The 49,353-nt window shown below is 66.2% G+C and carries 53 protein-coding genes; 27 read left to right on the top strand and 26 right to left on the bottom strand.

The features are described from left to right. The first annotated feature begins 241 nt into the window (after nucleotides 1-241). Together ITJ69_RS17750 and ITJ69_RS17745 are read left to right on the top strand one after the other, a co-directional pair. The gene (locus ITJ69_RS17750) at nucleotides 242-745 is read left to right on the top strand and encodes a hypothetical protein (protein WP_194673519.1); all 504 of its coding nucleotides are present in this window, start codon (nucleotides 242-244) and stop codon (nucleotides 743-745) included. Further along, the gene (locus ITJ69_RS17745; RefSeq protein WP_194673518.1) at nucleotides 745-1,779 is read left to right on the top strand and encodes a zeta toxin family protein; all 1,035 of its coding nucleotides are present in this window, start codon (nucleotides 745-747) and stop codon (nucleotides 1,777-1,779) included. Before ITJ69_RS17750 ends, ITJ69_RS17745 begins: the two co-directional genes overlap by 1 nt. A gap of 104 nt (nucleotides 1,780-1,883) precedes the next feature. On the opposite strand, the gene ITJ69_RS17740 is transcribed toward ITJ69_RS17745, so the two are convergent. Beyond that, on the bottom strand, nucleotides 1,884-2,117 hold the full coding sequence (locus ITJ69_RS17740) for a hypothetical protein (protein WP_194673517.1): 234 nt from the start codon (nucleotides 2,115-2,117) through the stop codon (nucleotides 1,884-1,886). 441 nt (nucleotides 2,118-2,558) lie between these two features. After that, the gene (locus ITJ69_RS17735) at nucleotides 2,559-2,822 is read right to left on the bottom strand and encodes a hypothetical protein (RefSeq protein WP_228506050.1); all 264 of its coding nucleotides are present in this window, start codon (nucleotides 2,820-2,822) and stop codon (nucleotides 2,559-2,561) included. A 336-nt stretch (nucleotides 2,823-3,158) separates the two neighbouring features. Between ITJ69_RS17735 and ITJ69_RS17730 the strand changes: the two genes are divergently transcribed. Continuing rightward, nucleotides 3,159-5,222, top strand: a complete 2,064-nt coding sequence (locus ITJ69_RS17730) for a P-loop NTPase fold protein (RefSeq protein WP_194673515.1) — start codon at nucleotides 3,159-3,161, stop codon at nucleotides 5,220-5,222. Between the two features lie 123 nt (nucleotides 5,223-5,345). Here ITJ69_RS17730 and ITJ69_RS17725 read toward each other — a convergent pair whose 3' ends face one another. After that, nucleotides 5,346-6,191 carry an ion channel gene (locus tag ITJ69_RS17725; protein ID WP_323743147.1) on the bottom strand — a complete coding sequence of 282 codons (846 nt, stop codon included), beginning with the start codon at nucleotides 6,189-6,191 and terminating at the stop codon, nucleotides 5,346-5,348. Then, nucleotides 6,158-7,036: a hypothetical protein gene (locus ITJ69_RS17720; protein ID WP_194673514.1), complete on the bottom strand. Its 879-nt coding sequence runs from the start codon at nucleotides 7,034-7,036 to the stop codon at nucleotides 6,158-6,160. Before ITJ69_RS17720 ends, ITJ69_RS17725 begins: the two co-directional genes overlap by 34 nt. Before the next feature lie 165 nt (nucleotides 7,037-7,201). On the opposite strand from ITJ69_RS17720, the gene ITJ69_RS17715 reads away from it, so the two are divergent. After that, the gene (locus tag ITJ69_RS17715; protein WP_194673513.1) at nucleotides 7,202-7,540 is read left to right on the top strand and encodes a histone-like nucleoid-structuring protein Lsr2; all 339 of its coding nucleotides are present in this window, start codon (nucleotides 7,202-7,204) and stop codon (nucleotides 7,538-7,540) included. Nucleotides 7,541-7,644: 104 nt separating this feature from the next. Here the strand turns inward: ITJ69_RS17715 and ITJ69_RS17710 are convergent, their stop codons facing one another. The 7 genes from ITJ69_RS17710 to ITJ69_RS17680 all read right to left on the bottom strand — a co-directional run bounded on the left by ITJ69_RS17710 (nucleotide 7,645) and on the right by ITJ69_RS17680 (nucleotide 15,454). Next, a complete protein-coding gene (locus ITJ69_RS17710; RefSeq protein WP_194673512.1) occupies nucleotides 7,645-8,631 on the bottom strand; it encodes a hypothetical protein in 987 nt (328 codons plus the stop codon). A 330-nt stretch (nucleotides 8,632-8,961) separates the two neighbouring features. Then, on the bottom strand, nucleotides 8,962-9,819 hold the full coding sequence (locus ITJ69_RS17705; RefSeq protein WP_194673521.1) for a 3-hydroxyacyl-CoA dehydrogenase: 858 nt from the start codon (nucleotides 9,817-9,819) through the stop codon (nucleotides 8,962-8,964). Between the two features lie 769 nt (nucleotides 9,820-10,588). Next, nucleotides 10,589-11,161 carry a recombinase family protein gene (locus ITJ69_RS17700; protein WP_194673511.1) on the bottom strand — a complete coding sequence of 191 codons (573 nt, stop codon included), beginning with the start codon at nucleotides 11,159-11,161 and terminating at the stop codon, nucleotides 10,589-10,591. A gap of 181 nt (nucleotides 11,162-11,342) precedes the next feature. Then, nucleotides 11,343-11,966, bottom strand: coding sequence for a hypothetical protein (locus ITJ69_RS17695; RefSeq protein WP_194673510.1), 624 nt, complete (start codon nucleotides 11,964-11,966; stop codon nucleotides 11,343-11,345). Between the two features lie 28 nt (nucleotides 11,967-11,994). Beyond that, entirely contained in the window at nucleotides 11,995-12,564 is a 570-nt protein-coding gene (locus tag ITJ69_RS17690) for a recombinase family protein (RefSeq protein ID WP_194673520.1), read from the bottom strand. Between the two features lie 185 nt (nucleotides 12,565-12,749). Next, nucleotides 12,750-13,118, bottom strand: coding sequence for a DUF6578 domain-containing protein (locus ITJ69_RS17685; RefSeq protein WP_194673509.1), 369 nt, complete (start codon nucleotides 13,116-13,118; stop codon nucleotides 12,750-12,752). Beyond that, nucleotides 13,118-15,454 (bottom strand): hypothetical protein, encoded by a 2,337-nt coding sequence (locus tag ITJ69_RS17680; protein WP_194673508.1) that lies wholly within the window; start codon nucleotides 15,452-15,454, stop codon nucleotides 13,118-13,120. Before ITJ69_RS17680 ends, ITJ69_RS17685 begins: the two co-directional genes overlap by 1 nt. Before the next feature lie 628 nt (nucleotides 15,455-16,082). On the opposite strand from ITJ69_RS17680, the gene ITJ69_RS17675 reads away from it, so the two are divergent. Beyond that, the gene (locus ITJ69_RS17675; protein WP_267239479.1) at nucleotides 16,083-16,271 is read left to right on the top strand and encodes a DUF4190 domain-containing protein; all 189 of its coding nucleotides are present in this window, start codon (nucleotides 16,083-16,085) and stop codon (nucleotides 16,269-16,271) included. 84 nt (nucleotides 16,272-16,355) lie between these two features. Here ITJ69_RS17675 and ITJ69_RS17670 read toward each other — a convergent pair whose 3' ends face one another. Next, a complete protein-coding gene (locus ITJ69_RS17670; protein ID WP_194673506.1) occupies nucleotides 16,356-16,616 on the bottom strand; it encodes a hypothetical protein in 261 nt (86 codons plus the stop codon). Nucleotides 16,617-16,834: 218 nt separating this feature from the next. On the opposite strand from ITJ69_RS17670, the gene ITJ69_RS17665 reads away from it, so the two are divergent. Beyond that, nucleotides 16,835-17,854 (top strand): nuclease-related domain-containing protein, encoded by a 1,020-nt coding sequence (locus ITJ69_RS17665; RefSeq protein ID WP_194673505.1) that lies wholly within the window; start codon nucleotides 16,835-16,837, stop codon nucleotides 17,852-17,854. Between the two features lie 25 nt (nucleotides 17,855-17,879). Continuing rightward, a complete protein-coding gene (locus tag ITJ69_RS17660) occupies nucleotides 17,880-18,473 on the top strand; it encodes a hypothetical protein (protein WP_194673504.1) in 594 nt (197 codons plus the stop codon). A 226-nt stretch (nucleotides 18,474-18,699) separates the two neighbouring features. On the opposite strand, the gene ITJ69_RS20585 is transcribed toward ITJ69_RS17660, so the two are convergent. The 4 genes from ITJ69_RS20585 to ITJ69_RS17645 form a co-directional block, all read right to left on the bottom strand. Further along, on the bottom strand, nucleotides 18,700-19,023 hold the full coding sequence (locus tag ITJ69_RS20585; RefSeq protein ID WP_228506046.1) for a hypothetical protein: 324 nt from the start codon (nucleotides 19,021-19,023) through the stop codon (nucleotides 18,700-18,702). Then, nucleotides 19,020-19,793, bottom strand: a complete 774-nt coding sequence (locus tag ITJ69_RS17655) for a ParA family protein (protein ID WP_194673503.1) — start codon at nucleotides 19,791-19,793, stop codon at nucleotides 19,020-19,022. Before ITJ69_RS17655 ends, ITJ69_RS20585 begins: the two co-directional genes overlap by 4 nt. A gap of 128 nt (nucleotides 19,794-19,921) precedes the next feature. Beyond that, nucleotides 19,922-21,757: a hypothetical protein gene (locus ITJ69_RS17650; RefSeq protein ID WP_194673502.1), complete on the bottom strand. Its 1,836-nt coding sequence runs from the start codon at nucleotides 21,755-21,757 to the stop codon at nucleotides 19,922-19,924. A gap of 278 nt (nucleotides 21,758-22,035) precedes the next feature. After that, entirely contained in the window at nucleotides 22,036-22,275 is a 240-nt protein-coding gene (locus ITJ69_RS17645) for a hypothetical protein (RefSeq protein ID WP_111055431.1), read from the bottom strand. A gap of 392 nt (nucleotides 22,276-22,667) precedes the next feature. Here ITJ69_RS17645 and ITJ69_RS17640 point away from each other — a divergent pair, with 392 nt between their 5' ends. From ITJ69_RS17640 to ITJ69_RS17550, 19 genes are all read left to right on the top strand, one after another. After that, complete coding sequence (locus ITJ69_RS17640; RefSeq protein ID WP_194673501.1) at nucleotides 22,668-23,333, top strand: helix-turn-helix domain-containing protein; 666 nt, start codon at nucleotides 22,668-22,670, stop codon at nucleotides 23,331-23,333. 8 nt (nucleotides 23,334-23,341) lie between these two features. After that, nucleotides 23,342-23,887, top strand: coding sequence for a hypothetical protein (locus ITJ69_RS17635; protein ID WP_194673500.1), 546 nt, complete (start codon nucleotides 23,342-23,344; stop codon nucleotides 23,885-23,887). A gap of 95 nt (nucleotides 23,888-23,982) precedes the next feature. After that, entirely contained in the window at nucleotides 23,983-24,798 is an 816-nt protein-coding gene (locus ITJ69_RS17630) for a hypothetical protein (protein ID WP_323743145.1), read from the top strand. 59 nt (nucleotides 24,799-24,857) lie between these two features. Next, the gene (locus tag ITJ69_RS17625; protein ID WP_194673498.1) at nucleotides 24,858-25,937 is read left to right on the top strand and encodes an alpha/beta hydrolase family protein; all 1,080 of its coding nucleotides are present in this window, start codon (nucleotides 24,858-24,860) and stop codon (nucleotides 25,935-25,937) included. 344 nt (nucleotides 25,938-26,281) lie between these two features. Beyond that, nucleotides 26,282-26,803 carry a hypothetical protein gene (locus ITJ69_RS17620; RefSeq protein WP_228506044.1) on the top strand — a complete coding sequence of 174 codons (522 nt, stop codon included), beginning with the start codon at nucleotides 26,282-26,284 and terminating at the stop codon, nucleotides 26,801-26,803. Further along, nucleotides 26,800-27,153: a hypothetical protein gene (locus tag ITJ69_RS17615; RefSeq protein ID WP_194624315.1), complete on the top strand. Its 354-nt coding sequence runs from the start codon at nucleotides 26,800-26,802 to the stop codon at nucleotides 27,151-27,153. The genes ITJ69_RS17620 and ITJ69_RS17615 overlap by 4 nt, the downstream gene beginning before the upstream one ends. A 25-nt stretch (nucleotides 27,154-27,178) precedes the next feature. Next, entirely contained in the window at nucleotides 27,179-27,961 is a 783-nt protein-coding gene (locus tag ITJ69_RS17610) for a hypothetical protein (RefSeq protein WP_194673496.1), read from the top strand. Further along, the gene (locus ITJ69_RS17605; RefSeq protein WP_228506042.1) at nucleotides 27,954-29,315 is read left to right on the top strand and encodes a hypothetical protein; all 1,362 of its coding nucleotides are present in this window, start codon (nucleotides 27,954-27,956) and stop codon (nucleotides 29,313-29,315) included. The genes ITJ69_RS17610 and ITJ69_RS17605 overlap by 8 nt, the downstream gene beginning before the upstream one ends. Further along, nucleotides 29,308-30,834 carry an SCO6880 family protein gene (locus ITJ69_RS17600; protein WP_194673494.1) on the top strand — a complete coding sequence of 509 codons (1,527 nt, stop codon included), beginning with the start codon at nucleotides 29,308-29,310 and terminating at the stop codon, nucleotides 30,832-30,834. Before ITJ69_RS17605 ends, ITJ69_RS17600 begins: the two co-directional genes overlap by 8 nt. A gap of 41 nt (nucleotides 30,835-30,875) precedes the next feature. Then, entirely contained in the window at nucleotides 30,876-31,181 is a 306-nt protein-coding gene (locus ITJ69_RS17595) for a hypothetical protein (protein ID WP_194673493.1), read from the top strand. Then, on the top strand, nucleotides 31,181-32,698 hold the full coding sequence (locus tag ITJ69_RS17590; RefSeq protein ID WP_194673492.1) for an ATP-binding protein: 1,518 nt from the start codon (nucleotides 31,181-31,183) through the stop codon (nucleotides 32,696-32,698). Before ITJ69_RS17595 ends, ITJ69_RS17590 begins: the two co-directional genes overlap by 1 nt. A gap of 46 nt (nucleotides 32,699-32,744) precedes the next feature. Next, nucleotides 32,745-34,079 (top strand): ParA family protein, encoded by a 1,335-nt coding sequence (locus tag ITJ69_RS17585; protein WP_194673491.1) that lies wholly within the window; start codon nucleotides 32,745-32,747, stop codon nucleotides 34,077-34,079. Nucleotides 34,080-34,224: 145 nt separating this feature from the next. Then, the gene (locus ITJ69_RS17580) at nucleotides 34,225-34,692 is read left to right on the top strand and encodes a hypothetical protein (RefSeq protein ID WP_194673490.1); all 468 of its coding nucleotides are present in this window, start codon (nucleotides 34,225-34,227) and stop codon (nucleotides 34,690-34,692) included. A 3-nt stretch (nucleotides 34,693-34,695) separates the two neighbouring features. Continuing rightward, complete coding sequence (locus tag ITJ69_RS17575; RefSeq protein WP_194673489.1) at nucleotides 34,696-35,784, top strand: C40 family peptidase; 1,089 nt, start codon at nucleotides 34,696-34,698, stop codon at nucleotides 35,782-35,784. Nucleotides 35,785-35,825: 41 nt separating this feature from the next. Beyond that, on the top strand, nucleotides 35,826-36,128 hold the full coding sequence (locus ITJ69_RS17570; protein ID WP_194673488.1) for a hypothetical protein: 303 nt from the start codon (nucleotides 35,826-35,828) through the stop codon (nucleotides 36,126-36,128). Beyond that, nucleotides 36,125-36,862 carry a hypothetical protein gene (locus tag ITJ69_RS17565; protein WP_194673487.1) on the top strand — a complete coding sequence of 246 codons (738 nt, stop codon included), beginning with the start codon at nucleotides 36,125-36,127 and terminating at the stop codon, nucleotides 36,860-36,862. Before ITJ69_RS17570 ends, ITJ69_RS17565 begins: the two co-directional genes overlap by 4 nt. Before the next feature lie 214 nt (nucleotides 36,863-37,076). Then, the gene (locus tag ITJ69_RS17560) at nucleotides 37,077-37,823 is read left to right on the top strand and encodes an HNH endonuclease family protein (protein ID WP_194673486.1); all 747 of its coding nucleotides are present in this window, start codon (nucleotides 37,077-37,079) and stop codon (nucleotides 37,821-37,823) included. Beyond that, nucleotides 37,823-39,409 carry a type IV secretory system conjugative DNA transfer family protein gene (locus ITJ69_RS17555; RefSeq protein ID WP_194673485.1) on the top strand — a complete coding sequence of 529 codons (1,587 nt, stop codon included), beginning with the start codon at nucleotides 37,823-37,825 and terminating at the stop codon, nucleotides 39,407-39,409. The genes ITJ69_RS17560 and ITJ69_RS17555 overlap by 1 nt, the downstream gene beginning before the upstream one ends. Before the next feature lie 85 nt (nucleotides 39,410-39,494). After that, nucleotides 39,495-39,869 (top strand): DUF4913 domain-containing protein, encoded by a 375-nt coding sequence (locus ITJ69_RS17550; RefSeq protein ID WP_194673484.1) that lies wholly within the window; start codon nucleotides 39,495-39,497, stop codon nucleotides 39,867-39,869. A gap of 65 nt (nucleotides 39,870-39,934) precedes the next feature. Here ITJ69_RS17550 and ITJ69_RS17545 read toward each other — a convergent pair whose 3' ends face one another. From ITJ69_RS17545 to mobF, 3 genes are read right to left on the bottom strand one after another with little or no spacing between them, the layout of a single operon-like run. Next, nucleotides 39,935-40,819 carry a CPBP family intramembrane glutamic endopeptidase gene (locus tag ITJ69_RS17545; RefSeq protein ID WP_194673483.1) on the bottom strand — a complete coding sequence of 295 codons (885 nt, stop codon included), beginning with the start codon at nucleotides 40,817-40,819 and terminating at the stop codon, nucleotides 39,935-39,937. Nucleotides 40,820-40,821: 2 nt separating this feature from the next. Next, nucleotides 40,822-41,274 carry a GNAT family N-acetyltransferase gene (locus tag ITJ69_RS17540; protein WP_194673482.1) on the bottom strand — a complete coding sequence of 151 codons (453 nt, stop codon included), beginning with the start codon at nucleotides 41,272-41,274 and terminating at the stop codon, nucleotides 40,822-40,824. Between the two features lie 7 nt (nucleotides 41,275-41,281). After that, on the bottom strand, nucleotides 41,282-45,559 hold the full coding sequence (mobF, locus tag ITJ69_RS17535) for a MobF family relaxase (RefSeq protein WP_228506038.1): 4,278 nt from the start codon (nucleotides 45,557-45,559) through the stop codon (nucleotides 41,282-41,284). Between the two features lie 390 nt (nucleotides 45,560-45,949). Here mobF and ITJ69_RS17530 point away from each other — a divergent pair, with 390 nt between their 5' ends. Next, on the top strand, nucleotides 45,950-46,402 hold the full coding sequence (locus ITJ69_RS17530) for a hypothetical protein (RefSeq protein ID WP_228506036.1): 453 nt from the start codon (nucleotides 45,950-45,952) through the stop codon (nucleotides 46,400-46,402). 76 nt (nucleotides 46,403-46,478) lie between these two features. On the opposite strand, the gene ITJ69_RS17525 is transcribed toward ITJ69_RS17530, so the two are convergent. From ITJ69_RS17525 to ITJ69_RS17495, 7 genes are all read right to left on the bottom strand, one after another. Next, nucleotides 46,479-46,769 (bottom strand): hypothetical protein, encoded by a 291-nt coding sequence (locus tag ITJ69_RS17525; RefSeq protein WP_194673479.1) that lies wholly within the window; start codon nucleotides 46,767-46,769, stop codon nucleotides 46,479-46,481. Between the two features lie 57 nt (nucleotides 46,770-46,826). Further along, complete coding sequence (locus ITJ69_RS17520; RefSeq protein WP_194673478.1) at nucleotides 46,827-47,327, bottom strand: hypothetical protein; 501 nt, start codon at nucleotides 47,325-47,327, stop codon at nucleotides 46,827-46,829. After that, complete coding sequence (locus ITJ69_RS17515) at nucleotides 47,324-48,013, bottom strand: Fic/DOC family protein (RefSeq protein WP_323743144.1); 690 nt, start codon at nucleotides 48,011-48,013, stop codon at nucleotides 47,324-47,326. The genes ITJ69_RS17520 and ITJ69_RS17515 overlap by 4 nt, the downstream gene beginning before the upstream one ends. A gap of 22 nt (nucleotides 48,014-48,035) precedes the next feature. Beyond that, nucleotides 48,036-48,242, bottom strand: a complete 207-nt coding sequence (locus ITJ69_RS17510; RefSeq protein WP_194673476.1) for a hypothetical protein — start codon at nucleotides 48,240-48,242, stop codon at nucleotides 48,036-48,038. A gap of 70 nt (nucleotides 48,243-48,312) precedes the next feature. Continuing rightward, nucleotides 48,313-48,543, bottom strand: coding sequence for a hypothetical protein (locus tag ITJ69_RS17505; protein WP_194673475.1), 231 nt, complete (start codon nucleotides 48,541-48,543; stop codon nucleotides 48,313-48,315). Between the two features lie 36 nt (nucleotides 48,544-48,579). Further along, on the bottom strand, nucleotides 48,580-48,864 hold the full coding sequence (locus ITJ69_RS17500; RefSeq protein ID WP_194673474.1) for a hypothetical protein: 285 nt from the start codon (nucleotides 48,862-48,864) through the stop codon (nucleotides 48,580-48,582). Next, nucleotides 48,865-49,197: a hypothetical protein gene (locus ITJ69_RS17495; protein WP_228506034.1), complete on the bottom strand. Its 333-nt coding sequence runs from the start codon at nucleotides 49,195-49,197 to the stop codon at nucleotides 48,865-48,867. Nucleotides 49,198-49,353 lie beyond the last annotated feature (156 nt).

Raw genomic sequence — 49,353 nt, 5'->3', positions numbered from 1 at the left:
TGATCACCCTCCTAGCGTCAACCAGGGGGTCCATCCCAGTTCGGCGTCAGGGGGTCCGTTCTACTTCGGCATCAACAACTCTCGACAGGTCACTCTCTCCGACCTGCTCGAGCCCGTCGGGACCGACTCTCTCCCGGTGCCGACACCGAAGCCCCCGCCCACTCTCTCCGGCCGGGGGCTTCATGATTCCCAGCACACAAACACACAACGGGTATAACTTGACTTATAGAAGGGAGTGGCTATGACTCATATGCTGCAGCAGCAGGGCATCCTTGCTGCCCTCCGCTCCGCTGGCGACGTCGCTGCCAGCGACGTCTCGCACGCGCTGCAGGTTGTATGCGCGCGTGGCGCGCTCGTCGACCTCGACCGTGACCGGATCATCCGGCTAGGCCTACGGGCTGGCGGCCTGTCGCAGACAGCCATCGCGCTGGAGCTCGGCATCAGTCAGGCGCGCGTGAGCCAGATTGCAACCAAGGGCGCCGCGGATCTTCCTGATGGATTCAGTGGTGCAAGCCCCACGGAGATCGCGCAGCGCTACGCCGTTGGGGAGATCACCCGTGACCAGGCTGTCGACGAGCTCGGGCGGTGGCCCTACGCCGAGAGCCACCGGCCCAGTGAATACGATGATGCGTGGGAGCCGGGACCCGGCACCTGGGCGGACGTTGAGGATGCCCACCGCCACGGATTGATCAGCGACGAGATGTACGACGAAGCGCTCGACCGGTACGCCGCCAACATGAACTGATGCCCGCGCCCGACCCCGAACCCATCGAGGCCCACAGGGAAACGCTCAGCCGCATGAGCGCGGCCGGCGGCCCGCTACGAGCCGACGCCGCTACCGCGACCATCAACAACCCCCAGTGGTTCACCATGGTGGGCGGTGCTCCCCGGCCGCGAGCCGGCCGCAACCAGCTCCACAGGACGATCCTCGAGGAACACAGAGCGACGAAACCCAACGTCGCCGTCGACAAGAAGGCGATCATCCTCGCCGGACCACCGGGAGCCGGCAAGAGCACCGTCCTGCCAGCCGTAGTCCACAGGAGCGGGATTCCGTTCGACCAGTGGCGCATCATCGATGCCGACTACTTCAAGGACCGCCTGCTCGAGCAAGCGATTCGCGACAAGTCCCTCTGGTCCGCGATCGCGCCGGCCGATGTCCGGTCGCGAATGGCCGCCGACGAACGGTTCTACCCACTCGAGCTGGCATCCCTCGTCCACGAGGAATCGTCCCTGTTGGCGCGAGCCGCCCGCAGCGACGCGATCACGGCAGGCGAGAACATCGTCATCGACACAGTCTTGTCAGACCCCAGCACCGCGCTCAGCATCGGCGCGCAACTCCGCGCAGCGGGCTACCAGCTCACCGTCGTCGAAGTGGAAGTAGAACGAGACGAGTCGATCGCGCGCACGCAGACGCGATGGCGCGACGGTTATGTCGCGGCCGAGGCTGGAACGGGTGCGCCGCTCGGTGGCCGCTGGGTGCCCGAAGAGCTGCCCGCGTCGCTCTACGAGGAGGGCCAGACCGATTCACGATGCCGGGCCGCCGCCTCCGGGCTCGCGCGCGACCAAGGTGCCGTCGTCCGCTACGAGGAACACCGTGTCGACTCGACGGGGGCACCGGCCCTCGAGGCTCAATACCGGCGACCGGGAGTCGATCAGAAGCTCGAGCGAGTCTCCGCCGCGGCAGTGTCGTACCCGACGTCGCCGGCCGCTGCCCTCAACGCGCGGCGCGGTCGCCCGGATCCCGGGCGGCGCGGAGCCGGCAACGATCTCTCGCGATAGGCGCGAGGTCGATGGAGTTGGGCGGACGTTCAACACCCTGATCGTTCTGTTATCAGTTGAACGTCTCGTCTAGTCGCTCGACGGCCGCAAGCCGCCCGTGGTCCTCAGTGCGACCCGTCGTCCTTCCGCCTCCACAGCACAGCGACCCGAGGGGTGCGTAGGCACTCACGCGCGAGCTCATGAGCATGCTCGTCCTTCTTGCCGCTCAGCTCGAGGGCTCGGTCGCCGAAGTGCTTTGCGAGGCGAAGCCGGAGCAACGCCACGAAGACGTAGCTGCCCGCGATGATGCCGGCACCACCGAGGTACGGACTGAGAGCAGGGAAGAACGAGAGATCCACGAACGCCTCCAACCAGGCGTCGGCCCCCGCGAGCCAACGCCAAGCAGGTGAGCGTGTAGAGCTGTCGACCTGGTGGCAAGGCAAGGAGGGCTCGGACTCATCACTGCCCGGTTGCGGTCGCGGGACCCCAGCCGGCCAGCGACAGAGCGCTCCTGGCCGTCCGCTTCAACCCTCCCGGGGTTCTTGCGGTACCGATCCGATGCCACCCGGGCTTCTTCTCGGCGTAATGCTCGAGGCTGGTCGGCGTCGCGCCTTGAGCCTCGTTCGCAGGCATCGCGCCTGCAAGGGTCTTCCCGCCGGAGTAATCCGACGTGGTCTTGCTCCGTCCCGTCACGGGACGTGTGGTCTTGCTCCGTCCCGTCACGGGACGTAGTCCTAGTCACCGGTTCCCGTCACGGGTTCCGATGGCCTGTGCTTGCATGTTACATCCGCCCATCGACATCAGCCAGCGTGTCGCTTCTTCTTCTTCTTCTTCGAGCGCGCACTCCCACGGTCCCGTCGACGGGCGTAGTCACGAGCGAGCGACCGTGCGATGCGCGCCCGCTCCTTCTTCCCTGACGACTTCAGGGCGACGTCGCCGAAGCGTCTCGCTTCGCGGTACGGCCGCAGCTTCACGACGGTGACGCACACCGTGGTGGTGATGCTGACCGCTGCGAAGGACAAAGCGGGGAGGTACGGCAGGACGTCGTGCATGGTGTGCTCCAAGGTGGTTGAGGCTCTGCGGCTGTCCGGGGTGGACTGCCCTTGCCTCTATGCGGCGGAGCTGCGACCGGCTCCTTTACGTTCTACGTCCGAGTCGGGCCGATCCTCAGTCCAGTTGACCTACAGCGCACGGGTGCCTGTTCGGTCACGAACGAGTGCGGTGCGTTGTTGGAACCATCGACCAACGCCGTGATGTGTGAGCAGCATCGCTCTGTGTCGTCCTTTTAGCTTCGCTTCGTGTCGCGTCGATCCTTGCGGCTACGCCGAGTGGGTGGTTGTCAGACGCAAGCCCCAGCACGTCGGTCGCAGTTGCCGACTGATGGGAGCAGGCTTCCACCGATGCGCTTGAATGTGGCGGTGATGACTGATGCAATTTGGAACGACGATGCACTCGAAGCCTCAGACATCCCCGGCCGAGCAGACTTCGCCGCTGCCATGGCACGGCGGATCGATCATGTCCAGCCGGGGCGAAATTCAGCGGTCTTCGGCCTAGTCGGGTCCTGGGGAACAGGGAAGAGCACACTTCTATCGGAAATGCGTACTCATCTGAGCAACGGGGGATGGACGGTGGTCGACTTCAGTCCCTGGTCGGCGGCAGACGTCAACTCTATTACCGCGGAGTTCATTTCTGCGCTTGCGGGTGCCTTCCCTGACAAGAAGGGGAAAGCTCTGCGCCGGTCACTTGCTAAATATGCCCGCTTCGGCGTGCCTGCCCTAAGCGCCATTCCAATCGCCGGACGCTCGGCGGAAAAGATTGCGGACGCTGCACTCACGTACGCAGCCAGCCAGCCGGCTTGGCATGTGACTTTCAACCAAATAAGCAAAGAAGTCGCGCGCCAGGAGAAGAGGGTCCTCGTTATCGTCGATGACGTCGACCGACTCGATTACGAAGAGCTCAGGACTGTACTGAGAGTCGTTCGCCTTCTCGGGCGTTTCCAAAATGTGCACTACCTGCTCGCTTACGATCAAGTCACCATTGACCGGAACCTGCATGCCGGGAATTCTGAGGGCAGCAGCTCGGAGTTCATGGAGAAGATTGTTCAGCACCCGTTTGAAGTCCCCCCTGTGCCGATGGTAACGAGGCGGACCTGGTGCCGAGCGATCGTCGATGTTCACTCCGGAGTTGCCGACAGTGACACTCTCGACAACTACTATTTAGAGCAAAAGGAAGACTTGATTCGGCTCCTCGCAGACGGAATAGAGACCCCACGATCCGCTCGGCGGCTTAAGGAACAACTCGACAGCTTGGCCCCACTTGTTGCCGAAGCGGAGATTGACGCACTCGACTTCATCGCATTGACGTGGCTGCGGCTCATGCAGCATGCGGTATGGGAAGACATCCGTACCCACTCCGACAGGTATCTGGGTTGGACCGAGAATGATCCAAGCGAACTCCCCGACCCGCGAATGGAGCATCTTCCGCGCATCGTCAAGCGTGGACAGAGCGGGGTCGTGGCCCGTGTACTCCAGTTCCTCTTCGTCCGAACAACCGCCGGCGGCCTCGCCGGTAGGAAGTGGCGGCTGCATCACGAGCGCTACTTCCACCGCTACTTCGTCGTGGCGCTGACCGACGCCGATGTCAGCGAGCGGCTCGTAGAAGTGGCCCTTACCGACGCACTTGCCGGCGCAACTGCCACGCCGGAGCTGGACACACTTCGAGCCATCATGATCGGCGCTGACGGAGAGCGCGGTGCACTTGCGATAGAACTTCTCTCTACTGCTCGGAAAGACGCAGACACAGTTACGCGGCCGCTTATTGCTTTTATTGCGAGACTGCGCCTAGACGTCTTAAAAATTGGCCGAGATGCGTTTTCCAGGCTATCCACCATCGATCGCTGGCTCGCCTTGGAGGCCGAACGTGCGATTCGACTAAGAGCGATCAGTGCATCAGAGTTTAGAGATGAATTTGGATACCGACAATTGGTGCGTGCTGGTTACGCCACGCGCCGTCTCCATAAAGATGATTTTGAATCCGTTCGCACTCCGTACGACCAAGCAATTGCATCGTGGGTCGAGCGAGTGCAACAGGACGGCTTAGGTGGCATTGGGGAGGCAGACGATATCGCTGTGATGACCGCCTTCGCGCGTACGTTTGACGACGCTGCGCATCGTGGCTACCTTGCCGACCTGATTCAAGATGTGCATCACTTGGTATACGTTGCGGAACTCTTCGTCGACCTTGATCGATGGTATGGTTCTGATGTTCATTACGAGATAACATTCCACACCAATGAGTTTAGGTTTGCTGTTGGTGATGCGATCAACGGTTTCACCACGGAGTCACTGCCGCCGGTAACGGAGTCACCTAGCTACGCAGTAGACGACCGGACGACACCTGACCTGACCTCTGTCGAACGCCGGGACTACGCAATACGACGCCTGATGGGAATATTGGCCGATTAGTTGGTGGTCGCAATCGGCTGCCCGATAACGACCGTTTCCGGGCGTCCGAAACCACCGGCGGGACACGCCGCCTGTGAGCAGCATCGCTCGGTGTCGTCGAGATCGCTTCGCTTCGTGTCGTGATTACGTTGCGCCCGACGGGCCTCTACCGATCCCGGGCGACCCCTTGTCTGGTGCTGCTGTCCCGTGTTCTGAGTGAGGAGGGCGTGTTGTGTCGTGTTGGCGCAGCTCTTCACGGAGCTGGCGGATCTCGTCCGTGAGGCTGCGTACCTGTTCCTGGGTTCGCTTGTCGGTGGTCTCGTCTTGTTGCGTGACTCGCTCCACGATGTACGAGGCCAGGGTTGCGGTGACGACACCGATGAGTGCGATGCCGCCGAGCATGATGCCGGCTGCGATGAACCGTCCCGTTCCGGTCACGGGGTAAAGGTCTCCGTACCCCACGGTGGTGATCGTGACGAACGCCCACCACAGTGCCTGCGGGAACGTCGTGATCAGCGCTCCGGGTGCGTCTCGCTCAGCATCGAGCATCGCCAAGGAAGCAACGAAGAGCAGCAGTGCGGTACTCGACGCTGCGAAGAGGATGACTCGGCCGCGGAACGCAGCTCCTGCACGGCGCTGCAGGATCGACACCAGGGTCACCAAGCGGAGGAGCCTGAGCGGTCGGAGGATGGGAAGCGCGACGACGATGAAGTCGAACAGGTGCGTGGTGAACCAGCGGCCGCGTCGTTCGGCGAGGAGCAGGTTGATGAGGTAGTCCAGGACGAACAGCACCCACGTGGTGTTGATCACTACTTCGGCTATCGCTGCGGTTGCTCCGGTGAGGTGTCCCAGCACTTCCCAGGCGTACGCGGCCAGGAAGAGCACCGCGGCCACCGTCAACGGCCACTCAGTGATCTCCTGCCAGCGTTTCTGCTTCACCCGATGACCGTACCCACCTACCGCGCCTGTGGCCGGCGGGCGTGAGCCCACAGGGCTGCTCGTTCGCGTGCTGCTATCGCTTCGGCGACCGCGATCCTGAGTAGGTCCCGCTGCGCGCCGGCGGTGCCGCCGGTGAGGGCACCGAGTTGCAGGGTCCCGATCGGGGTGGTGCTATCGAGGATGGCGACGAGCTGCTCGAGGGGGAGCCTGCTGTGGGTGCGTTGGCGGTGGAAGCGGCGGGCGATCGCGTGGCGGAGTCCGTCCTGCAAGGCGACGGTGAACGCGGGCTCGGGGATGCGAGCGAAGGCCGCAGCATGGCGCATGCTGCGCACGTCGCCGATGATGCGACCGCCGAACAGCAGCACAGCGACGCCACACAGGATCCAGGTGATGACGGTGCCCACCAGGGCGAGCGCTGTCACGGCGATCGCGCTGACGATGGTGATCAGGACCAGTGCTGGGATGCGGCTGCGGACGTCGGCGCGTGCTTCCCGCCGGCCAGCTTCGGACAGCACTGCCACTTCCTCCGGCGCCGGTTGTGGCACGGGAACCCGCGAGACGGTCTCGTAGGTGACCGCGGAGCGGTTCCGTGGTGTCGTGGTGCGGATTCGGAAGAGGTCCTCGTCGATGACGTGCTCGGAAACGGGGTCAGCGCCGAAGTCGGTCAGGTAGGGGCGGGGCACACCGTAGAGGTCGGCAATCGCGGCGAGGGTCTGCGGGTCGACGTCCTCCACTGCGGTTTCATACGGCCGCAGGTCCGGGTTCAGCGGTTGACCGCCGTGCTCGACGAGCGACCACACCAGCCGGGATCGCGGCGGCCGCTGGTCACCGTCGAGCGTGACGGCGAGCATCGCGAGACGATGCCGCAACTGCTTGCGTGCGGTGGCATCAGTCACCACATCACCGTAACTGCCACAACCAAACACAGCGCCCTCGAAGCAGCGCTTTGGTCCCTAGCGAGTGGATACGACCAAACCCACCGCAACTCGACGCTGGCGAAAAACCTCTCACGGCCACGTCTCACTGCGGGGATTCGGGCGTTTTCCTGCTACACAAGAGCTATGGCACAGAAAGTCACCACCCAGCTCATTGACGACCTCACCGGCGAAACCATCGAAAACGGCGGCAAGAACGTCGAGTTCTCCTTCGACGGCAACCACTACGAGATCGACCTCTCCGACGACAACGCCGAGAAGCTGCGCGAAGCGTTCTCCGACTACATCGCCGCAGCTCGCAAGGTGAGCCGCCGGAACAGCCGCAGCACGTCGGGCAGCAAGCAGCGCAGCAACCCCGACGAGCTGGCCAAGATCCGCGAGTGGGCAGCAGCGAATGGGCACGAGGTATCCTCCCGTGGCCGGATCAGCCAGGCCGTCCGCGACGCCTACGACGCCGCACACTGACACCACTCCTCCACGCAGAACAGCCGGCCACCCCTCGGGGCGGCCGGCTGTTCTCGTCCGCGGCCGATACAGCGCTCTTATGTCAACGCTCGAGGCTCTCGCTTTCAGCAATCAACGCGATTTTTTTCGGACTGCCATACTCGGAAGACTGATTTGCTGAAACTGGCAGGGCTGCAAATTTTCTCGGACTCGATCTTTGCCGGATCGAGATACTCGCCGTACCGAACTTCCCTGTCGATAAATAGAGGCCGCTCGGTCGAGCCAACCAGGTAACCAACTTTCGAAGCACCCGAATACTCCATCAGGACCAACGGGGCGAACGCAAGCGGCGTAGTGAAGAGCTGCGCAGCATAGATTCCTAGGCTGACAGCGAATACCGAGGCGATCCGTCCGAAGCTAGTGCGGGGCTGGGCGCTCTTTATGACCGATTGACGCCTGAGAACGTCCCGCTCTACATCTGATTCAGAACGGTGCAGAAAAGGTCGTGGTAGCGCACGCGGGATGACCCCAACATTCAATATCCCTTTCCGCTTGAGGATCCATCGCCCTTCCAGCCAGAGGGCCCTGAGCACAGTGTCAGTCGGGGCAACGTCACCGCACAGCCACTGACGAGTAGGTATCGAAACTGCCGGCTGCTCTGCTCGCTCAGAACGCCAGTAGATGTACACGGATACCAGGAGGATTGCGAAGAAGCTCCAAGAGAGAGCGAACGCGCTTGAGCTAACAACGATCCAAAGGCCGACCCCAACCCAGTGGCGAACTTGGGGCGACAAGCCCTTTTGTCCATACATTGTCGCTAGTGCATTACCCGTGCCAATCAAAAAAAGGTTGATCAGACTTACTAGCATGATAATAGCCAGTGATGAAAGGGGCAAGGATAGGAGAATGGCCAATGAAAGATTGACGTCACCTTTAACCCTGTAGAGAACATTTATAACTAGAACTAGAGTTCCGGCGGCCGGGACGATTCCAATCCCCCCAGCGTAGATGTGCCGCGCAATTGCCGCCTTCGCCTTACTTTCTTCGAATAAATCCCTTGCCGTCTGGTCGTTGAGCTTTGGGGGGAATAGGTTTCGGTAAACCTTTTTCACGCGAGCAGCATGTCCACGTCGGAACCACCCAGCCAAGTCAATCCCCTATCTAGACACGTCCTGCTAATCAGAGGCGTTCCCGTATTGTCGCACCGAAGGTACCCCCGAGTGGCAGTCAGAGTCGACGGCATGGTTCAGGTGAGCTACATGCCGCTTTCGCGCTGAGGTATGCCCTAACGCCGCGCGGGGTCGTTGAGCTTTCCGCGTGGTTCTGGGATGGGCGCAGGCCCTTGAGCAACAGGTCTGTGCAGGGGTCTAGAGGTTCCGCATCAGTGCCCGCGCCATTCAGCAGGTGGTGGGTGAGCCCAGATTCGGGAAGTGGCGCTTCGTTCAGCGGTATCGGTAGAACCCCTCACCGGATTCGACTCCGTACTTGCCCTTGTCGAGGTACTCCGACTGCAGGTACGCAGCCCACGCCTGAGCGCCCTCGTCCGGTGAGGCGCTAGCGATGGCGTGGGCTGTCCGCAGGCCGACGATGTCAAAGATCTGGAAGGGTCCGACCGGTGCGCCGGTGCCGATCCGCCAGGTCGTGTCCACGGTCTCCGGGTCGGCGACGCCGCGTGCAACAAGCTGGGATGCTGCGTCGAGGAGCGGGACGAGGAGGGAGTTGAGGACGTAGCCGGGCTGCTCTTTCCGGACTCGGATCGGCACCATGCCGATCTCTTCAGCGAAGGCCGCGACTCGCTCGTACACGGCAGGGTCGGTCTGCTCAGTTCCCATCACTTCGGCGGTGTTCTGCCGCCAGACGTGGTTGGCGAAGTGCAAGGCGAGGAACCGGTCCGGGCGCCCTGTAGCGTCGGCGATCGCGCTCGGCAGCAGTGTCGACGAGTTCGTCGCGAACACGGTCTCCTCGGGCGCGACCGCCGCGAGCTGCTGATACACCTCCCGTTTGAGGGCAACGCGCTCCGGGACCGCTTCGATCACCAGGCCCGCATGGGCGACCGCCGCCGCGAGATCCGTCGCGAACGCAATCCCTGCCGCAGCGTCCGTCGCGGCCGCGCGCTGGTCCTCACCGACATCAGCGACGTACTGCTCAACGATCGCATTGAGGCGCTGTCGTCCCGCCGCGACGGCATCATCGTTGATGTCGTAGAGGGTGACCGGAAAACCGTGTGTCGCGGTTTGGAACGCGATCTGGGATCCGAGGACACCGGCGCCGAGGACGGTCACCGCACTAAAAGTCGTCATGTCAGCCAGTGTCGCACCGCAATCGGAGAAGACCACCGGACCCGGGCAGCAAGATCACGGCACACAGAAGCCGATTAGCGATCGCGAAGCACCGAACCCTCACTACCTCCCTAGAGCGTCTGACCGGCTCCGAAAGACCGGCCGATACCGGGCTCTTTTGTCAGCACCGCCACGCGTGCACACCTTGGCGTGAACTTTCGTCAACCGGTATGCGGGTTACCAGTAGACCGATGGATCAGGGCACAGTGGGTACCGGTGGACCTGTTCGGGTCAGGGCCACCACCGAGGTGCCGGTGCATCCCAAGTGCACCGGCACCTCCCACCCGCACGGCCGCGGCCCCGGATCACGTCGGACGCGACCAATCGAGCGGGCCCTTCTGTCGGCGATTTTCCAGGCTCATCACCCCGCCCGCAGACCGTGATCCGGGAAGCGCCGCATTCCGCCCATCCGATCGGAACCATTGACAGATCCACGGACGCGGGCGCATGGTCCCCTTGGAAGCAAGATGGTGGTCGCGATCAGGCATCATCTTGCTTCTGCGACATATCCCTCTTGCAGCGAGGGCGTCTGCCATGGGTTCGGGTCTGAGCAGACGCCCTCGCGCTACGACGCCGTCGGGTTCGACGCAATGGTCATGACGAGGCCAGCCCGGTAACAGGGGGTCGGGCTCCCACGGCTAGGGTCCGCGAGGCAGCAAACGCGAGACTACGTCACCCCGTTCCGGTCCACCAGAACCCCGTTGCAATAGCCACCTTCCGCGAGCACCGGTCATCCCTCCGACGACACTGCAACCCGCGCTTGATGCCGATACAGCGTCGCCCGCGACCACCCCACCAGGTTCGCCGCGTCCGCCGCGGTATGCCCGGCAGCGCGGGCCTCGTTCACGATCGCGAGCTTCCGGCCGATCACCGCCGGATCCGACGGCGGCCGCCCGAACCGAGTCCCCGACTCCCGTGCCGCAGCAATCCCAGCGGTAACACGCTCGACGATGAGCTCACGTTCGTACTCCGCCAGCGTCGCCATCAGGTTCAGCATCAGCCTTCCCGTCGACGTCGCCGGATCAATCCCATCCGACACACTCCGCACACCGATGCCCCGCTCCCCGAACATCGCCACCGTGCTCAACACATCCACCAGCGACCGACCGAGTCGATCCACTCGCCACACCACCACCGTGTCACCGGCGGTCGCGTGCTCAAGCAGACGACCCATCCCGTGACGAGCCACAGCTTCCTTACGACCCGAGGTCACATCGGCGAAGATGTCCCGCTCCTGCACCCCGGCCGCAACCAACGCATCCACCTGCAACGTCGCATCCTGCGCTCCAGTACTGATACGCATATACCCAAGAAGCCTCACTCGGCAAGTGTCTCAAAAACCCCTCAACCACCCGCCGAAGCGCCGTCACCGTCGAGACGACTTTCCGAGACATTCTGAACACAGGAAGACACTGGGTGTGACCGATCACGGTCTGTTGCACGGATCTGTTCACCCTCTTTGGCATGCCCGCAAAGCATCGACCTCAGCTCGCTCTCGGGGTGGCCTTCTGGCTTGGCCACGCAGCGGCCCGCTTGCCCTGTACCTGCCAGTAGGAGTCCTGCACGCCGGCAACGTCGGCGACGAACGACACGATGCAGTCCGCTGCTTCGCCGACCGGTGGTTCGTCCTTCTCGCACACGATGGTCGTCTGCGTGCCGTACGACTCGTCCATCGTGTGGGTCGTGTCTCCGGGACCCGGTGAGAAGAAGACACTGACGCTCTCCGGGATGGGTCCGCCGAAACCGCCATCCTTGACGTGCGCGACGAACAGCGGGCTCGTCATCTTTACGGTGCGCCCGTTGTACGCGATCAGCGTCGGAGGGCCGGTGACCGCGACGGTGTACTGCTGAGATGGAGCTCCGACCGGCTGGTCAAAGCTTGCATCCCCCCACTCCCACGTGCCGTCCGTGACACCTGTCCAGATCTCGGGCGACGTTGGCGTGCTCGAGGGGCGAGGCACCGGGGCGCTCGGGCGCGACGAAGCTGGCACGGACGGTACCGCCGTGTCGAGGCTCTGACTGGAGCAAGCAGCCAGAGCCAGCACGAACGCTGCCGCGATCCCGATTGCAGCAACGCGCTTCGCACGCCCGACGGTTCTCGTCACCATCGCCTCAGCCTAAGAGACCGGCTGCACCTCACTCGGGAGCAACCGCTGCGCGGATGTAGGCGTAGACCGTCTCCCGGCTGACGCCGTACTCCTTCGCCAGCACCGTCTTCGGCACGCCAGCGCCGGCTCGGTCAATCAACTCCGCGATCTGCACTGCGCCAAGCGACCGCGCCCGGCCGCGGTACACACCACGCTGCTTCGCCAACGCGATCCCCTCACGCTGGCGCTCCCGGATCAGCTCGCGCTCGAACTCCGCGAACGCACCCATCATGTTCAGCAACAGGTTCGCCATCGCACTGTCCTCCCCCGTGAAGGCCAGCTGCTCCTTGACGAACTCGACACGGACCTTCTTGTCCGTCAGCCGGCGCACGAGCCGGCGGAGATCTTCGAGGTTCCGCGCAAGCCGGTCCATCGAGTGCACCAGCACCGTGTCACCGTCACGAACGAACCCGATCATCGCCTCGAGCTGCGGACGGTCGACATCTTTCCCGGACGCCTTGTCCTCGAACACCCGATCCAGCGCGACGCCATCAAGCTGGCGCACCGTGCTCTGATCCAACGTGCTCACCCGCACATACCCGACCCGCTGACCCGACACCACGGCCTCCGACCCTCAACTGTCCAGTTGAAGTCTAAGACCAACGAGAGCATGTGTCAGACAAGTCCGAATTGGACCCTATTTGGACGCGCGCCGCGTCAAGGGATTGACGTCCAGTTGGGGTGTACCTCAACCAGACGGTACGAAGAACGCCCCGCCGGAAGGGCGGGGCGTTCTGGGGGAACCTACGGACTGCTTTCGACGTTGACGACGAATCCAGTGACGTGGATTGATATATCCAATTGATGAACCTTGAAAGTGTTTTCTACTTTTTGGGTTTTGGCACCTGTCGGCCAACGGTCGGCAGCTGACGGAGCCTTATCCTGCTCGAAATCAGGCGCAATTGCGTAGATTTCTTTTATTGCTCCGGCGATCGGCCTGGCATTCGGAGAATCCGATGCAATGCTGTCAATTTCCCATGAGGGTGCATCGTCACCGAGCATATCGGTGTACCACTCGCGGTGCGCCGGAATGATTATCCAATCTACGCTGTCGCCATCCTTAAGATCGAGGCTAAGATCCTCCAAATACCATCGGGGTATCCAAATCTTCATCAGACAGCCTTCTTCAGCCAGTTCGGGCAGTACTGTGCCTTACCGGCCTGCCGACAATATCCCGTGACAACTCCGCGCGGTTTACCATCGATTCTGTCTTTGTTGCGATTGACGATGGTTCGGTAATGCGCAATATTCTCGATTTTGCCGCGGTAAGTCTTGTAGAATGTCGTGTCATACTGATAGGTAGTCGCGTTTGGGTTACCTCGACTATCGGCGTACTGCGTTGCTCGCTGCACAATCTTCAGTGTGCCGTTATGCTTAGCGACAATCTTGTTGAAGTAGACACCATTGCGTAGATAGACGCGGTAGCCATACTTATCCGTCCAGCTCGTGTAGATCTCTTGTTCGTAGGACTGCTTCGCGGAGGTCGAACTAGCAGCGCTAGTGCTGTTGAGTTCCCCGGCCGGCGCGGTCACGACCTGCCCGTCACTGGTGGTGAGTTCAGTGTCAACTGGTGTTGGGTCGGTGTTGAAGGTGCTCAACGGCGACTCGCGGTGCACCTGTGCTCGGCTTTCGCCGGACTTTCCTTCGACTACGACGTTCCAGTAGTAGGTGCGCCCAGCCTCAAGCTGCCCGCTGGGGACGGTCCATGAATCAGCTTGCCAACCGCTTTCGACGATGGGAGTGGAGAGTCCGTCAGGGTTGGCTGTCACTGTGTACTTGAACTTCGTGTCGCCCTCGAACGCATCTCCGGTAGGCGCCACCGACAGCGTCACGTCGTCTGCATTCACCAAGGAGCCCTGTTCCGGCATCGTGGTGAGGTCTGCGCTACCCCAGTCACCCAGCCCAAAGGAGAAGCTGGATTCTGCAACAACAGCATCGGTCTCATCGACGATTGCTGCGGAAACCAGGTTGATACCACCGGTGGTGTCGAGCAGGAAATCTCCTGTCGATGACGCGGTCTCGTCGAGGCTTGTGCCCCAGACTGCGATCCCGTTGTTCGATACGACGAGTTGGAGGTCGGATCGGAAAGCAGGAGCAACCGAGTAGTGGCAGGATATGGCGTTTGCGGGGTACGTCGATGACCACGATCCAGGGGTGTAGGCGCCGTCGCAAGTCACCGTCGGCGCTGCGGGATTGGTGTACCAGCCCTGCACGTCAATGACGTAGTTAGTGGCGTCGGCGACGTTGTTGAGGTTGATCTTGCCGTTCGTGCCGAGGGCGACGGTGACGGTGTTGGTGCGGATCTCGTCGGTCTGGAAGTTGATTGACGTCGTGTCCGGCTGCGTGGTTCCGTTGGCCCACACGGATGCGCGCCCGTCGCTGCCGCCGTGCGCGGCGGTCAGCGTGAGGACGACGGCGGTGATGCCGGAGCCCATGACCGGAACGCCGGCCTGACCGGCGACCGGGATTGCGCGGGTCTCGTTCTTGGCAAGGATCGTGTTTCCCGTCGCGCGGGAGTCGAAGACCCGACCAATGCCGGGAGTGAAGGTTGCGCCGGTGACGCCGGCCTTGGTGAAGTACCCCTGGAGGTCGATGACGAGGTTGATGGTCGACGAGCCGTTGTAGATCGTCATCTTCCCGCTCGAGGACAGCTGCACCTGCGCCTGGATCGAGGTGTTCACCGACGGCGCGTAGTGCAACGCGTTGTCCGGCCGGGCGGTCCCGGTCGCGTACGGCGTCAGGTAGCCGTCAGAAGCGGTGGAGTTGATCGGCAGGAGGTTCACGACCGCGCCGGACGCGCCGGCCGGGACGCCGTTGGCGCCGGTGACCTGGATGTCGACGCTCTTCCCCGGCGCGAGGAGTGCCTTCGGGGCGCCGAGCCCGGAACGGGTGTCGACGATGCGCTTGCCCGCGACGGGGACGAACCCGCCGGCTGCGGTGCCGTCGGTGTTGGCGGTGTAGTAGCCCTGCACGTCGAGGATCAGCCGCGCGGCCGTCTCGGTCGACACCTGGATGGTGCCAGCTGCGCTGACGGCGACGATCGCGGTGTTGGAGACGTACTCGCCAGCGTTGTCGTTGTAGATCAGCATCGTCGTGCGCGACGTGTCCGCATCCGGGCGGCCGTAGAGGATGCCGTTGTCCGCCGAGCCGCTGACGGTCGCGTTGAGGGACACGGCGCCGACAGTGCCGTCGTCGGGGATCCCGGCGACGCCGGCGATCTTGATGGTCCGGTACTTGCCCGCCTCCATCGGCGTGCTGAACCCGCCGGTACCAACCTTGGTGTCAAGGACACGGCCGGACGCGGGCACGAACACGCCACCGGTGCCGGTGTCGTTGATGGCCTGTGCCGGTGTGGCGACGAGTAGTGATCCGACAAGTGCGAGCGCGCCGAGGGTGGCAGCAGCGATGCTGCGCTTCCTCGTGCGCGGAGCGTGCAGCAGTGTGCGCACGAAACCCCCTAGATGATCGACAGCACGGGTTGCTGTCAGCCTGCGCAGCATATGAGGAAGCTGAGTATCTGTACCCGACCCCCAAACGGGGACGTTAACAAAAGGCCTGGTCAGAGCCGATTGTACCGATTTGAAATGAGTGATCCTTCAGGTCAGACTCGTACATGGGACAGTGCGGAAGCCATGCGGGCACGGGGTACAGATGAGCGGATACAGTGACGCTGTGCATCCTTTGCTTCGTCGACCACGCCTGTTGATTGGCGCCCTGCTCTTTGCTGCCGTAGCTGTGGCAGTCGTGGCGGCAATTGCGACGCACAACGCGTCCCCCCTACAGCCAGTGTTCGGCCTCGGTGATTCACCCGTCCGGTCATACGTTGCGACGAAGAGTCAATGGGAGGCGGCGAACACCGCACACACCGTGGCATGGGTGACTGCCACACTTTCGGTTGCCCTTCTGCTGGCCACTCTCGCCATCGGCGTCATGACGCGCCCGAAGATGCGGCCCCGCAACGGAGCTTGACTCAGATCACGTCCTCGGTGCCCGTTAAGCACGAGGCGGCGGATCCTGGTCTGTTGAGTCGCCGGGCGGATGATCCTTCACTTCCCCCGTAGTGTCGGCATTGGCGTCTTGTTGGTCAGCATCGGCGGGCTGGTCGTGTCGATCATCGCGCTCACGCAAATCAAGCGCACCGGTGAACGCGGCCGCGGGCTCGCTCTCGCCGGCATCATCATCAGCGCCCTGTCGATCGTGCTGTCCATCGTCTTCGGGATCGTCATCTTCGCCGCCGCCGCGAACGCACCGTCCTACAGCTACTGAACCGACAACATCAGCAAGACCCCACAACAGCTCACCGCTACGCCAGGCACCCTCGGCGTGGCGGTGAGCTGTTCTGCGTGCGGATTACTTCGGCGGTGACCAGCTGCGCCCGAACGCCCGCATCAGCACGACACCCCAGTCAGCATCAGTGATCGCGCCCGTCGAGGTGTCCGTGCTGAACTCACCACGCTCGTAATACAACGGTGGCTGCCCCACCAGGTGCGCGCCGATCAGCTCAGTGACATGCCACGTCTTCCGCGCCGCCTGCGACGGCATCAGCTCGAGCTGCAGACGGTGACCATGCACCGACACCGTGGACGGGAGCTGCGGGATACGAGGCGGCATGCGCACAGTCCACGCCCTCCCCCGCCAAACCCTCGCAGACACGCTGACGCACCCGGCGACGAACCGTCGACTGCGCCTGCGTCAGCCAGGTGTAGCGCTCGGGTCAGTTCCGATAATGCTGCTTCTCGGAACGTTTTGGCGGGGGTAGAAGCGGCGAGGACGTCGCTCCGCCTGGGGAAGTTGTGGATCGAAACACAGCCTTGTGCTGTGCTGGTCTGGTGGAACTGTTCTGGGAAATCGTCGCTGGCCTCGCGCTGATCGCAGTGCTGGTCCTGGCGCTGGTGCTTCGAAACACTCGGAGACGACACGCCGCGAGAACAGCTGCGCAGGAGGCTCTGCAGCAGCGGCAAGCGCAATCTCACGACGATCAGCTGCGCGGGTTGTCTCGCCAGCATTCCGACGCGCTGGCGGACCAACGGTCAAGGACTGCCGCCTACGAGGCGGTGACACTTCGAGCGATGGGATGGGACGTGGCATCGCGCGACATGATCATCGACGTCTGCGAGGAGCTCGGCGTTGCTGGGGTGCTCATGACGAACATCGTGTTCGTGCCGATCGACACCAAGCCGTTCTACCGATACGCGGCACAGGTCGACCACGTCCTGGTCGTCGGAGCTTCGGTGCTGCTTGTTGAGAGCAAACGATGGAACGGCGTCGTCTTCGACGGGATCAACCCGGCTGCAGCACACCCAAGCTTCGGACGTCTCCTCGCGCCACCGCCTGGGGGTCCTTTCGCGGTCCAGATCGTCCCCGACACCCCCGAGCACTGGATCGTTCGCACGTACCCGAGTCGATCATCGCTGGCCCCCGCAGCGCAGGCCCGCCGGCAAGCAGCGCGCTTCCATCACTACCTCGCGGCAGTCCATGGCCCATCGGCTCCTCGCGTTGACACGTGCGTTTTCTACAGCCACCCGAACGCGCAGGTCTTTGCCCGACCCAAAGACACAGCCGGTGACTTCTCGACTCTCATCGCAGACGGCTATGACGGCCTCCGACGTGTTCTGCGTGGATACGTGTCAAATCCGTCGAGTCGTCGTGCCATGCCGTCAGCCGTCCTCGAGACGCTTGTCGACGTCGCGACGGATGTCGTCGAACTCGGCACTGCGCCGATGGCCGTCGAGTCGGACCTCGGAGCGGTTGATCCCGTTGACGGATTCGACGATGACGCTCCGGGGCTGACGATCCGGGAGGTCCGTGGCGTCCCGGACTGGTTCACCGACCCCCGCCACCATGATTAATCGGAGGGAGACAGCCAACGCAGCAGTGCGACAACGCTGGGCTGCAGCGCGACGCTTCAGCAGGCCCACGATCATCGTCGCAGCGATCACTTTCGGCGTCGCCGCCCTTGGAAGCGCGTTCTTCCGCCAGCCCGGACTGATCGCTGGGCTCATGTCCACCATTGCTTTGCTCGCCCTACTGATGCTCGCGTTGGCAACGCTGACAAATTGGTTGGCTCGCATTGCGCTGTGGTGGCTCCTCGGCGCATCTCGCTGGGATCGGTTCCGCCCCTCCGTCCGCAGACAGTGGCGGATCGCCACATTCGACCGGGCACTGCAAGACCGCGCTCCCGACCGTGCCCTGGTACGCATCATCGGCATCCGCCAACGTGCACGCCGAGGAACGAAATGCGTCGTCGAGCACCCCTTCGGCATCACCCAGGAAGCATGGTTTTGGTGGTATGCGCCACGCCAAGGCGACGTATACCTGGTGCGCTGCTCACGCGGCTGGGGACCACACTCAGGCGTTCTCGACCTGCTGTATGTCGGATCAGAGACCACGGGTGCCGGCGTGATCTACCGCCTCCCCCGGTCCACCTGGAACTCGGCACGCCGACAGCAACGTGCACAGGCACGCTAATCGCTCGGTCCGGCGTCAGAAGACGTCCTCGGGACAGCGAAGCAACGTCTCATTAGCCGATCCCCCAACAATGCGCTCCTGGTCGACGGCACTGGGACCAGCCATCGCGGCGGTGCGCACACTCGAGTCTTAGCGACAGCGCCCCGGCACCTGAGGCGGTGGCTGACGACCCGGCTAAACGGAGTTCTACGGGTGTACCTACCGTCGTCCTAGCTATCTAGATAGATTAGACGTCTCGAGGTAACAAGTGGCCATACTTCTCCTCAACCGCTACCTCGATCGACGTACGAATGTCTTGCTTCTCTGTCGCCTTGACGTAGTCGAGGAGATCCTTCGTCCGTTCCCCGACTCGTGTCCCGAGCTGCACAGTCACCTCTCGCCTCGGCAACGCCGCTGCGGTGAATTCCGGCCTGGTGTTTGCGTGCGAGGCCGACGTAACTTCAGGCGTAGCGGGTGGTGGCACGTCGATCGGGTCGCGGCCCAGATCTGGCGCTGGGCGCGGTACTCGGCGCGCCGGCAGGGTGGGGCGATCGCGCTTTTCGTCGGTCATGACACCACCTTGCCCAGGATCTCGGAGTACGCGTCTACGACCGGCTGCCCCTTGCGGAAGTCGCCGTACCATTCGTGCGTAGCTCGGACGTCCTGAACAACTGCACGATCGGGCACCAGCGGGTACAGGACGGTCCCAAGCTCACCGAGCTGCTCGAGGGCGTACTGCTCAATCCGTCGCATCACGGTCATGCCGCGGAACGCCCCCACAACAATGCCGGCTTCCCGAAGCTTGTCGGTGGCCCCCAGCAGTCGACGAGAGTCACGGAAACGCTGGACGCTCGTCATAGCCCCTTCGACACCGCTGATGCCGTCCTCGTCCGGTTTAGCTGCGTACACGACGGCGTCTGACGCGTTCAAGGCGGACAACGTCAGTGGACCTCCCTGTCGGTTCGGGCAATCGAAGACGACCAGATCGGCAGTGGTCCCCTCGAGGGACGCCTTCAGACGCAGCTCGGCGTAGTCGGCCTGCTCGCCCTCACGGATGGAGACGCTTCGGCTCGACGGCAAGACACTGAGATTCCGGTGCCAGGGCGATGGAACCGCCATCTCGTCCATCCATCCCGTCGGCTCCGGGTCCGCGAGGATCGCTCCGACGTCGAGACCTGGCTCCTTGGGCTCAACCCCGATCCACCTGCTAGCAGCAGCTCGTGGGTCAAGATCCACCAGAGTGACCTTGCGTCCTCCGATGGCAGCAACAGTTGCGAGAGACACCGCAGTGGTGGTCTTCGAGACCCCACCCGACTCGCTGTAGACCATGATCGCTTCCATACGAGAAAGTATATCTAGATAGCTGGATAGATAGCAACTAGAGAGCTAGAACGCTGTCTATCTAGATCTCTGTCTTGCTACCTCTCTATCTAGCTAAATATAAAAAAGCTATCTATCTAGGTAGGTAGCTAGGCCGCCAACTCAAGGTCTCGCAGCTGTTGCAGGAGTCCGCGTCGGACGAACCGCATGGCTTCTTGGTGGTCGGCTCGGCCGTCGCTCGAGCACGGGTATGCCGGATACGCCTCGGGTCCGCCGTGGTCGTCGACGGATCGGAACATGACGACCTGCGTGGTGGGGGTGCGGTCGCGGCCGCGTCGGCCTGCCTTGCGGATGAGGTGGTTCTGCCACCAGGCCCAAAGGTCTCGCTCGTCGACGTACTGCTGTTCCCGTCGCAGGAGAATCCCGTCCACGCCGAGCTGCTTGGCCACGTGGGTTCGGAAGTCCTGGAGTCGTCGGCGCCACCCGGTGGGTGTGGCGATGGCGAGTGTCCAACGGCGCATGCGTACGAGGGCTGCGCGTGCGCGACCGCGGGGGAGTCCTGCACGGTCTGCGACGACTTCGGGTGGCTGCTCGTCTGCGTTGAGGCTCTCGTAGACCCGGCGGGCGGTGGGTCCAAGTCCTGCGCGGGTGAAAACGTCGTGCCGTCCGGCCTCGAGCCGGTCTTCCAGAGCGTCCAGAAGGGTGACTCTCACGTCGAAGAGCTCGGCCGGGGGGCGGGCGGTCACATTGTGAAGTGGCCCGACGTGTACGGAGGGTGTGGAAAACCGGTCTGTGAGCCGCCAGACGGCAGCGTTCGGGCCATCTGCCTGGCGACGGCGGGTGATCCATCCGGCCGTGTGGAGGCGGCGGAGTGAGCGGTCGACGGTGCTCGAGGGGATCCCAGTGGCGATCGCCACGGACCGGAGTGCGGCGCCGACGTCGCGGGAGCCGGAGCGGAGCGACAGCCAGGCGAGGCATGTCAGGACGGTGCTGTCGTGCAGGTCCGCCTCGGTGCGGGTCCAGCGTCCGGGAGAGGCGGTGAACGCTTGCAGCATGGCCTCGACGACGTCAACGATCCCGATCAGCTGGGTCAGGTCGCGTTGTTGGCGTTCCTCGGGCGCGTACCGGTACAGCACCGCCCGCTCCTGCGCCTTCACCCACTGCCGCTCCAAGCGCGCAGCCGCCTCGGCCACGGTGCGGGGCTCACGGCCGCCGGTAGGACGATTCCGGGTCCGGTAGTGCTCCATGCCAGGTGCGGTCTTCGCGGCGTGCTCGACGTCGGCGAGGGTCCACCCGGACACCGCGGCCGCAAGCAGGCACAGGTAGCCGGTACGGGACGGATCGCGGCCGCCGGCAACGGTTCCCATGTGCGCCTCACCCCACGCCGGCAGGGACCGGTGCACCCGGTGGTGGGCGTCGACGGGACCGGTGGGGGAGGAGTCCGCAGGATCCACGGTGGGCCGGAGCTCACGGAACGCGGCCGTGACACGGAGGAGATCGCCGGCAGTGACACTCGGGGTGCGGAGCACGTCGACGTCGTCGGCACCAGCCATCACCTCCGACGCGCCACCGCGTGCGTGTGGAGTCAGGGGCGGGCGGACGGCGCCGGTGCGGTCGTTGCAGAGCAGACCATGGTCAAGGGAGGGCAGGACAGCGCGGGCGGCGCCGGCGAGCTGCACCATCGTGGCCTTGTCGACGCCAGCGAGCGGCACCCACACGTGGAACCCGCCTGTGGGGCTCGAGCGGCACACCACGTGCGGCACCTGCTCGTCGCGGAGGATCCGCACCAGCACGCCAAGATCCTCGGCCGCCTGGTCGAAGTCCTCCGGGGTCTTCGCGTCGAGGTCGAACGCAGCGAACCAGAACCGGCCGTCAAGGTCCGTGAGATCGATCGTCCACGGCGTCGACGGGGGAGTGCGCCCCGCAGCCGGGAACTTCGACGGGTAACTGTTCGACCGGATCGTCCCGTCAGCCTCCGCGATCATCCGGTTCACGTACCGACGAGGCGCGATCGATCGCGTGAGATCCCAGGCGCTATCCGGTGAGGACACGCGGGCAGATTGATCTGTACCGGGCGCAGCAACGTGCGTTACGATGGCGACACCTCCTCCTCTCGGGGTGGCGGTACGACGAAGGCTCCCGGCTCCAACCGGGCTTCTTCTTCGGAACTCTCACGACCTGGACTGTTTGGCGACACGAGCAGGTTGTGAACATGACTTGGGGCTAAGCCCCGGACCCCCGCCTCGTGCGGGGGTTCTGTCGTTTAGGCGGCTGTGTGGGCGGCCTCCCGGGGATCGTCGAGGATCGGCAGGGCGCCGCGCTCAGCGATGAGCTGCGCGTGCAGGCGCTCGAGGTAGAGCGAAATGCTCAGGTTCCCCGATGCGCGGGCAGCGTCGTGGTAGTCCTGCCCCGTATCCGGGTGCAGCGCGACGTCTCGGATCCGCGCGGCGTCAACACCGCGAGGAAGGCGATTGCGCTTCACACCTGCGTTCGATCCGGTCATGGGAACGAGTCTGGTGTTAACACGCGGTCTATTTCGGGAGGTCGCTTCGGTGTGTCGGATTCCGGGGGTTCTCACCTCACGGGAGGAGTTCTCGGCTGGGTTCCAGCCTGAAAGCGCAAGAGTGGTCCTTGTGCAGACCGATCGTTCCACCCTGACCTCCAACCCGCCCCATCCCAGCGCGACCGAGCGATCCATCAAGCCGCGCGCTGGGCGGGCATGGGTCTGGTTCATATTGGCCGGAGCGGTCGCGGTCGGAGTCATCAACGTGGTCGCCATCGCTCTCAGGGGATAGTTTGCGGAGCAGTCGGCACGGTTGCAAATTAGCAACACTGCTGTATCTTTGCAAGGAGGCGCACAGACCCGACGCCTGCTAGCGTTTTTGAGTGGACCCAATGAGCGAAACCTCCGCACAAGCCCTGCACGGAGCGCTTGCCGCCGAGCTGCGGGCAGCGCAAGGTGTCGCGCATGTCAACGTGCGCGCATGGGCAGAACGCGCGTCGATCACCCACGACACGATCTACCGGATTCTCAACGGGAAGCGGCCGGTGACGGTCGTTGAGCTGGTCACGTTGTGCCGGGCAATCGACGACGATCCGCTCGAGCTCTTGGGCCGTGCCGCCAAGCGCGCCGGCCTCGACCTGGTCGACGACGTTGACGAGGTCGTTCGGTCGGACAGGGCTCGGCTCGCACTCGAAGCTGCAGGGCTCTGGGGCAACCTCGATGAGGCGTATACGAAGGCACGTTCGGCGCTGAGTAAGACGGGACACCTGCTGTCGCTGCGCGAGTGGCGAGCGTTCGTCGACGGCGCTGGCTCGCACTCATTGGTCGTTGCACTCGCTGACTTCCTCGAGGTGCCGGCGGACTACCTCCTGGGGCGCACGCCCGAGGATGAGGCACAGCGGATCGACGCCCAGCTGGGGTTCGCGAAGTCGATGCGCTCGTTCGGCGTCACACAGATCGCGGCTCGCTCGCTCGACGAGTTGGAGCCGGAGGAGATGGCGACGGTGGAGTCTGCGATCCGCGCGCTGATCGACAAAGAAGAGGGTCCCCGATCCTAGACAAGTGAGTGCTCTCTGAGGGGGAGTGCTGGACGGGAGACATGATGCTAGGACGCCGCAGGGGGCAGGCTGCCCACGAGCCGGTCGCGGCGATCGCTGCGGCCCTGGTGTGGAACACACCTCTGCCCGAAGAAGCGTCCTTCGAGCACCTGTGTGCCGCTGTCTCCGAGATCTACGGTCGGCGGCTTGTCTTCGCCGAGACCGACGCCCCACTCCGGGCAACTACCGGCGTCTTGTTCGAGGCGAAGACGTTCACCGGGATCATCGTCGCGGCCCAGGACAGCGACTACTACAGCTTCCTGAGCCGCATGCACGAGCTCTGTCACCTGATCGTCCGGAGCGCACCGGCAACGTGGTTCCCGCCAGGCACCACCCGGCCGAGGCAGCCGGATCCCGAGTCCCGGATGTTCCTCCGCCTGTGCCCACGGAACAGTTCGGAGTCGGGCGACGCTGAGTCGGTCCGAGAAGAGTTGATCGTGGAGGAGATGGCGCGCATGTTTACCCGCCGGTTCACCACCTACGCGGACACGACGGAAGAGGAGCACTTCGGGTGATCCAAAGCGTATGTCTCCTGGTCCTCATCGCGGTCGTCGTGATCCGGCACCGATCATGGCGAAAGCCCGCATGGTGGGCCACCGTCTTCGCAGCAGTGTCGCTCGCAACCTACGGAGTCATCGGCGCTCCGCCCCTGGTCCTTGACGGCCTCCTCGGATCTCGGAACCTCCTCACGCTCGTCCGTGACGCCTCGGCCGTCGCGGCGCTGGCGCTGTTCCACAACGCCGTCGCGGCCGAGCGCGGGTTCCAACGCCGGCGGCTGCCGTGGTGGGCGATCGTCGCGGCGATCGTCGCGTTCTCGGTCCCGTTCTTGCTCATCACAGCGCCCGCAGGGGACGCCTCACGCTTCGTACTCGACCGTCTCGACCAGGCAGCCGTGTGGCTGTTCTCGACGCTGTACACCGCGATCATGGGCGCCCTCAGCGCCCACACGATCCGAATGCTGGCGGAGCGGCGAACGATCCCGACAGTGTTCTGGGTCATCGGGCTGTCCCTGATGCTCGTCAGCGACGTCATCGAGGTGATCTACCTCGGCATCGCGCACTTCGCGCCCGTCTCAGCCGCATTCCGAGAGCACTACTACTACGTGGCGAAGGAGCCGTTCTTCTCCGGCATCATCATCGCCATCGGCGGCTTCTTCTGGATCCTCGGCGCACGCAGCTTCTGGCGTGCAGCTGCTCGATGGACCGTCCGGATCGACGCCCGCGGCCACGGCCCCAGCTACCGAGAGGGCCGGCTAGCCCTCGTGCGTCCGGGCGGGTGGTCGAACAAGCAGCTGGCGTTCGACTCGGCCGCGAACGTCCGGGACCGCGTCAGGGTCGGCATCCAGGAGCTCTCGGCGATCGAACGCATCGTGTTCGGGCTCGTCGAACGAACGCTGTCCAAGAAGCTCGGAGAGGTCACCCCCTGATGCTCGCCCTCATCATCATCATCGCGGTCGTCGTTCTCGCAGCCGCGTACGCCGCGGCCGTGCTCTTCCTCGCCCGTGCGGTGGTCTTCCCGCAACGTGCTCGGCCGACCAAGATCGTGAGCGTCGACGACGACGGCCAGAGCGTCGTTCTCTCGAGCAACCCGCTCACGAGGTTCGACGGGATCCTCGGGCTGCTGTACGACAACGAGACGAAGCTGACCGTGCTGGCCCCCGGTGCGGAGGTTGCCAGCGACGGCAGCACCGTGACACGGCGCCTCGCCGAGCGGGCGCCGCTCGAGGGGGGCACCGAAGGCCGCGCCTCGGGGAACGTGTTCACCGCGGCGAATGTCACCGAGACCGAACCGGAAGACGTCGCGATCGACACGGACCACGCGACGCAGCCAGCGTGGCTGTACGCCGGCGTCGGTACGAACTCGTCGACGTGGGTTCTCCACGTGCATGGCATGCTGGCCGGCCGCGACTCCGCCCTCCGGAGTGTCCGCGCCCTCGCTGGCACGGGCTACACGTCGCTCGTGGTCTCGTACCGCGGCGACCGTGAGGCGGCAGGGGAGGGGCGTGCACCCTCAACGCTCGGGCAGGCGGAGTGGCGCGATCTTGACGCTGCGATCGCCTACGCGCGTTCGCAGGGGGCAGCCCACGTCGTCGTCGTGGGCTGGTCGCTGGGCGCCACCGTTGCGCTCGAGGAGACGGTGCACGGGCCGCAGGGCGCCGCGATCGACGCACTGGTACTCGTGTCGCCAGTCGTGAGCTGGGCACGCACCATCCACTACGGGATGGCCCTCCAGCGCGTTCCCCGCTGGCTCGCGTCGTCAGCGATCGCGTTGCTGTCCTCGCGGCTCGGCGCACGCCTCCTCGGCCTACCGGTGACGCTGCGCCTGTCCGAGGCGCTGCCGGTCACGGGCGTACCGACGTTGGTCATCCACTCAGACGGCGACCTGACCACCCCCTTCGCCGCGTCCCGCGCCTTCGCGGCGAGTTCGGCCTACGTAGACCTGGTGCAGTTCCCGGCAAGCCCGCACGCGATGGAGTGGAACGCAGATCCGGAGCTTTTCGCCGCGAAGACCCGTGGCTGGATCGTTGCGACTCTGCGACAGACAGGTGCGATAACAGAGAAGTAACCCGACCTGGGGCCAGTTTATTGCGATGAACTTGCAAATCTGCAACACTCACAGTCATGAGTGGTGCAGTGAACGCGCATGTCGGGGGCGAGCCGACCGACGCCCCCCGCGCTTGCCCCGCGTGTGGCAGCGAGAAAGTCGGTACCCGGTTCTGCACCGAGTGCTCGACTGAGCTCGTTCCCCCGGTCGCAGTGACGCACGCGTTCGGCCCGATGTGGGCAGTTAACGGCCACGTCCTGACCGTCCCCGCGGGGAAGGACGTCCGACGGGCAGTCCTCGATGCGGTCACCAGCCTCGTTGACGCGACCGCGCCCGTACGCGTCGTCGTGACTGACGGACAGCTCGTGACCAAGGTGGTCCTCCGACTCGACGGCAGTTCCGTCGCCGAGGGTGCTGACGCAGCCTCATGGGCAGGCCCTGGCAGAGCAGTCGTCCCGCCGACCGTCGCCGCTCGGCCGACGTCGATCGTGGGCGTGCACCCCGGCGCCGGGGTGAGCACCTGGGCACAACTGCTCGACCTTCCCGAAGCGGAGCTCACCGACGAGCTCGCCGGCCCGGTCGTACTGGTCTGCCGGTCGACACCTGCCGGCATCTACGCGACCAAGGCCGCGATCCACTCGCTCGGCACGGCCGCCGTCAGCGCAGTGCTCGTCGTCGCCGATGCTCCCGGCAAGCCGATCCCGGCCGCGGCGCGTGAGCAGCGGGTGCTCGCGGGCGCCGTACCGGTCGTGCCGGTCCCGTGGCTTCCCCGCCTCCGGGCGGTGGCAGAAATCTCCCCGCAACTGGCCGGGCAGCTCGCCCGTCCCGTGCAACGGGTCACCAAGGCGCTCCTGGGGGCGCAGTCAATCAAGGAGAAGGCCGAATGATCAGCAACGCCATCTACGCCGTCGTCGCGAAGTCGCCGCGTGCGTTCGACGCCACCAACCGCGCCGGCATGGTCGTCGCGCAGGCGTACTGCCTGCCGGGGAAGGCGCAGGATGCCCTCGACACCGCAACCCTCTGGACCCGCATCGCCGCGATCGCCCTCGGCATCATCGCGCTCATCATCCTCGGCATCGGCATGTTCTTCTCCGGTCGCCGCCACGATGGTGGCGAGACCCTCAAGGGTCTCGGCTGGTGGATCGGCGGCGCAGCCCTGATCGGCGCGGCCTCGGGGGTGGCATCGATCTTCCTCGGGTCCGTGTCGGCGAACTGCAAGACGATCCCCGGCGCCTAACCGACACCAACCCCGGGAGGCCGTCATGGCACCGTCCAATCGCAACACCAACCGTCGAAGCTTCGGCGCCGCGCTCAAGCGCGGCTGGAACTCCAAGCCCGCCGGGATCGCCGCGATCGTGGTCCTCGTCCTGGTCGTGATCGTTGTGCTGATCTCGACCCTGCTCGGCGTGTTCGCACCCGCGAACAACGGCGGCCAGGGGACCGCGGGCAAACCTGCTCCGACCTCGAGCACATCGGCGGCCGCGGACGGTCCGTGCGACGTGCCGACGACCGGGCAGGCCGCACAGAAAGTGCCGACCGATATCACCTGGCATGCAGGTCGCGGCGGCATCACCTGGCCCGTATCGGCAGCAGTTGGTCCGACAAAGAAGGTTGATGGTTTCGCTGCGTGCTTCGCACGGACGAGGACCGGCGCGGCGCTTGCGGCAACGACCGGGTATCTCGGCCAGTACGACACCGGCCACAGCGTCCGTGAGCTGTTGAACTTCTACATCGCCGACAGCGCAGGCAAGGCCACCTTCGTCGCTCAGACGGTCAAGGGCCAGACAGCTCCATCAGACCTGCGCGCACAGGGCATCAGTGTCGCCGGCTACTCCGTGGAGTCGTTCACGAAGACCACAGCAGTAGTCGATGTCGTTCTGACGCAGCCCTCGGGTGCGACCGGCTACTTCGCCGTCCCAATCACGATGACTTGGACCGACACCGACTGGAAGATGTCGGTCCTCGACAACGGGGATCTGTTCTCGGGCAATCCCCTGACGCCCGCCGAAGGGGACTTCACAAGTTGGGGAGATTCAGATGGCTAGTGGCATCGGAGACGCGCTGTGCAGCGGAATCATTGGCTGTAACGGCGCTAAGGCGATCGTCGGTGGCGCTGCAAAGTCAGTCGCGTCGAGCGGTTTCAAGGAGGCCGCTGAGACGATGTTCGCCGCGTACGACGACATCATGAAGCAGTTCCTGACCAGCTGGGTCGGGGCGAGCTTCAAGGTCAGCCTCGACAACAAGGCCACGTCCTGGTTCCAGGACACGACGCTGCCGATCACGATCGTGCTCCTCACGTTGGGCCTGGTTGTTGCTGGCGCGCGGGTGATGTACTCCCACCGCGGGGAACCGTTCCAAGAGGCGATGGCTGCGCTCGGGAAGGCCGTGGCCGTCATCACGCTCGGTACCGCGACGATTCAGGTTCTCGTGTGGGGCGGGGACGCGTACGGGCAGTGGATCTTGAAGGTTTCCGGGATCTCCGCGACCGCCGGGTACGTCGATGCAGCGTTCGCGGCGGCGTCGCCGGGGTTGGCGCTGATCTTCGGCCTGCTGGGTGTGCTCGCGGTCGGGATCCAGTGGGTGATCATGTACGTCCGGCAGGCGCTGATGCTGCTGCTGAACGCGTTCTGGCAGGTCAGCGCCGCGTACGCGGTGCTCCGCCGGGGTGAGCAGGCGTTCGAGAAGATCACTGCCTGGATCATCGCGTTCATCATCTACAGCCCTCTCGCCGCATCGATCTACGCATTCGCATGGCGGTTGAAGAACGGCCAGGACGGCGCCGGCGGTGTCATCTACGGGCTCATGCTGATCGGCCTCGCGGTGATCGCGTTGCCGGCAATCATGCGTCTGCTTGTCCCGGCATCGGGCGCTCTCGGATCCGCGATCGGCGGGGCGATGGCGATGGGTGTCGCCGCGGGTGTCGTGCAGGCAGGTGTCGCCGCAGGCGCGGCCGTGGCCACGGGCGGCGCGTCCGCGGGTGCATCGGGTGCTGGCGCAGCCGGCGCAGGTGCCGGTGCCGGTGCCGGTGCTGGCAGTGCTGGTGGCGGTGTTGCCGGAGGCGGCGAAGTCGCGACCTCCGGCGGCTCGGGCAGCGGCGGGAACTCGAGCCCGGTCGCGGGTGGTGGCAGCAGTGACGCCGGATCGTCCGGTGCTGATGGTGCGGCCGGGATGGTCGGCGGTGACGGCGCCTCGGGCGCGGCCGCGGACAGCGGCAACAGCGCCGGCGCCGCGGCGGCCAGCAGCGGCGCCGGGGCGAGCGAGGGCGGGTCGGTCGCGGCCGGTTCGTCGCCGGACTCGGGGCAGTCGTCCGGGTCGAAGGCTTCATTGGCGGCTGGTCAGGTCGTCGCAAACGGCGCGGGCGATCCGCAGTCCACAGCGGAAGGAATGATCGGTGAGTGAGACAGCGGGCAAGGAACGGATCCGGTTCGGGAACTGGTTGCCGTCGACGAAGGGCACCCTCGGCGGGCTGACGTTCTTCGGCTGGGCGATGCTGCTCGGCGGTGTGATGGTCGGTGTCGTCTGCGTCAGCGTCGGCTGGTGGGCCTGGGGGCTGCTCGCCGTGTTCGCGGGTATCGCGCTGAACGCCGCCTTCATCGTCCGGTGGGGCGACCCGAACTCGGGCCGCACCCTGGCGGCGAAGTTGTGGGACCGGCATGTGAACGCCAAGCGCGGCCGTGCCGGGTCGAACACGTACGAGACGGGTCTGTTCACGAAGCTGCCCGCGGAGTCGATGACGGCGCTGCCGGGGATGCTCGCCGACCTCGAGGAGATCACCGGCACCGACGGTGAGGGGGAGGAGTACGTGCTCCTGCACCACCGGAAGAACTCCCGGAAGCCGCTGCTGTCCGCGACGTTCTCCTGCCACCCTGATGGCACCGCGCTGCTGCCGCAGGACAGCATCGATTCGCAGGTGTCCTCGTTCGGCGGGTGGATCGCGTCGCTGTCGCAGGACACCGCGATCGAGGGTGCCGTGATCGTGGTCGACTCCGCGCAGGAGTCCATCGAACCGCTCGTGCAGAAGATCGACAACGAGGTCTCCCCAAACGCACCCGTTGCCGCGCAACGCCAGCTCCGCGAGGGCGCACGGGCACTGTCGGGCACGTACGCGGACGTGGAGGTGTTCGCCTCCGTGGTGTGGAACGTGAACGAGCTCGCCGACGACGTCGAGGAAGCAGCCGCCGATATCGCCGCGAAGCTGCCGTACCACCGAGAAGGGCTCGCCGAAGCCGGCGCCGGTTCCCCGGTCGTGGCTACCAGCAGCGAGCTCGCCCGTGCAGTGCGGGTCGCGTACCGGCCGGAGCGGGCCCGTGAGTACGGCTCCGACGAGCTCGCCGGCACCCCGTTCCACCTGCGGGTCACCCAGGCAGGCCCCGACGAATTCGACGACAGCGGCCGACGGATCTGCTACCACGACGGGGTCGCTTCGATCACGGCCATGATGGTCGCCCCGCCGCAGGCGCTGATCACCGAGGACCTGATGAATCGGTTGTTCCAGCCGAACGGGAAGTTCCTCCGCAAGCGCGCCGCGGTGTTCTACGGCCCCGTGGATCCCGGGAAGGCGTTCAAGCTCGCGAAGAAGATGCGCGGCAACGCCAAGCGCAACAGCAAGGGCGTCCGCGGGGACGACAACGAGATCGAGAAGCGTCGGGAGCAGTTGGCGCAGAAGACCGAGGTCGACCTGATGACTGGGGCGTCGATGACGGCGTTCGCGATCGAGGTCACCGTCACCTTCGACCCCACCAAACGCGGCACGAACAACGCGATCGGGGAGCTGAAGCAGATCTTCAACGGCACGAACATCAGCTACCGGTTCATCGAAACCGACACCTCCGCAGCGTTCCACTCCACCCTCCCGCTCGGCGTCCTGCCGTGGGAGTACGCCACCGCCATGCAGGCCCTCACCGATCGGACCGAATGATGCACCGACGCACGGGCCCGCACACACGACAGGAGCACACCGTGAACTGCACCGCGACCCCAGCCGACCAGCTGACCGGCCTCGCGTCAGGCCCGGCGTTCATCCCCACGGTCGTCCTCGGGAACCTCGACCATGCGTCGTGGCGGACCGTCTCACCGACCCGCGCGGTCCAGTACTGGCCGGAAGTCCTCGGTGGGACGACGGTCCGGATTGGTCCCTCCGCCGCGGAGCGAGTGAACCTGCTGGACCCGCTGACCCTGTACGGCGTCGGCGACGCCGGCCCGAACCAGTTCATCGTCGGCACGCCTGGTGTCGGTCACACGATGGCAGCACGGGAGGTGCGCTGATGGCTCGCGGCTCGACGAAGACGCAGACGCTGACCCCGTCGGGGTTCTTCGGACCCGGTGGTGGCGGGTGGGAGCAGATCCCGCAGCCACCACGGTGGTTCGCAACGAGCGTGCAGGTGTGCGGGATTTACCCGTTCGGTGCCGGCACAGGCCGGCCGATCAACGGGTCCCCGCTCGGCCGAGACATGAACACCCACTCCGCGGTCTGCACCGACCACGACGCCCTCTACCGGGCGAACGTGATCTCGTCCCCGTCAGCGTTCATGTTCGGGTTGAACGGGCTGGGTAAGTCCTCCACCGCGCAGACACTTCTCGGTGGGCAGGTCGGCCGCGGTCTCACCCCGGCGGTGTTCGACCCGATCAAGGGTGAGCACGTGCCGTGGATCGAGGAACTCGGCGGAACCGTGTTCTCCATCGGCCCGCGCGCCCGCCACCAGCTGAACGTGCTGTCGCCTGGCCCGCTCGGCTACGCCGCCCGCCGGATCGGCGGCAAGGTCGGTGAAGAGCTGCTGATCCTGGCGCGAGCGAAGTCGATCGACTTGGTGAAGCTGGTCGTGAAGATCAGCCGCGGCACGTCGGAACCGGTCAAGGACTACGAGGAAACGGCAATCGAAGCGATTGTCGACACCATCCTCGAGCACACCGGCCCGCACGAGGTCGCCGTGACCGCGGACCTGGTGCGCGTGTTCGACAGCCCGTCGCTGCTGATGCTGCAGCGCACCGGCACCGCTACCGCTGCGGAGTTCCACACCGAGTACAAGCGACTCGGGCAGACGCTGCGGTCGCTGATGACCGGCGACATGGGGCAGATGCTCTCCGGGAACAACTCGGTCGAGTTCGTCCCGGGCAACCCGGGCGGGTTCTGCTTCGACACGTCCTCGATCGGCCGGAAGAACACCAAGCTGCTCTCCGCGGCGATGCTGTCGACCTGGTCGCTTGGCATGGACGCGATCGACGCGCATTGGGAGCTCGCCGAGCACGAGAAGCGCAAGCAGCAGGAAGCCGCCGACGAGGGCCAGCAGTACACGCCGGAGATCACCTGGGGCGGGTACACGACCCTGATGGATGAGTTCTGGTACCCGATCCGTGCCTGCGAGGGCATGGTCGACCTCGTCGACGGGCTCTCCCGCACGAACCGGTCCGTCGGTACCGCGGAGTTGAAGATCACGCACTCGCCGAAGGACCTGCTGTCGCTGCCGAACGCGGACGACCGGGAGAAGGCGAAGGGGTTCATCGAACGCTCCGGCCTGCTGCTGCTGATGGGTCTCAGCCGGGACGACCTGCTCGAGCTGAGCAAGGTGCGGCCGTTGACGCCGAAGGAGATCAACATGGTCGCCTCGTTCTCGCAGTCCAAGGACTGGATCGGCTCCCGCCGGCAGAAGGGCGCCAAGGGTGCTCCTCCCGGCGCCGGGAAGGTGCTGCTGAAGATCAGCGAGCGGGTCGGGATCCCCGTGAAGATGCTCCGCACCGCCACGCAGATGGCGGTCCACGACACCGACGCTCGCCTCCGCGACTGACACCCCCACGTACGTATCCGCTCGAGCAGACAAGGACGAACCGCTCATGCCGAACAGCACCGTGCACGTCGACTACACCCTCATCGCCGATGAAGGCACCCTCACCATCGGCGACGTCGCTTTCACTGGCGACACCGCCTACCCCGACGCGATGGACTGGCTCCGCGACGTCGCCGGGAACCTCGGCAACGCCGTCGTGGTCCGCAGCCACGACCGCGCCACCGGGCAGGACACTCTGTTCAGCATCGACGGCCACGGCGCGATCGCCCCCGTCACCGGCACCGTCGACGGCGGCCACGACGTCCAGCCGGCACGCCAGGCGCCGGCAGCGGCGTCGACGTCGCCGTGGCTCGGCGCGGCCGCCGCGAACCGTGGGCAGGAAACCGCCGCAGCACCGACCGCCGTCCCCGTGTCGCCGCCGATCGCGGTGGTTGATGAAGCCCCCGTGACACGTCGTGAGGCACGGGAGTCGTTCCTGACGCAGGAGACCGTGGAAGAGCCCGCGAAGCAGGGCTTCCGAGGCCTGCTGGCCCGCATGGGCATCAAGGTGTCCCCGTCGGCGGCGGAGAGGCTGTACCGGGAGTGGGTGCACCTGGTCAGCCAGCACCACGTCGGCCCGCGCACGATCATGGTCGCCAACGGCAAGGGCGGCGCCGGGAAGACCCTCGCGACGGTGCTGCTGTCGATCGTCCTCACCCGCCACTCCGGAGCGCCGACGGTGGCATGGGACAACAACCAGACCCGCGGCACCCTCGGCTGGTCGACGGAGTCCGCCAACCACAACGCATCCGTGCTCGACCTCCTCCCCGAAATCGACCGCCTCCTCGGCACAGAAGCACGCTCGGCCGACATGGCCGAGTACGTCCACCACCAGACCCGCGACCGATACGACGTCCTGAAGTCCAAGCCGGACATCCTCGCCTCCGCGCAGCGGTTCGGCGCCGAAACGGTGGACCGGGTGCACAAGGTGCTGACGAAGTTCTACCGGCTCGTCCTCATCGACTCCGGCAACGACGAGACCGACCCGATGTGGCTCGCGGGCCTTGACCGCACGGATCAGCTCGTCGTCCCGACGACCACCGACGACAAGTTCTGCGAGTCCGCAGCGCTCCTGCTCGAGCAGCTCGTCGACGCCGGCGGCCGCTACCGGGAGCTCGCCGAGAAGGCCGTCGTGATCGTCGGGGTGGAGACCAGCGACGTGAAGCCGCAGAAGGTTGCCGAGCAGGTGCGCCGGTTCCGGGACGCCGGCCTCGGCCGCGACGTGCTGACGATCCCGTACGACGCCGGGCTCAAGGCCCGGATCATCAACTACGACGCCCTGCAGGAGCCCACCAAGCTCGCATGGCTCGCCGCCGGCGCCGCCGTGGCAAAGGGGCTCTGAACCAGATGTGCCTCCGATCGCAGCGAGTGCCCGGTGGATGCACCGCACAGTGGGGGGAGCCCGCCAGCGGGCGGTGGCTGGACCTCGCCCTGCTGCTCTCGCCCGTCGTGGTTGTCCCGATCGTGGTGTGGCTGGTGGTGGCGCCATGACGCGGAAGCGGATCCTGATCGCATTCGCCATCATCGGCGTCGTCGCGATCGCGGTCGCGGTGATCATCATCGCCGCTCACTTGCAGCAGCGTGGCCACGGCCGTGCGGCCGCGTCGTCGACGCCGATCCCGACGCGCTCCGCTGCGCCCTCGAGTGGGGAGGTGGCGCACACGGTCGCGGACCGGTTCTGCCAGCCCACCGCATCGAAGAACACCTGGCAGCGCTCCCTCACCCCGTACCTGACGCCGGACGCGTGGCAGCTGTACTCGGCCGTGCGCCCGGGCAACGTGCCCTGCGCCGGCATCCACGACGACGGGACCCCGGTCGGGGACCAGCAGACGACAGCGGACCGCGCGTACCAGTTCACCGCCGCCCAGGGTGGTCCGGTGACGGTGACGCTGCACCGGGACACTGCCGCGGATCCGTGGTTGGTGTCCTACATCAACGCCGGCGGGCAGGAGTAGGTCATGGGCGGCAAGGGCGGGATGCTCGCACTCCTCGCACTCGCGCCGATCATCGGCATCGTCGTGGTCGTGGTGGTGCTGTTCACCATCATCACCGGCGCCGGTGACGACGACCAGGCCGCGGCCGCCACCTGCGGTGCAGCCGGGACCGTGTCCGGGACCGCCGTGTCGGTGCAGAAGGGCACCCTGCCGGCGAAGGTCGGCCCGTACTCCGGCGACCAGGTGAAGAACGCCGCGGCGATCATCTCCATCGGCAAGGAGCGGGGCCTGACTCGGCACGCGCAGCAGACCGCGCTCATGGCTGCGATGACCGAGTCCACCCTCAACAACCTCTCCGGCGGCGACCGCGACTCCGCCGGCCTGTTCCAGATGCGCCCCTCGATGGGGTGGGGCACCCTGGCGCAGGTCACGGACATCGACTACGCGATCAACCTGTTCTACGAACGCCTCGTGAAGGTCCCCGGCTGGGACAGCATGGCGCCGGGTGAAGCCGCGCAAGCAGTCGAGGGGTCCGCATTCCCCGACGCATACGCGACGAAGTCGGCCTACGCGGTCGAGATGCTCAACGCCCTCTCCGGCGTGACCGTCTCCACGATCTCGCAGACCACCGAAGGGGCGACCTGCACCGCCGGCGCGAGTGCCGGCGCTGCCAGCGGCGGTGTCGGGAACACCGCACTCGCACCAGGCGAGCAGAAGGCGACCGGGCCGCACGCGGACAAGATCAACCAGGTCATCGGGTTCGCCAAGGAGCAGCTCGGTGAGGACTACGTCCTCGGCGGCGCCGGACCGAACGTGTGGGACTGCTCCGGGCTGACCAAGGTCGCCTACGCGCAGATCGGTATCAACATCGACGCCGGCCACTCCGCGACCACCCAGTGGCGCAACGGCGTCGCTCGAGGGCAGATGCACCCCCTCTCCGAAGCGCAGCCCGGCGACCTCATCTTCTGGGGCGGTAACGACGCCTGGCACGTCGGCATCAGCCTCGGCGGCGACATGATGATCGCCGCTCCGAAGCCCGGCGACGTCGTGAAGATCCAAAAGGTCTGGGGCACCCCCAACGACCAGGTCTGGCGCCCCGTCGACGGACTCTAACCACACACCACCCACGTACCGACCCCGCGAAGGAGCACACCATGAGCACCGGACACCTCCACCAGACCCCGCCCCGGTCCCCGTGGCCGCGGCGGCTGCTGATCCTCGGCCGGAACACCACAGTCGGATTCGCCGCCGGCGTCACCATGTGGGTGTTCGCGCTGCTGTTCGCCGCCAGGGTCAGCCGTGCCTTCCTCGGCGCGCACGCGGCCGACGGCGCATGGCAGGCCGCCTGGACACCATCCGGGTTCCTCTACGCCGGCGCCCTTGTCGCCGTCGTCGCAGCACTGCTCACGGCAGCCGTGTGGGCAGTCATCGACCAGCGCAACGGGTTCCGGTCGTGACCGCCGTGGGTGCCCGGTTGGACGCGGCCGCGGTGACGCTCGAGGACCTCGACGTGCTCGAGGCGGGAACCGTGGTGACGTGGAACGGCTGGACCGCGCAGCACGGGGCGATGTTCTCCCCGCTCGAGCGGGAGACCCCGCCCGACGTCGTCGCACTCGTCGACGGTGACACGGTCGACGTCGTCCACCTCGGCGCGGACGGCCGCTACCAGCACGCCGCGACGCTCGAGCGCCGCTTCGGCAGTGTCGCTGAGGTCCTCGACCAGGTCGACGCACTCGTGCCGGCAGAACCGGTGCTCCGCTTCGCGACCGGCAGAGAGCTCGACGCGCGGGGCCTGCGAGACGTGCCCGCCGTGGCGCTCTGGACAGGACCAGACGTTCCGGCCTGGCAGGTGCCGCTCACCGGCGGCCGGTTGGACCTCCGCGGGTTCCGAGTGTCCTGGCAGAACACCCTCTCGCACCGCGTTGTCGACGACAGCCCCGCAGACGCCGCCACCGCCCGTTTGACGGCCGTGCAGTGCGCCAAAGACACGTGGGCCCTCACCGCCGGTGCGGGAGTCGTGTCAACGCTGCAGGACCCCGCCCCGCATCACACGCTGGCGCAGATCCTCACGTGGATGAACGCCGAGGTGCACACCCTGCTCGAGCGGACCCCGTTCGAGCAGCTCGGCGCGCGTCCGTTCCAGGTCGTCGACCCGGACGGGTCCGAGCCGCTGACTGTTCGGATGTGGTGACGATGCCCGGATTCAGTCGTTCCGTTGCAACGGTCGCGGGAACGGTGCGCGACGTCGTCGATACGTACCAGGAAGCCCGACGGGACCGTGACGCGGTGATCGTCGCCGCGGTCGAGGTCCTCGGCCAGCGGGGAGCTGCGGAAGCGTCCGGGCTGTCCCGGCGCCGCGTCCGGCAAATCGTCGCAGAAGCTATGGACCGGGAAGGGGACCCTCAATGAGACGCCGCACGCAGCAGCAGCTCGTCACCGCGGCGCTCCTAATCGCGGCCGCCGGCGTCGCCGCGATCGCCGCCCCGTACGTGCACCAGGACGTCGCCACCGGCGACAGCCTGCCCACACCGTCCACGGCGCAGCCATCGGCTTCGAGCACGGTGTCCGCGGCCCAGGTGGCAGATGCGCTGCAGGATCTCCGCGCACTGCCGGTATCGGATGCGTACGTGCCGGCACGCTACGACCGGGACGCGTTCGGGCAGGCGTGGGCCGACACCGACCGAAACGGCTGCGACACACGCAACGACGTGCTCCGGCGCGACCTCACGGCCGTCGTGACGAAGCCGGGCACCAACGGGTGCGTGGTGCTCTCCGGGACGCTCCACGACCCGTACACGGGTCGCACGATCGTCTTCGAGCGGGGGAACACGTCGAGCCTGGCCGTGCAGATCGACCACCGCGTCCCGCTCGCCTACGCGTGGCGGCACGGCGCCGCGTCGTGGACGCCCGAGGAGCGGGAGCGGTTCGCCAACGACCAGGCGGCGAACCTCGTCGCCGTCGACGGGCCCGCGAACGAAGAGAAGTCCGACTTCGGGCCCGCGGAGTGGATGCCGGCGAACACTGGCGACGCCTGCAGCTACGCGGCGTCGTTCGTGACCGTGGCCACGAAGTGGCGGCTGTCGATCGCGACCGCAGATGAGGGCGCACTGAATCGCATCCTGACGGGGTGCACGAGCAAGGGGAGCAACTGATGAAGACGACGACACCCGACCCGTTCCAGACCGCGATCGAACAGTTCCAGTGGCCGTGGTGGGGTACTGCGCTGCTCATCGCCGCGGTGGTGGTGGTGATCGCGGCCGCGGTGTTGCTGGCAGTCCGGAAGGCCGGCAATGGGGCGATGGATCACCTGCAGTCGAAGATGCTGCACCGCAACGACATTCGCGCGGCGAAGTACCCGGCCAGACGGAAAGAAGCACTGCGACTGCACCCGAACGCGGTGGGCCTTGCCCCCGGGCAGCAGGTGGGCACCCTCGTACACGGTGGGCCGATCTTCCAGGGGTGGCGTGACACGTGCATGGCGTTGATGGGGCCAGGACGCGGAAAGACCAGCGGCCAGGTGATCCCGAAGATGGTCAACGCCCCGGGAGCTGCGATGTTCACCTCCCGCCGCATCGACGGGGTGCGGGAGATCATCGCGGGCAGGCCCGAGAGCACCGCGTGGGTGTTCGACCCGCAGCGGATCTACCGGAAAGACACCCGCCCGGACTTCGTCTTCAACCCGCTGATGGGGATCCGCACCCGCGACGACGCGGACGAGCTCGCGGAGATCTTCGAGACCGCGACGAAGCCCAAGGGGGCGAAGACCGACGCGCAGTTCGACCCGCAGGGCAAGAGCCTCCTCGCGTTCGCGTTGCTCGCCGCGGCACGGACGAACAGAACCCTCGCGGACGTGCACGGCTGGTTGAACACCGAGACTGGCGGCGGGGAGATCCTCGACATTCTCGATCGGTCCGGGGACCCGTCGGCGGCGATGGCGATGAAGGGCATGGAGGAGCAGTACGACCGCACCCGGAAGAGCGTCTACGCCACCGCGCAGCGGATGGCGAGTGCACTCAGCAACGACCAGGCGATGGCGTGGACGAACGCACCCGGGATCCGCCGGTTCGACCCGGAGGCGTTCGTCCGGAGCAAGGACACGCTGATCCTGCTGTCGAAAAAGGGCACGGCCGCGTCGTCGGCGTTCCTGACCGCGCTGGTGCGGGCGGTCTGTAAGGCCGCGGAGCAGCTCGCCGAGGACAGCGGCGGCCGGTTGGAGACCCCGTTCGTGGTGGAGCTCGACGAGTGCGCGAACGTGGTGAAGTGGCCAGAACTGCCGGATCTGTACTCGTACTACGGCGGCTACGGCATCGCGCTGTCGTCCTACTTCCAGTCCTGGGCGCAGGGCGTGAAGGAGTTCGGCGCCGAAGCGATGAACGCGATGTGGAACGCCGCCGGGATCCGCATCTACGGCGGCGGCGAGAGCGCGCAGGGCGACTTCCTCCGACGCCTCTCCGACAGCATCGGGACGTTCAAGGAAGTCACCAAGTCGTACTCCGCCGGCAGCAACAATCGGTCGACGTCGACCAGCACCCAGGTACGGCCGATCATGACCGCCGGCGACCTGGAAGGGCTGCCGTTCTGGCGAGCCGTCATCAGCGTCCCCGGCGCCCGCCCGGTGCTGGTCAAGACCACACCGTGGTTCCGGGACAAAAAGCTCAAGGAGCGCATCGGCGACGTGAAGCCGGCTGCGCGCGATGTGGAAGAGACCGAGGAGATCCGCGATGTCCAGCCCGTTTGATACCTGGCCCGACCTGTCCCAGCCCTCCGATGTCGACGCGCCACCACCGGAGGACGGGGCACCACCGCCACACGACGATGCGCCGGTGGACCGCACTGCGGAGACGGAGGGCTTCGTCCGCTGGGTTGTGGAGAAGCTGGCGAAGATGGAGGGGTTCGGCGTAGAGAAGCGCGGCGAGATCCCGTGGTGCCCACGGTGGTGGGAACACCCTGAGGTCGTGCAGCGGCTCTACGTCTCCTGGCTTGCCCACGGGAAGGCGGTTGAGCTCGCGCGCGACGGCGACGGGCAGGCGTTGTCGCAGTGGTGGATTCATCACTGGGACCACCACGCCTCTCGCGTCTTCGACCGTGCACGAGGGCCGTTGCGGTTCTGCACGCCGAAGGAACACCACGGCGATGGCACGCCGAAGCAGACGCCGTTCCTCACGGTCGCCACACCGACGAACGGATGGACGTTGTAGCGACCCCGACGAATAACGGCCCGGCACCTTCCAGATAGGTACCGGGCCGTTGCACGTGCGGTGGATTAGCCAGCGGGCGGTGGCAGAGCTGTCGCGGGTGCCGGCACCCGCTTGAGCAGAATGAACAGGAGAACTACCGCGCCGATTCCGGCAGCCTCCATCCGGAGCTCAACTGCAGGCCACTGCGTGTGCACGGTCAGGAAAGACGTGAGATCCCAGAGTGCATGGCCAACCACCAGGCCCCAGATCGCACCGGACCGTCGGTAGAGGTACACCGCGATCGCGGGCCACACCGCGATCGCGATCGCACCCCACCCGTAGTAGAGGTGAAACGGGACGCGGACAGCGATGGCCACCAGGTAGACGATTCCCCAGGAGTAGCCCGCTCTGCGCAGACCGACCACGACGAGGCCAAGGAGAGCAAGCTCTTCCGCCGGGCCCGGGAGGGCGCTGTCGATTGTGGCGAGCGCGAACGCGGGGCCAGCAGACACGGGTGCCCAGGGGTAATCGTGCTGGGGAAGCTGCAGCACGGTGGAGACCACACCGACGAGAATGAACCCGAGCGCCATCGTCAGGATGTAGACCGGCACGGTTGCAAGGCCGTGCGAGAACGGAATCGGCCTGCGGGGGCGCTTCCATGCGAACATCGCCCAGCCCGCGAAGCTGGCCACGAGCAGCTGTGAGGCGATGTGCGTGACTTGCGTCTGCAGGCTCACTGGGTCGTTCGTCAGAGGTGGTGGGTTCGGTACCCAGCCGAACAGGGTGGCGATCGCGGCGCCGGTGCCAGCACCCCATCCCAGGAGGAAGAGTCCGACGATCGCGATCCACACGGCGACCCGCAGGCCGGTCCGGTTCTTGTCCGCTGGTACTGGCTCAACCCCAAGGGCGTCAAGCTGTGGTGCGAACACTGCGTCCAGCAGAACACGCCATCGGGGTGGGGTCGTTGTCATCGTCACTCCCTCATGTGGTGATGCACGAACAGTGGCCGGTAGGCACGGTCGCCGTCGACGCGTTGATGTAGAGACCAATCGGATGACGTCCAGAACTCGTCAGCTTGCTCAGAGAACGCGATCAGGTCACGGTCTGGGTACTGGTCGACAAGGAGCGCTGCTGCATCGGTCCCGATTCCGCGTCGGCGGTACTCGGAACGCACTTCAAAGAAGATGACGTCGACCACGTCCCGCGGTGTTGTGAGTCCTACATAGTCAGACTCGATCCGCGCGTCCGGGTCGGCCTCGGCGCGGGCCACCTCGGTGCCGCCCTCATCGAAAACGAACCAGTCGTAGTGGGAGTCGCCGATACGGGAACGACGGAGGTCCCACCACCGGTTGGTGTACCCCTCGATGGTGAGGTCGAACGGGCTCCGATAGTCCTGCGTTTGGAACACCGGCCGGAGTTTGAGCATGCGTTGGCTACCGCTCTCGTTCGTCGCCGCCGCGCTCAAGGTCGTGAGTGCGCTGCTGCTCCCGTTCGCGGTGCTGCTGATCGCGCAGCTGCTGCTCCCGGTGCTGCTGCTCCACTGCCGGCGACGACTGCTGCTGGGTGGGGGCGTCCTGCTCACGTGCCGCAGGTGCCGGCGCGGCCGTGCCGTCGGTGTGACGGGTGTACTGCTCGGGCGGCTGGTTTGTTGCGTCGCGTTCCCATGCCGGCGTGATGCCGTCCGCGGTGGCTGGCGGCATGTTCGTGGCGTCGCGTTCCCACTTCGGCATAGTCGCCGGGTCGCCAGCGTGGCGGGCGGCAGCGCGCTCAGCCTGCTGCCGTTCGCGGTCGGCCTTGCGCTGGGCGTCGCGGGCGGCGTACTCGGCGTCACGTTCTGCCTTCCGTTGGGCGTCCTGCTGCTGCCGGCGACGTTCGTCGTTGGCGCGCTGCAGGGTGCGGCCAAGCTCGTTCGCGACGGTCTGGCCGGCGCGGCCAGCGTGGCGGCCGACGTGGTCGAGGGTGTCGTCGATGGGGTCGCTCATGATGCTTCCTTCCGAGGTGATTCGGCGTGCTGCGGTCGTTGCGTCCTGGATCTGCGTCTGCGCGCGGTCGAGGATCGCCTGACGTGCGGTTCCGGCGACCTCCTGTGCGTGCTGCTGGTAGTGCTCCCGCGTCGACGGTTCCACTTCCGGCGCGGTCGACAGCGCGGCTGCCTTGTGGAGCGCGGTCACGCGTTCCTGCAGGTGGTCGGCGACTGGGTTCCCGCGAAGCATCTCCGGGACGGCCTGCGGTTCGGACGGGTCGATGCGGTACTTGGTGCGGAGGACGTCGACCTCGGCCGCGGTGCGGTGCCAGTCGAACATCCGCCACGGCTCGGACGGGAGCCGTCCGAGGCCTTGCGTCCACGCTGGCTGCTCGAGGGCGAGGGCAGCGCCGCGTTCCTTCAGTCGGGCACCGATGTAGTGGTGCCGCTCGGCGAGGTGGTCGCGCCACTCGGTCGGGAGGAGTTCGTCCTGGTGGCGGCGGCCGTCAGCGATCCACGCCGGCACCCCGTCGACGGCGGGTCGATCGACGACGCGGACGATGGGCTGGTCGATGCCCTCGAGGGCCTTCTCGATGCGCCAGTGCAGCACCGCCGGCACGTCGTCTGCGGTGGCGAGCTCGCGCTGTCCGTATGCGTCGCGGAGGGTCTTGATGGGGTCGTGGCCGTAGTCCTCTGCGTGGCGGAGCGACGCGGCGAGGGCGCCCCACGATTCCTGCCCCTCGAGGGACGTGGCGAGCTCGTCACCGAGGGCACGTTCGACGATGGCGCCGGCGCGGATCTCGTCGGCGCGTTCGGCGACGTACGCGTGCTCATCAATGAGGGTGACGACGTCGTCGACGCGGTCCTGTTCGACGCGGATGGTCTCGTGGGCGGACAGGAGCCGTTCGGAGCGGTCCGCGATCTGCTCGAGGGCGTCGGGGACGGTCTCCGCGTCCTCGAGCACCAGGTACAGCTCGTTGCGCTCCTTCCCGCGGGACAGGGCGGTGTAAGCGTCCTCGCGGCTCATCGCGGCGGTGCCGAGCACGTGGGTGCGTTCCGTGGTGAGGCCCTGGGAGCGGCTGATGGTGCGGGCGTAGCCAAGTTCGACGTGCTGAGCGACGTAGCCGGCGGGCAGAACCACGGGTGCGCCGTGCTGCTTGTGGGCCACCGTCAGGGAACCGTCATCGCCGACGGCGGTGACGTGCCACAGGTCACCGTTCTTGACCCGGTCTCGGCCGTTCTGGATCCGCAGAGACGATTCGTTGCGTCGGGTGGCCACCAGGTCGCCGACGTGCGCCGACAGGCCGTCGCGGAGGTCAACGGACCGGGTCGTGTCGACGTCGCCGCCGGTCATCCGGAACGCCTGCGCGCGGGCGTTGAGCTCGGCGACGCTGTCCGCGGTCGGGGCGAGCATGAGGGAGTCGACGCCGGCGGCGGTGTCGTGCTGCCAGTCCTGGAACACCAGGTCCGTCATCTTCTCCATCGACCCGCCGACGATGCGGCCGTGCTCCTGGTACCAGGCGAACGGGTCCCCGGGGCGCAGCGGATCGCGGAGCCGCAGCGACGCGTCGGCCTCGGCAGCGTCCCGGAACCGGTGCACGTGCTCGAGGCGGACGGATCCCACTTCACGGTCGATGAGCCGGAGCGCGCCGCCTGCTTCGACGGCGGAGAGCTGCCGATCGTCACCGATCAGGCGGACGTGTGCGCCGTGTTCCTGCGCCAGTTCGAGGACGTCGCGGAGGCGACGGGTGCCGGCCATGCCGGCCTCGTCGACCACGATCACGTCGCCTGGGTGGAGGGCGTACTTCTCGGGGACCTCGTCCTGCTGGTGGGCGACGAGGAAGCCGTGCAGGGTGGTCGCCTCGATGCCGACGGCGTCGGAGAGCACCGACGCTGCCGGCGCGGATGGGGCGAGTCCGATCATGCGGACGCCGCCGGCGTCGAGGGCGTCGGCTGCGAGCCGCAGCGCGGTGGTCTTCCCGGCGCCGGCCGGTCCGATCCCGGCGACGAGCTCCAGGTCCGATGTCGCAAACGCACGGGCGAGGTCCCGCTGCCCAGCGTCGAGGGGGCCCTCGTGTGCTGCGGCCGCACGCTCGAACACGTCGATCTCGATGGGGCGCATGGTGCGGGTGCGCGCGGCGTCGAGGAGGCCGTCCTCGGCGGCGAGGATGGCCCGGGATGTGTAGAGCGTCTTGCCCTTGTGCTCGAGGTGCGTCTCGCCCGCGGCGCCCTTCGTAAGCGGTTGGAAGCCGGCGTGCGGGGACGGCGGGGTGAGCGACACGGAGTCGCGGAGCGCCGCGTCGACGATGCTGTCGACGAGCGGTTGCGCGATCGCGCGATCGCGGACCCGCTCGGACACCCAGTGCCGTGCTTGGCTGCGGACGATGTTCGCGCCCCAGACGGCGTTGCGGTCCTCGACCTCGCGGAGCACCTGGCGAGTCGCCTCCCGGACGTCGATCGGCGTGCGCTCGGTGGTGCTCTGCTGCTGCGCGATCGCTCGCGCGTCGGCGACGATCGTGGCGACTCGGGCGGGGTCGACGCGGGCCTGCGCTGCTTCGCGGGTGGCCTGCGGGGAGCGGACGTGCTCCTTCTGTGGGCGGGATTCCAACGTCGCCTGCTGCGCGAGCTTGATCCGTGCCTTGTCGTCCGGAGCGCGGCCGTGGTCTCGTTGATACTCCGCGACGAGGCGTTCCGTGGTCTGTCGGATGGTGGCGGACCGGGAGGAGAACATGTCGATCTCGTCGGGGTTCACGCCCGCGATCTCCATCACCGATCGCTTCCCCGGAGACGGCTCCCGGGCAACGCTGGTCACGCCGAGCCGTTCGCACACCTCGGACACGATGGTGGCGTTGAAGAACTCCGAGGCGCCGACGGCCTCGCGGAACATCAGCTTCGAATCGACGGTCCGCCACTTCCCGTCGGAGCCCTTCGCCTTGTTGGCGATCACCACGTGATCGTGCAGCTGCGGGTCGCCGTTGCGGGACTCGAAGTGGCGGAACACCGTCGCTGTGATTCCGCCTTCGACGGCGAGCTGTGCGACACCGTTCGTACCGGCGCGGGTCGCGAGTGCGTGCTGCTCGAGGTAGGCGATGGTGTCGCGGACGGCAGTGTCCTGCGCCGCCTCGATCGCCTTCCTGGTGTCCTCGTCGCCGAGCGCCCACAGCACAGACACACTCTTCGGGGGTGAGCAGACAAGGTCGAACCCGGCAACAGCCTGCTGGTTCGGACGGGTGGCAGCGGTGATGAACTTCCCGAGCTCTTCCTTATCGGACGGCTCCCGTCCCTTCGCGTCGCGGAACGCCTGCGCACCCTCGCGGGCGCGAATCAGACGGCGCTCCTCAGCGTCGGGTTCGTGCGCATTGACCCGCTGGAACGTGTCGTAGCCGGCCTGGATGCGCCCCTGCAGCGAGTTCTCGTCGGCCTTGTACGCGTAGTACGACCGGCCGAGTTTCGCGGCCTCCTGCGCCTGCTTAGCAGTCTTCCCGTCAGCGATCGCTTCCTCGATGATGCGGTCCGCGTCGGGGTGCAATCCCTCACCAAAGAGCGCCTTCATCTGCGCCTCGGTGACGGTCCCGGAGACGCCAAGGACTTCTGTCCCGCCGCCCATCCAGCGGCCGGGAGGGTTGCCGTCGGCGGTGTAGTAGTCGCCGAGCTCGCGGTCGTGGTCGCGGCGTGCGTCCCCGGTTGCGACCTCGGAGGTGTAGTACGTGTACCCGTCGCCAGCGGACAGGACGTGCATCGTCATCATGCGCGGACACCGCCCTGCGAGAGCCCGCCGATGGTCGCCGTGGTGGCGTGTACCTCGGCCCCCGACGCGGTCAACATGGGCCGAGTCTACCCTCATTCATTTGTAATGCCAGAGGTGTGACGCGTTGATGACCTGAGGACTGGGTGAGGAACGAGCGCAGTCCTCAGGGAGAGAGACGGGGCAGGTCGGAAACGACCGCGGTAGACAGGTGGAGACCGGGAGCTGCGGCCAGCGACGAGGAACGAGGAGCGTCGGGCCGGCAGCATCCGGGTCGATGACTGTCACCGTCCGCGCCGCTGGCGCGCGGTAGGCTGGGCGATGACAGGAGCGCCGCATGCACCGTCGGTAGGGCGGTGCCGCCCGAATCGGACGGGTGGTGGCCGTTAGGGATTGGGGAACGAGATGGCTCAGGTTCGGACGTCAGGGAAGCAGGCTGCCGCGCGCAAGGCCGCACGCGAGCGGGCCGTGGAACGGGCGGCGGAGTTCCGCCGCCGGCAGGAACAGCTCGAAGAGCTCGCCGCCGAATACTTCGTCGCGGCCGACGCCGTCGACGGGATCAATGAGGACGCCGAAGCGCGCATCCAGAAGATCCGCGACGAGGCCGCCGCCGCGGTCGTCGAAGCGGAACAGCGCTCACAGACGATCATCGGCCGGATGCTCGACACCAAGGTCACGCGCGACGAAGTCGCCGAACGTCTCGGGATCTCCGTCCGCGACGTGAAGCGAGCCAAGACCAAGGCCGCACCCGCCGCCGAGACGAGCAGCGACGACGTCACCGACGAGGCGCAGGCCGATAGCGGCGGCAGCCCGGTTGAGGCCGGTACCGAGTCGTACGCCGCGTAACGGACAGACGCGAATCGAACGAACGACGCAGCCCCCGACCACATGTGGTCGGGGGCTGCGTCGTTGGCTGTGGCCGTTAGATTCGACTGGTCGCCCACCACCACACGCAGAGGGCGATGAAGCCGCCCCAGAACGTCAAGCATGACCAGCCGAGCACGATGCCGGCGGTGGCACGGCCGGGCACGTCCGTGCCACGGGCGAGCCCGGCGATGCCGAACACGATCGCCAGGACCGGGATGGGGATGATGAGGCCGAACAGGATCGACTGGATGCCGAGGAAGACGCTCCAGCGGGACACGGTCGTCCCTCGGCGTGGCAGGTAGGTCGGCTGCTGCGGCGCCCACTGGGACGGTGCGTAGTTGGTCATGGTCGGTGTCCCCTCGTCGGTTGCGGTGACGCTACTGCCGGCGACCGACAGCGATGCTCACCACAACGTTGGTGTGGTGGCCGTGATCCCTGTCTTGCACGCACGCACCGCGTCGCCGTCCCACCCGTGGTCCCGGAACGCCTCACGGAGCTCACGCGACAACCGGACGCGTTCTGAGCGGGGGAAGCTGATCGTGCGGAGCGCCGTCGATGCGTTTCGGTGGCGGCCGCGCTGCACCCGCTCGAGCATGTTCCCCCGATGCGTTCCGGGTGCTAGGTGCGACACCGACAGGTCGGCGTCGACGTGGACGCACAGCGGCACGTCGCACGCGTGCAGCAGCAGCGTCGACGGGGTCAGCGCCGTACCAGTCAGGTGTTCGTAGAGCCAGCGTTGCGGCCGCATGGCGCGCTGACCGCCGTCGGGCTGCGGCAGCCAGAATCGGCCGTAGCCGTCGTCACCTACCGCTCCCGTCCAGATCCAACAGTCCGTCGGTGTCGGTCCCTGGACGACGTGGGACCAGAACCGTTCCGCGGCGCTGAGTGGGGTGCGGCCGCTCACCGGTCGAAGTCGAGTTCTCGGTCGTCGTGCTCGCGCGGTCGTCGGTGGATCGCGAGTCGATCGAAGCGGGTGGTCCGTTCGTCGTTGCCGCGCTCGAGGGGAACGGCGATGCGATCAAACATGCTCCGCAGCGGGGTGAGGTCGCCCTGTTCGGACGCGGTGCGGGACGCGTGGTCGTTCTCCCGGCCGGCGACGTCGCGCCAGTCGAGAGCGTAGCCGGCGTCGCGGCTCACACGGTCCCAGAACAGTCGGCCGGTTCGCCCATTCCCCTCGCGGGCTGGGTGGATGTAGTTGAACTGGTCGTAGTGGTAGGCCAGCCGGTCCACGAACCGGTCGCGGTCGAGGCCGCGGAGCATGTTGTCGGCGCGGAGCTCTTCGGCGGCGAACCCTGCTGCGCGCTCGATCTGGAACTGCGGAAGGAACAGCTCGGCGCCGTCGACGTTCTTGCGCATGTCGATCGTCCGGGTCTCTCCCGCCCAGTCGTAGACGTCCTGGAACAGTGCCCGGTGAATGCCGCGGAGCTCATCCAGGTCACCGGTCGGCGCCGGCGGACGGTCGATCAGCTCGATGGCGCGGACAGCGGTGAGGTCGGCCTCAGCGCGGTCGAGTTCAGCCTGCGTTCGAGCGCCGACGAGGTTGCGGAGGATCCCCGTGTCCGGGTCGATGTATGGGTCGTGTGCGTTCACACCGACTCCTATGCGACGACGCTCAGCGGAGCCCGTAGCGAGCACGGACGCGACGCACGAGCTCGGTGGAGCTGATCGTCCCGGCGACGTAGTCCTCGGCATCCCCACGGGTGGCCGGCGTGATCGTCAGGCCTTCCATCTCCCCGCTGTGCGCGGCGGCCTCGACACGGCGGCGACGTTCGTCGACGTCGGCCTTGCCGGTGGTTCGGTGCGTGGTGCTGATGCTCATCAGGGCTCCCCTGCTCGTGAACGATTCTACCAACCGCAACTGTCTCGCAGCGGGTTGCCCGGTGTTAGCGTCAGTCTCTTCGCCCACGGCGGTCACGTGGTCCGCGAAGATCGGACCAGCCGAGTGCTGCGAGCAGCAGCACAGTCAACACCTGGACAAACACCACTGTCACCACCCACGCGCCGGCATCTCCGAACGGGCCCCGCACGATGGTGTTGATGGTCACGAGCACCATCGCGATGGCGAGTGCGATGAGCACCCCACCTCGGACCAGAGAGCGTTTACGGTCGCGATCACTCATCACCGGCCACCTCCTCGGATACCTTCCGACCGGCGCTCACTTCTGCCGCTTCCGGTTTCGGCGGACTACGTACACAGTGGTGACCACGGGCAACAGGAACGCCACCGCGCCCGACACCGACCGGCCGACGTCGCCGTGCATGGCGCCATCGACGATCAGGAACACCTGACCGATTACGAACAGGCCAAGCCCGGTGAACACCGCACGCCACGGCTCGCTCCCGCGGGGGATGCGTCCATCGGCGTCTGTCGCACGGCGAGCACCGACGATGATCGTCGCAACGCCGGCGGCGAGGAACAGCAACCAAAGCCAGGTCAGCATCTACTCCCCCAACCCCGGGACGGGGAACTCGGGAACGTGGATGAAGCCCGCCACCGCCAAGTAGACGAAGGTCGCGGAGACCATCAGACCGAGGGTGAGACCGAAGACAGTCACGCCCGACATAGACGAGTCCTGCGGGATGCCGCCTGTTCTGCGTTCCCACCGGGTGAGCATGGTGCGTGCCGCGGCGATCGCGGCACGAGTGTCGTCGTCGAGGTCGTCCCGGCGCGTGAGTTGGCGGCCGTAGGTTTCCATCTGCAGGAAGAAGAAGCTGGGCATGGCGTGCTTGCGGGTCTCAGCGGCGTACTCGTCGCGGAGGATCTGCACTCGCATGCCCGCCGGCAGTGCTCCGCACAGGGCGAGGGCTGCGCGCACCCGGTACCCGTTACCCGGGTTCGACGCGAGGCCTAGATGTAGTTCCCCGTGAGGTTGTGAACGCGATCTGATGGGGTTTGGCCGCCGAGGCCGGTGTGTGGTCGGTGGTGATTG

It is taken from the genome of Curtobacterium sp. VKM Ac-2887, assembly GCF_015350935.1.
Classification (GTDB): Bacteria; Actinomycetota; Actinomycetes; order Actinomycetales; family Microbacteriaceae; genus Curtobacterium.
Note: the sequence above shows the minus strand (reverse complement) of the source record. Positions and strands in the feature narration are given on the sequence as shown.

What these genes read in the sequence shown, in the direction of transcription:
- ITJ69_RS17750 (WP_194673519.1), top strand. Translation starts at nt 242, where the DNA reads ATGACTCATATGCTGCAGCAGCAGGGCATCCTTGCTGCCCTCCGCTCC.
- ITJ69_RS17745 (WP_194673518.1), top strand. Translation starts at nt 745, where the DNA reads ATGCCCGCGCCCGACCCCGAACCCATCGAGGCCCACAGGGAAACGCTC.
- ITJ69_RS17730 (WP_194673515.1), top strand. Translation starts at nt 3,159, where the DNA reads ATGCGCTTGAATGTGGCGGTGATGACTGATGCAATTTGGAACGACGAT.
- ITJ69_RS17715 (WP_194673513.1), top strand. Translation starts at nt 7,202, where the DNA reads ATGGCACAGAAAGTCACCACCCAGCTCATTGACGACCTCACCGGCGAA.
- ITJ69_RS17705 (WP_194673521.1), bottom strand. Translation starts at nt 9,819, where the DNA reads ATGACGACTTTTAGTGCGGTGACCGTCCTCGGCGCCGGTGTCCTCGGA.
- ITJ69_RS17700 (WP_194673511.1), bottom strand. Translation starts at nt 11,161, where the DNA reads ATGCGTATCAGTACTGGAGCGCAGGATGCGACGTTGCAGGTGGATGCG.
- ITJ69_RS17695 (WP_194673510.1), bottom strand. Translation starts at nt 11,966, where the DNA reads ATGGTGACGAGAACCGTCGGGCGTGCGAAGCGCGTTGCTGCAATCGGG.
- ITJ69_RS17685 (WP_194673509.1), bottom strand. Translation starts at nt 13,118, where the DNA reads ATGAAGATTTGGATACCCCGATGGTATTTGGAGGATCTTAGCCTCGAT.
- ITJ69_RS17670 (WP_194673506.1), bottom strand. Translation starts at nt 16,616, where the DNA reads ATGCCGCCTCGTATCCCGCAGCTCCCGTCCACGGTGTCGGTGCATGGT.
- ITJ69_RS20585 (WP_228506046.1), bottom strand. Translation starts at nt 19,023, where the DNA reads ATGACCGACGAAAAGCGCGATCGCCCCACCCTGCCGGCGCGCCGAGTA.
- ITJ69_RS17655 (WP_194673503.1), bottom strand. Translation starts at nt 19,793, where the DNA reads ATGGAAGCGATCATGGTCTACAGCGAGTCGGGTGGGGTCTCGAAGACC.
- ITJ69_RS17650 (WP_194673502.1), bottom strand. Translation starts at nt 21,757, where the DNA reads ATGATCGCGGAGGCTGACGGGACGATCCGGTCGAACAGTTACCCGTCG.
- ITJ69_RS17645 (WP_111055431.1), bottom strand. Translation starts at nt 22,275, where the DNA reads ATGACCGGATCGAACGCAGGTGTGAAGCGCAATCGCCTTCCTCGCGGT.
- ITJ69_RS17640 (WP_194673501.1), top strand. Translation starts at nt 22,668, where the DNA reads ATGAGCGAAACCTCCGCACAAGCCCTGCACGGAGCGCTTGCCGCCGAG.
- ITJ69_RS17615 (WP_194624315.1), top strand. Translation starts at nt 26,800, where the DNA reads ATGATCAGCAACGCCATCTACGCCGTCGTCGCGAAGTCGCCGCGTGCG.
- ITJ69_RS17610 (WP_194673496.1), top strand. Translation starts at nt 27,179, where the DNA reads ATGGCACCGTCCAATCGCAACACCAACCGTCGAAGCTTCGGCGCCGCG.
- ITJ69_RS17605 (WP_228506042.1), top strand. Translation starts at nt 27,954, where the DNA reads ATGGCTAGTGGCATCGGAGACGCGCTGTGCAGCGGAATCATTGGCTGT.
- ITJ69_RS17590 (WP_194673492.1), top strand. Translation starts at nt 31,181, where the DNA reads ATGGCTCGCGGCTCGACGAAGACGCAGACGCTGACCCCGTCGGGGTTC.
- ITJ69_RS17585 (WP_194673491.1), top strand. Translation starts at nt 32,745, where the DNA reads ATGCCGAACAGCACCGTGCACGTCGACTACACCCTCATCGCCGATGAA.
- ITJ69_RS17580 (WP_194673490.1), top strand. Translation starts at nt 34,225, where the DNA reads ATGACGCGGAAGCGGATCCTGATCGCATTCGCCATCATCGGCGTCGTC.
- ITJ69_RS17575 (WP_194673489.1), top strand. Translation starts at nt 34,696, where the DNA reads ATGGGCGGCAAGGGCGGGATGCTCGCACTCCTCGCACTCGCGCCGATC.
- ITJ69_RS17570 (WP_194673488.1), top strand. Translation starts at nt 35,826, where the DNA reads ATGAGCACCGGACACCTCCACCAGACCCCGCCCCGGTCCCCGTGGCCG.
- ITJ69_RS17560 (WP_194673486.1), top strand. Translation starts at nt 37,077, where the DNA reads ATGAGACGCCGCACGCAGCAGCAGCTCGTCACCGCGGCGCTCCTAATC.
- ITJ69_RS17555 (WP_194673485.1), top strand. Translation starts at nt 37,823, where the DNA reads ATGAAGACGACGACACCCGACCCGTTCCAGACCGCGATCGAACAGTTC.
- ITJ69_RS17545 (WP_194673483.1), bottom strand. Translation starts at nt 40,819, where the DNA reads ATGACAACGACCCCACCCCGATGGCGTGTTCTGCTGGACGCAGTGTTC.
- ITJ69_RS17540 (WP_194673482.1), bottom strand. Translation starts at nt 41,274, where the DNA reads ATGCTCAAACTCCGGCCGGTGTTCCAAACGCAGGACTATCGGAGCCCG.
- mobF (WP_228506038.1), bottom strand. Translation starts at nt 45,559, where the DNA reads ATGATGACGATGCACGTCCTGTCCGCTGGCGACGGGTACACGTACTAC.
- ITJ69_RS17525 (WP_194673479.1), bottom strand. Translation starts at nt 46,769, where the DNA reads ATGACCAACTACGCACCGTCCCAGTGGGCGCCGCAGCAGCCGACCTAC.
- ITJ69_RS17510 (WP_194673476.1), bottom strand. Translation starts at nt 48,242, where the DNA reads ATGAGCATCAGCACCACGCACCGAACCACCGGCAAGGCCGACGTCGAC.
- ITJ69_RS17505 (WP_194673475.1), bottom strand. Translation starts at nt 48,543, where the DNA reads ATGAGTGATCGCGACCGTAAACGCTCTCTGGTCCGAGGTGGGGTGCTC.
- ITJ69_RS17500 (WP_194673474.1), bottom strand. Translation starts at nt 48,864, where the DNA reads ATGCTGACCTGGCTTTGGTTGCTGTTCCTCGCCGCCGGCGTTGCGACG.
- ITJ69_RS17495 (WP_228506034.1), bottom strand. Translation starts at nt 49,197, where the DNA reads ATGCGAGTGCAGATCCTCCGCGACGAGTACGCCGCTGAGACCCGCAAG.